This is a genomic window from Mesorhizobium sp. USDA 4775 (assembly GCF_054062655.1).
Map to the genome: position 1 here is coordinate 402,740 of NZ_JBSSFM010000002.1, position 56,918 is coordinate 459,657.

Sequence of the window (56,918 nt, forward strand, 5' to 3'; positions counted from 1 at the left end):
TCAAAATCGCCTACTGGTCACACCGGCGAAAATGGGAAGACATCGACGATATGGGAGGCTGCAGCCTGCCCCTCGATCAGGCGCTCAGCCACATCGCAACCAACAGCCTCTTCTGGACATGGACCTGACCAAAAACGTACAAAGTCGAGCTAAGTGTCTGAATCGGAATGACCGCCGTGATTTCAGGTCCTTGCGAGCCGTCTGGTGAGCATGCGGATGTTTGCGATGAAGACCCAGGCCTGTGCGGATTCGATGGATCGCTCGAAGTCCTTGGCCAGCCTTCGGCATCTGCCCAGCCATGCGAAGGTCCGCTCGACGACCCATCGGCGCGGCAGGACTTCGAAGCCTTTGGCGCTGTCCGACCGGCACTGTAAAGTTATCAGTGGATTGATGCAGCGATAGCTGACCGGGACGGCTGTCAGGCTGCGGCGAGACACGCGATTTTGTTCCAGATTTGCATGGCGGCGTTACGCAGGTCTCGATGTTGAGCCGATGACAGCGTATTGCGGGGAAAGTGGAACAGGTTGGCAATCGGATCATGGATGGAAACGAACCGCTGAAGCTGGCGTGCCGACTTGAAGCGTTTCATGGTCCTTTCGCGTCGTCGGGTCGGCTGGTGCGAATTTTCCGCTCGATTATTGAGGCCTTTGTGCGACCGGTGTTCGACACCGGGCATGAGGTCGCGCCTGGCGGCATCATAGGACCGGAGCTTGTCGGTGATCATGACCCGTGGTGTCCGCCCTTGAGCCTTCAGCAACTTGCGCATCAGACGCTTTGCCGCCTTGGCATTTCGGCGGCTTTGCACCAGCACTTCGAGGACGAAGCCGTCCTGATCGACGGCACGCCAGAGCCACTGCTTCTTGCCATTGATGGCCACCACACATTCGTCGAGATGCCATTTGTCGCCCAGGCAGCCGGCTGACCGTCGCTTGATCTCCCGGGCGAAATGCCGCCCGAATTTCTCCGCCCAGCTTCGAATGGTCTGATGCGTGACGATGATGCCGCGGGCCGCCAACATGTCCTCAACCATGCGCAGGCTGAGCGGAAAGCGAAAGTAGAGCCATACCGCGTGCGCAATGATCTCGGCGGGAAAGCGGTGGCGACGATAAAGCGGATCACGAGCAACTTCTGACATGGCCCATGTTCGCACATCTTCATCAGCCGTCGGTTAACTTTACGGTGCCGTTTGTGCGGCATGCTGGATCAATCAACCTATTTTCGATCCGGCCGCATAGATGAAAAATGTTGAAATTTGATCCCTGCACCAATTCCCCCGGGAGCATGATGGCATATGGATTTGGCATGGGTAGGAACGCTCGGCCGGCTGTAGGATCGGACATCCTCGATCTGGCTACAGGAGAGACGGCAATGAATCCCGGACAGGACGGTACTTCCGACGATCCCGCCCCGAACCCGACGCAGTGGTTAGAAGACTTGACCGGTGCACAGGGCACGGAAGCGTGGATGCAGCACTACTACTTGCTGCAGCAACAGCAGCAAGCGGGGCAACCAGCCGTGCCACAGCAAGCAGCAGCCGAAAGACCGCTGACCCGCGGGCGCCCTTTACGTTATATTGTCTCTGATGAAGACGAGGCCCTCATCAAGGCGGCAGCTGGGGCGGCAGTGGCTAGCGGGATGAGACCGCGCCTCTCCCAAACCTATTGCAGCAGTCTCCGTGCCTTGTCTGAGGCGCTGCGGCCTTTAGGGCTGAGTCTTGCTGGACTTGATGGCGATTCGCTGCGCCAATATGCTAAAGAGGTTCTCCCGCACGCCTCGCAGGCGGTGGGTATGCTTGAGAGGTACAGGCAGGAGAGTTCAGGCGCTGGGGAAGGCAGCTCTCGGCCGCAAGTGGATCGGCGCCGCACTCATATTGTCTCTGATGAAGACGAGGGCCTCATCAAGGCGGCGGCTGGGGCAGCAGTGGCTCGCGGGGCGGGACCGCGCCGCGTCCATACCAATTGTAGCAGTCTCCGTGCGTTGTCTGAGGCGCTGCGGCCTTCAGGGCTGAGTCTTGCTGGACTTGATAGCATCTCGCTGCGCCAATATGCTAGAGAGCTTCTCCCGCAAGGCGGCACGCAGGCGGTGGGTATGCTTGAGAGGTACTGGCAGGAGAGTTCGGGCGCTGGGGAAGGCAGCTCTCGGCCGCAAGTGGATCAAGCCGCACCCTCACCGTTGAGCACTGTCGATCAAGACGAGGTTTGGGCCGCGATGGATGCGGCGGATCAACCCGCTCCGTCGCCGCAAAGCTTCAACTCGGCGGAGTTTTGGGCAGGAGTGGATCAAGCCGGCCAGTTGCCCGCCGACAGTTTCAATACCGCGAACTTTTGGCAGGGGATGCCTTCATCCGCCTATTCGCCGGCACAAAGTGTAAATCAGCCAAGCCCGCCAACGTGGGATCAAGACCTCGGGGCATCGATCTTCGGCCACCAGCCAGCTCCCTTCGATTTCGGAGAGTACGTCCCCCCGAATTGGGAAGACGGCTTTCAGGCGCCGATAGACATGTTGCGCCAAATGCACTACCGCGGCCTACTCCCGAGCCAATCCCAGCAAATGATAACTATCTACATCAGAGGGCAGAGCTGCACAGCCGTGTTGGGCCCAAGAGGACAAAGCAACATTCTTCTCTACCGGCAGTAAGGCCCCAGGCATTATTGGGACATCACTGATATACGGCAAGCACTTCGGCGGCGTTGTCACGTTGTTTGCAATGTGTCCGCGTGAGGCCGACACCGCGCTTTTCAGGCAGGCAGTGCACTCACGGCTTCCCCGGCGGGCCATGGCTTGGCGTCGATGGGCTCGAATTTGTGCTGCGGAGCGGTTGGTCTGGGATGGGACGAAGAGATTTCGGACGGCGGAGAAGATCGACACGAAATGCTGCAATGAGCCGATCGACCGGAAACCCTGTCGCGTTCGTTCCCGTTTTCGGAACGGCAGGTGAGAATCTCCGCCCGGTTGCTCAAGCTGGCCGGCACTGTAAAGTTATCAGCGGATTGATGCAGCGATAGCTGGCCGGGACGGCTGTCACGCTGCGGCGAGACACGCGATTTTGTTCCAGATTTGCATGGCGGCGTTACGCAGGTCTCGATTGCATGGCGGCGTTACGCAGGTCTCGATGTTGAGCCGATGACAGCGTATTGCGGGGAAAGTGGAACAGGTTGGCAATCGGATCATGGATGGAAACGAACCGCTGAAGCTGGCGTGCCGACTTGAAGCGTTTCATGGTCCTTTCGCGTCGTCGGGTCGGCTGGTGCGAATTTTCCGCTCGATTATTGAGGCCTTTGTGCGACCGGTGTTCGACACCGGGCATGAGGTCGCGCCTGGCGGCATCATAGGACCGGAGCTTGTCGGTGATCATGACCCGTTGTGTCCGCCCTTGAGCCTTCAGCAACTTGCGCATCAGACGCTTTGCCGCCTTGGCATTTCGGCGGCTTTGCACCAGCACTTCGAGGACGAAGCCGTCCTGATCGACGGCACGGCAGAGCCACTGCTTCTTGCCATTGATGGCCACCAAACATTCGTCGAGATGCCATTTGTCGCCCAGGCAGCCGGCTGACCGCTCGCTTGATCTCCCGGGCGAAATGCCGCCCGAATTTCTCCGCCCAGCTTCGAATGGTCTGATGCGTGACGATGATGCCGCGGGCCGCCAACATGTCCTCAACCATGCGCAGGCTGAGCGGAAAGCGAAAGTAGAGACATACCGCGTGCGCAATGATCTCGGCGGGGGCGTTGTCACGTTGTTTGAAATGTGGCCGCGTGAGGCCGACACCGCGCTTTTCAGGCAGGCAGTGCACTCACGGCTTCCCACGCGGCCATTGCCTGGCGTCGATGGGTTCGAATTTGTGCTGCCGAGCGGTTGGTCTGGGAGGGGACGAAGAGATTTCGGACGGCGGAGAAGATCGACACGAAATGCTGCAATGAGCCGACCGACCGGAAACCCTGTCGCGTTCGTTCCCGTTTTCGGAACGGCAGATGAGAATTCTCCGCCCGGTTGTTCAAGCCTTTATGCGAGCGGTGTTCCACGTTCGGCATGACCTGGCGTTTGGCCGCCCCGTAGGAGCGCAGTTTGTCGGTGATCATACGCTTTGGCGGCAGACCCTGCTTCTTCAGAAGTCGCGTCAGCAGGCGCCTGGCGGCCTTGGTGTTGCGACGCGTCTGGACAATCTCGTCGAGCACATATCCGTCCTGATCAACCGCTCTCCACAACCAGCACTTCTGACGGCATCGTCAACTTAACGGCCTGTGGAGTGCGGATTGAACCAGCGTTGGTGCATGGATCATTTGTCAACGGTTTGGCGATAGGCAGGCTTAGAGCTGGCTCGGTAAAATTGGACAGGGTGATAAGTGGAATTTCTGCCTGAGATCGGCATGAGTGCCGGAACAGGAGAATGACGTGTATGGACCGCCCCTGGTTTGCAAGGGAATTAAAACAGTGATGACGGATCCGGGGCGTTGTCACGTTGTTTGAAATGTGGCCGCGTGAGGCCGACACCGCGCTTTTCAGGCAGGCAGTGCACTCACGGCTTCCCACGCGGCCATTGCCTGGCGTCGATGGGTTCGAATTTGTGCTGCCGAGCGGTTGGTCTGGGAGGGGACGAAGAGATTTCGGACGGCGGAGAAGATCGACACGAAATGCTGCAATGAGCCGACCGACCGGAAACCCTGTCGCGTTCGTTCCCGTTTTCGGAACGGCAGATGAGAATTCTCCGCCCGGTTGTTCAAGCCTTTATGCGAGCGGTGTTCCACGTTCGGCATGACCTGGCGTTTGGCCGCCCCGTAGGAGCGCAGTTTGTCGGTGATCATACGCTTTGGCGGCAGACCCTGCTTCTTCAGAAGTCGCGTCAGCAGGCGCCTGGCGGCCTTGGTGTTGCGACGCGTCTGGACAATCTCGTCGAGCACATATCCGTCCTGATCAACCGCTCTCCACAACCAGCACTTCTGACCGTTGATGCGCACCACGACTTCATCCAGATGCCAGACATCGTCTTTCGTTGGTGCCTTGCGGCGTATGCGGCGCGCATAATCAGGGCCGTGCTTTCGGCACCATCGGCGGATGGTCTCGTAGGAAACGACGATCCCGCGATCGAGCAGCATTTCCTCGACATCGCGCAGGCTCAGATTGAAGCGGAAGTAGAGCCAGACAGCACGGGCCACGATTTCGATCGGATAGCGGTGGTTCTTGTAGGTCGGTGCACTCACGGTCATGGGCGCGCTGCTACCTCAATTTCCTTACCCCTCAATCAATGTGACAGCACCTCGGGAAGCGCTCGGCAGTTTGTTCGACCATATCGACCCCCTCCAACAGCGGATCGCCGCAGTCGACGGAAAGATTCTCGCTTGGCACAAAACCAGCGAAGAAAGCCAGCGCCTGACTTCCGCTCCGGGAGTGGGACCCATAACTGCGACGGCAATCATTGCGGCGGTGGGGGATGGCCGGCAGTTTCAGTCGGCACGGCACTTCGCGGCCTGGCTCGGGCTCACGCCCCGGATTCAGGCGAGTGGCGGAAAGGAGCGGATCGGTCGGATCAGCAAAGGTGGTGATCGATACCTGCGAACGTTGCTTATTCACGGCGCCCGAGCGGTCGTGGGCACGTTGTTCCGCAAGGACGTCTCACCTCGCCCCTGGTTGGTTGCACTCGTTGGCCGCAGGCCGGTGAACGTGGCGGCCACCGCTGTCGCGCACAAGACGGCTCGCGCGTTGTGGGCGATGCTCACGCGTGCTGAGACTTACCGCCGACCCGCAGTGTAGCAGTGACGGCGTAGTCGGACCGGATCGGCGCCGCCGGAGGACGGCGCTGGCTTGCGAGGGTAAGCGAATGTGATGGCAAGCCGGTCGGACCGGGTTCGGCAAAGGTCCCTTGAATGATGCGAGCCGGGAAGAGCTCGTCCATTTGTCTGGCCGCCGATCCGCGAATACCATCAGGGCCTGCGGCCGTGCGGCTGCATATCCAGTCCGGATACACGACTGCAAGCACCGGATCCGGTGCTGTCACATTGATTGAGGGGTAAGGAAATTGAGGTAGCAGCGCGCCCATGACCGTGAGTGCACCGACCTACAAGAACCACCGCTATCCGATCGAAATCGTGGCCCGTGCTGTCTGGCTCTACTTCCGCTTCAATCTGAGCCTGCGCGATGTCGAGGAAATGCTGCTCGATCGCGGGATCGTCGTTTCCTACGAGACCATCCGCCGATGGTGCCGAAAGCACGGCCCTGATTATGCGCGCCGCATACGCCGCAAGGCACCAACGAAAGACGATGTCTGACATCTGGATGAAGTCGTGGTGCGCATCAACGGTCAGAAGGGTGCTGTCACATTGATTGAGGGGTAAGGAAATTGAGGTAGCAGCGCGCCCATGACCGTGAGTGCACCGACCTACAAGAACCACCGCTATCCGATCGAAATCGTGGCCCGTGCTGTCTGGCTCTACTTCCGCTTCAATCTGAGCCTGCGCGATGTCGAGGAAATGCTGCTCGATCGCGGGATCGTCGTTTCCTACGAGACCATCCGCCGATGGTGCCGAAAGCACGGCCCTGATTATGCGCGCCGCATACGCCGCAAGGCACCAACGAAAGACGATGTCTGGCATCTGGATGAAGTCGTGGTGCGCATCAACGGTCAGAAGTGCTGGTTGTGGAGAGCGGTTGATCAGGACGGATATGTGCTCGACGAGATTGTCCAGACGCGTCGCAACACCAAGGCCGCCAGGCGCCTGCTGACGCGACTTCTGAAGAAGCAGGGTCTGCCGCCAAAGCGTATGATCACCGACAAACTGCGCTCCTACGGGGCGGCCAAACGCCAGGTCATGCCGAACGTGGAACACCGCTCGCATAAAGGCTTGAACAACCGGGCGGAGAATTCTCATCTGCCGTTCCGAAAACGGGAACGAACGCGACAGGGTTTCCGGTCGGTCGGCTCATTGCAGCATTTCGTGTCGATCTTCTCCGCCGTCCGAAATCTCTTCGTCCCCTCCCAGACCAACCGCTCGGCAGCACAAATTCGAACCCATCGACGCCAGGCAATGGCCGCGTGGGAAGCCGTGAGTGCACTGCCTGCCTGAAAAGCGCGGTGTCGGCCTCACGCGGCCACATTTCAAACAACGTGACAACGCCCCGGATCCGTCATCACTGTTTTAATTCCCTTGCAAACCAGGGGCGGTCCATACACGTCATTCTCCTGTTCCGGCACTCATGCCGATCTCAGGCAGAAATTCCACTTATCACCCTGTCCAATTTTACCGAGCCAGCTCTAAGCCTGCCTATCGCCAAACCGTTGACAAATGATCCATGCACCAACGCTGGTTCAATCCGCACTCCACAGGCCGTTAAGTTGACGATGCCCCATGTCCCGATCGAATGATTGAATATGAATTGCGCATGACGGCGGCGCGACCGATAGGCGTTAGAGTACTTTACTGGATCCGCGACCGGAGAGACCGCCATGGACAATACACTGGCTGGGGCAGGCCCAGCGATGCTCCCGAACAAAATGATCCCAACGCCGAATACCCTTGGATCGCGAGGTTGACCGCGATAGGGGGGACAACGGACGATAACATGCAGCAGTACCAGGCTCCGCTGGCGCAGCAGGCGGGCATGGAGCGGCAAGAGAGCGAGTTGAACCTAGGCGGCGGGTCCGCTGCTGACCCAGACAGTGGTGCGATTCGGCGTGCGTCCTCGGAGGGCGACACGATCATCCCCGAGGAGGACCAGGCGATCATTGATGACTTCACCACGGCCGCCCGCGGCGCCAGGAATATCCGGCAACACGCAAAGGATCTGAGCTCGTTCAGCGCATGGCTTCAGACGCAGCCCGTGGTCCGGACATTGGCCGGCCTGCTTGACGCTGCTGACAGCCCTGACAACCCTAATGGGTTGACCGCCCGCACGAACGCGTTTGCGCTTCGCGGCGCCCGAATCAACGCTGCATTGGCGGGGCGTTGGTGCATGGATCCTTTGTCAACGGTTTGGCGATAGGCAGGCAGGATCGAAATCAGCTTGATGCGAGTGCCATGCCGTACAAACACAACGCCGATCGTCGTCATCACGTCGGAAAGATGAAATTCAGGGTGACGAATTGGCGTGACTACGAAGCAGGTCTGCGCCGGCGTGGTAGCCTGACCTTATGGGTAACGCCGGAGGCACTGGCGGGATGGCGCGCTCCGCGACGCAAGACCCGCGGCGGCCAAGCCCGGTATTCCGATCTCGCCATTGAGACAGCGCTGACGCTGGGTTGCGTCTTCGCAATGCGGCTGCGCCAAACCGAGGGATTGCTCCACTCGCTGCTGGATCTCATGGGGCTGAAAGTTCCAGTTCCAGATCATACGACGCTGAGCCGTCGGGCACAGAAGTGGGTGCCATCAGCCCGACGAAACCCGCCGCTGCCGGACGGCCCGCTGCATGTGCTTGTCGATAGCACGGGATTGAAAGTCTACGGCGCCGGGCAATGGCTGGAGCAGAAACATGGCGCCAGATCACGTCGCAACTGGCGCAAGCTGCATCTGGCAGTGGATGCCAAAAGTGGCGCGATCATTGCCCAAAGGCTGACAGATCAGGACACGGATGATCCTTCCCAGGTGGCACCGCTGCTCGATCAGATCGACGGCGAGATCGACCAGTTCACAGCCGACGGAGCCTATGACGGCAAGCCAACCTATCGGTCTATCCTGCAGCACAGCGCAACCGCGAACATCGTCATTCCACCGCGTGCCACGGCGGTGGAAAGCGGTGATAGCGGACCGCCTGGTCAAAGGGACAAGCACATTGCCGCAATCGCAAGCGACGGTCGGCTGAAATGGCAGGCAGCCTCCGGCTACGGCAAGCGGGCGCTGAGCGAAACAGCCATCGGACGATACAAGGGGCTGATCGGACGGCGCCTGCGAGCACGCTCTCTTCCGGCTCAACAGACCGAGGTTGCCATCGGTTGCATCGTTCTCAACCGCATGCTGGCATGGGCACGCCCGGAGCCTATCCGGCGTCAAGTCACGCAGGCATAACCAACTACATTAATGATCGAAATGCATTCGATTTCATATCCGCGCACCAACGCCCCGTAATACTAAAGACAGGAGTACAGACATGACCCTCGCAATCATCGGCACCGGCAATATGGCCAAAGGCCTCGCCACAGTATTTTCGGCCGGCGGCAACGCCATTATCCTCGGTTCGCGTGATTCCTCGGTAGCCGCCTCGGTCGCCGGGAGCTTCGGCGACACCGTCTCAGCCGCCTCGATCTCGGACGCTGTCGCCAAGGCCGACATCGTCTTCCTCGCCGTGCCTTATGATGCCGTAGCCGCTGTGGTGAAGGCAGCCGGAAGCCTCGCGGGCAAGATCGTGGTCGACCTGACCAATCCCATGAAGGCCGATTTTTCAGGGCTCGCCATCGGCTTTTCGACCAGTGCGGCTGAAGAAATCGCCAGGCTCGCCCCGCGGGCCAAGGTGGTAAAAGGCTTCAACACGCTGTTTGCGTCGGTGCTGCAAAATGGCGGTGAGGTTGCCGGCACCCCGGCAACGGTGCTGCTCGCCGGCGACGACGCCGACGCTGTCGCCGAGGTTGAGGCGCTGGTGAATTCAGCCGGTCTCAAGGCCATCGTTGCCGGTCCTCTCGCCGCGTCGCGCCATATCGAGGCCGTGGCCGCCCTCAATATCGGGCTCGGCTATGGCCAGGGCAAAGGCACCAATATCGCTCCGACCTGGGTCGGTATCTAAGCATTCATCGCTCCACGGCCTCGTGGGCGGAAGGCGACATCAAGGAACAAATAGAAAGCCGCGACGCGCCACTTGATATCGGTCAAGTGGCGCGTCGGTTACCTCGTGGACAACGCGATTGCGGAGAAGGACGAAGGGCACCGTAAACTTAACGCTGTGAAAACAGGATCTGGGAGTGAGGCTCTGGTTCATTCGGCGTGAAGGCGCGCGATTTGGCGCCATGGCGTTGTCACGTTGTTTGAAATGTGGCCGCGTGAGGCCGACACCGCGCTTTTCAGGCAGGCAGTGCACTCACGGCTTCCCACGCGGCCATTGCCTGGCGTCGATGGGTTCGAATTTGTGCTGCCGAGCGGTTGGTCTGGGAGGGGACGAAGAGATTTCGGACGGCGGAGAAGATCGACACGAAATGCTGCAATGAGCCGACCGACCGGAAACCCTGTCGCGTTCGTTCCCGTTTTCGGAACGGCAGATGAGAATTCTCCGCCCGGTTGTTCAAGCCTTTATGCGAGCGGTGTTCCACGTTCGGCATGACCTGGCGTTTGGCCGCCCCGTAGGAGCGCAGTTTGTCGGTGATCATACGCTTTGGCGGCAGACCCTGCTTCTTCAGAAGTCGCGTCAGCAGGCGCCTGGCGGCCTTGGTGTTGCGACGCGTCTGGACAATCTCGTCGAGCACATATCCGTCCTGATCAACCGCTCTCCACAACCAGCACTTCTGACCGTTGATGCGCACCACGACTTCATCCAGATGTCAGACATCGTCTTTCGTTGGTGCCTTGCGGCGTATGCGGCGCGCATAATCAGGGCCGTGCTTTCGGCACCATCGGCGGATGGTCTCGTAGGAAACGACGATCCCGCGATCGAGCAGCATTTCCTCGACATCGCGCAGGCTCAGATTGAAGCGGAAGTAGAGCCAGACAGCACGGGCCACGATTTCGATCGGATAGCGGTGGTTCTTGTAGGTCGGTGCACTCACGGTCATGGGCGCGCTGCTACCTCAATTTCCTTACCCCTCAATCAATGTGACAGCACCCCAAAGGGTTAAGCTGCCACGGCGGCGAAGGCCCGCCTCATACTCCGCCCAGTTCGTCACTTTGAACTTCATTTTACCGATGTGATGGCGGCGGGCGGCGTTATGTTTGTGCGGCATGCTGGATCAATCAACCTATTTTCGATCCGGCCGCATAGATGAAAAATGTTGAAATTTGATCCCTGCACCAATTCCGATCTCAGGCAGAAATTCCACTTATCACCCTGTCCAATTTTGCCGAGCCACCTCTGAGCGACGGCCGAGCCCAGAACGCGAACCGCGGAGGCGCCGAAAACATACCCGTTGGGGATGGTGCTGAAGGCCTGCCCCGAAATTGCGGATTATGCCGTCAACGGCATCGGCAATTGGCGCGATCTCATGATTACCGCTGCCCAGGTGAGGGGATATCTGGGCGTTTCGCCGTCAGCGTATGAGGCCGGCGATCGTGATTGCCTGCATTCTGCAAAGGGCGCAGCACATCAACTCGGCCGGCGGCTATTTGCGGGCATTGACCGACAAGGCGACGGCAGGGCAGTTCTCAGTCGGGCCGATGCTGATGGCAGCGCTCAAGGCGAACGGCGCGACGGCGAGAATGGCAGGATGACGATCGCCAATCCCACAGCCGGTTCAACCTAATATGACTTTCGCAGGATCGAGAAGCTCGCGGCGCCTTTGTTGGTTGGACGGTGTGCAGGCGATCAATTTCACGGAACGAGAGGAATTCATTGGCGCCGAACGAACGTCCCACCACGCGGCTACAAACAGCGCAATTGCCTTCGTCCCGCCGACAGCGAGCGAAGCAGGCCTTGCAATTATTCGATTTGCTGCGTCTAATTCCAAGGTCTTGGATTTCAAAAACGGAATGGCCTAACCGCCTGCCTAATTGCAATGGTACAAAGGAAACGCATATGGCGACTGGGACCGTGAAGTGGTTCAACAGCACCAAGGGATTTGGATTTATCCAGCCCGACAATGGCGGTCAGGATGGCTCGCTCCACAAATTCGAAGCGAGAATTTCTCCGGCGAGCGTCAACAGACGGTTAACTAAGAAAATTTGCGACAGGCCCCGTTCGACAGCGGAGATGTGGACGAAAACATCGGCGATCAAGACGTCAGTCGACGATGGGCACCTGCATCCGGATCCGGTTCATTATGTCACCAAACATCTCCAACAAGGCATTGAGAGTGACCATTTCCGCGTGAAGAAGAACATGCCGAAGATCGGCGGATTCCAATCCTTCAAAACCGCGCGTCGAACTATCGCAGGGTTCGAAGCGATGCTGTGGCTGCGAAAAGGGTTTGGCTTCTCCGGAGAGTGGACCGTCAATGATCAGAACGATCTGCTCGCGCGTCTCTTCGGACTTCAAAAGGATAATAAGGCGTGAAGAGCAGAACGTATTTCAGCCCAAACCATTCGGCCGACCGCTTTGCGACACGCCCAAATGACGATGAGACCGCTACTTGGGTCGCGAGATTGTCAGGCGGTCAAATGCAGGCGAACGACGCGCATCAGCAGCTGAGTGAACCAAGTCTAGGCGGATTCGATACTGATTTAGACAGTGATACGATTGGGCGAGCGTCCATGGGCGAGTCGATGCACATGCCGGCGCAGCCATCCCTCGGAGACGGCGAACCCAGCAGCGCGTGTCTGACGCCCGAGGCGGGGGTGAGTCAACCACCGCGCCTAAATGTTATATCGCGTCATAGTTCGGCAGGCCAGCCCGGCGTCATTTCTCCACGCAGCAGCGCCCCATCGTTCGGGGGATGTTTCGGTTCGAAGGCAGCGAGTTCTTCTCACAACGAAGCTAAGGCAGCGAGTTCTTCTCACAACGAAGCTTCGGAGGCAACCGAACTGCCACAATTCCGCGTATACCACGTGCCCTACATCTCCCAAGGGAGTGAGCGCATGGGTTGCTGGTATGCATGTGCCAGAATGCTTGCCTCTAGTGTCGAAGCCGGTCCCAGGCTAGGTCTTCCTGAGCTTTACAGCCCACAATCTGGTCATGACGGCCTACAGGATCCGACTCATGTCGAGCAATTTATCGTGAACGAGGGACTGTCGAAGGTAGACCTACCGGATTCACAAGAATTTTCACACGAACAGTTAGGTGATCTTCTCTACCGGCATGGCCCCATTATTTTCGGGTGGCGAACGCCAGAGGGCAATTCGCACATGTCAGTTCTCACTGGTGTTGACAAACATACAGGCCGTGTTGTTTTCCATGACCCACAGAAAGGTCCAGACCTGACCATGCCGCTAGATTACTTCAATCAACGCCTTGCATGGCAGGTGCCGTACGCGATGCTGTATCGAGGCGTTGGTGCGGCACCGTAAAGTTAACCGACGGCTGATGAAGATGTGCGAACATGGGCCATGTCAGAAGTTGCTCGTGATCCGCTTTATCGTCGCCACCGCTTTCCCGCCGAGATCATTGCGCACGCGGTATGTCTCTACTTTCGCTTTCCGCTCAGCCTGCGCATGGTTGAGGACATGTTGGCGGCCCGCGGCATCATCGTCACGCATCAGACCATTCGAAGCTGGGCGGAGAAATTCGGGCGGCATTTCGCCCGGGAGATCAAGCGACGGTCAGCCGGCTGCCTGGGCGACAAATGGCATCTCGACGAATGTGTGGTGGCCATCAATGGCAAGAAGCAGTGGCTCTGGCGTGCCGTCGATCAGGACGGCTTCGTCCTCGAAGTGCTGGTGCAAAGCCGCCGAAATGCCAAGGCGGCAAAGCGTCTGATGCGCAAGTTGCTGAAGGCTCAAGGGCGGACACAACGGGTCATGATCACCGACAAGCTCCGGTCCTATGATGCCGCCAGGCGCGACCTCATGCCCGGTGTCGAACACCGGTCGCACAAAGGCCTCAATAATTGAGCGGAAAATTCGCACCAGCCGACCCGACGACGCGAAAGGACCATGAAACGCTTCAAGTCGGCACGCCAGCTTCAGCGGTTCGTTTCCATCCATGATCCGATTGCCAACCTGTTCCACTTTCCCCGCAATACGCTGTCATCGGCTCAACATCGAGACCTGCGTAACGCCGCCATGCAAATCTGGAACAAAATCGCGTGTCTCGCCGCAGCGTGACAGCCGTCCCGGCCAGCTATCGCTGCATCAATCCGCTGATAACTTTACAGTGCCGGGCGGCGTTATGTTTGTGCGGCATGCTGGATCAATCAACCTATTTTCGATCCGGCCGCATAGATGAAAAATGTTGAAATTTGATCCCTGCACCAATTCCCACCAATAAAAGATCCGTGCACCAACGCCGGCCCAAACCAATCTTTGCGACAAGCCCTGACGGTTGCGGCCATAGACCGCCTCGTTAACGCACCAAGCTTCGGCCGCCGGATCCGCTTATCGACGCTGATAGCCCGGTGGCGTCGAATACGGCACGACAGGAGGCCGGGGCAGCGAGTCCAGTTGGTTGGCTGCCACCAGAACTGAATCCACTGCGTATTGGTGCGTGTACGAGGAAGGATCCATTCCGTAGGCTTCCTGGATCATCCGTGATGCGATTTCCTTTTGTTGGTTTTCAGGTACACGGGACAATGCTTCGCGTACACTGTCGGCGAACTCGGGTGAGATCACTTGTGGTTCAGCATATTTTTCCCACGCTACGGGTCTGGTTTGCCTCTCGCGCAAATTCGCGGCAGTCTGTTCATCTGTGTCCGGATGCACTAACGGAATCAACCCCTCAAGACGGCTTTTCAGGTGTTCGGCCCTGCTTTTGTCCATCGACCAAGGACCGTCCTCGGCCGGCTCTCCGCTCCATGCGCTGTCTTTCAACCGAACAGCGGGACCGTTGGCCCAGGCATCCATGACCACGGTCGACTTCGGGTCGCGGCTTCCGCGCCGCAGTTCGTTCCAGGTGTGACCCGCCATGACTGGGATCTCATCACCTTCGTCGGTTATCTCTTTCATTGACACGGAAGCATGAGAGCTCGTACTCCGCTCGTCGGCCGCCATGTGTGGGGCGTGGACGATGGCGGAAAGGGGAGCGGTCTGATCGCAGGCCGCTGCTCCCATGACGACGGCCACTGCAACCTTGGCGGTCCCGCCTGGTGCCAGCTTTGCAACCGACGATCCGATGCCGTTGTGGCCGTGCGAGGGAATGTCGTCCGCCTTAACGTTTCCCCGGCCATGCTTGAGCAGCAGGCGGACGTCGTGAACGGTTTGCCCGGCTGTCGCGAGTCTTATCGGGCTCGAGACCCCGTCACCGACGACATGCGCTCCCATATGGTAGGCGGCCTGCTGGATCTGATGTTGCTCCAGAGGAGCATCTCCGCCCCTTCGCAACCTGTCGGGACGCGTACCCAGGGAGACCCTCAGCGATGATATGCGGCTCTCAGAGTCCGACGCCGTGGATTCTCGCGGCAACTCTTCCGTGTCATATGTGGCATGTCGAGTGTCATATGTGGCATGTCGAGTCGATACGGAGGATTTGGAGCAGCAAGTTCCCATGGCCTTCTTCACCTTCGTCACCGTCTTCAGCAACGATTTCAATCCCCCGCTTTTTTTCCGCTGGGGGGGGGCGATTGCCGGCTCCTCTGAGAAGGAGGAATAAGCCTCCGACGAATAAGAGGTGTCTATGCTGTGGCCCGCGCTGCTGATCTGGTTGTCCCGCAGGGAAGGCGACCCCCCAATGGACGTGCGCCGAATCGCACCATTGTCTGCATCAGCACTCAACTCGCTCAGCTGCCGCTCCAGGCTCAGTTGTTGCTCACGGTACTGCTGCATGTAATCGTCCGTTGCCCCCCCTATCCCTGTCAAACTCGCGACCCAAGGTTGTATGTCGGCGTTGGGACCATTTTGTTTGGAAGCATCGTAGGGCCAGCCCAAGCCGGTGTTGTCCATAGCGGTCTCTCCTGTCGCGGATCCAGTCAGGGTCGCGGATCCAGAAAGTACTCTAGCGCCTATCGGTCGCGCCGCCGTCATGCGCAATTCATATTCAATCATTCGATCGGGACATGGGGCATCGTCAACTTAACGGCCTGTGGAGTGCGGATTGAACTAGGCCGTAGTGACAATTTAACGGCTTGGGATTCCCATCGCGAGGCAAATCAGATTGAACTAAACCGCTGCCGCGGTAGCTGATGCGCGGGTCTGGCCTGAGGAGGCCCCTGTCTGAGAAGATTTGGTGTCGAGCCAACCTTCCAGACAGGAGAACCCCAGATGGTTCTGTCGCAAAGATCGAAACGGGACAAAGGATGGCAGGAATCCGGGTCGGCGTTCTATGCCGTGAGGATGGCGAACTGCTCGGCGATTGAGGGGCTGGGATTGTAGGCATACCTCGCCTGCCGTTTGCGCATCATGTGGATCATCTCGATGCCAGACAGGATAATTTCGGCGGTCGCCTTCGCCTTGAAGCCGAGCATGGAGCTGATGCGGCACTTGATCCGTCGATGATCCTGCTCAATGCGATTGTTGAGGTACTGGCTTTGGCGGGTGCGGATCGGCTTCAGCGATCGCCGCGATCGATCCCGCAAACGGCTTTCAGCATCGCAGGAAAGGATCGCCTCGTGATTTGTCTGGCTGCCGTCGATGACGATGCGATCCGGCCGGCCATGGCGCTCAAAGGCCTTGCGGAAGAAGCGTTTGGCTGCCGGCAGGTCACGGTTTTCGCTGAAGAAGAACTCGACCGTGTCGCCGACGCTGTCGATGGCGCGGTAGAGATACATCCACTTGCCGTGCACCTTGATGTAGGTCTCGTCCATGTGCCACTTCCCGGTGACGGTGCGCTTGCGCCGGTTGAAGCGCTCCAGCAGCTGCGGCGAGAAGTGCACGACCCAGCGATGCACGGTGGAATGATCGACGTTCAAGCCGCGCTCGGCCATCATCTCTTCCAGATCGCGAAGGCTGAGCTTGTAGGCCAAGTACCACCGTACGCACAGCAGGATCACCGACTGGTCGAAATGGCGGCCCTTGAACATCACGTACTCCTCCAAAGCTGAGGGGCGTTCCATGTCATAGTCCGCTTACCGAAAGGTTTGCGACAGAGCCGGTTCTCCAGCCGGCACATCGTCGATTGCGAGGCCAGATCCCGACCCGACGGCAGTGCATCCTGGGCCATCTTGAAGACCGGATCGGAGCGCAGCCGGTTGGCGTCATTGCCATCCTCGTAGCCGGCGGCGATCATCTTGACGCGGAAGCCGATCATATCTGCAAAGCTGTGGATGACCTGGTCCGGGGAGCGCGGATCGTCGATGCACCGCGCCAGACGCTCGGCGACACGCAACCGCTTTTCCACCTCGGCCAGAGCCAGAACGCCACTGTTCGAGGATAGCATGCCGCCGTCGAAACGGGCGACGACGGACTTGCCGCCGACAGATGACAAGCCGCTCAGCGGCAGCGTAAGATCATTCATGGCGGGTGTGGTCTCCGGAAATGATTCGGATCGGCCTTAGCAACCAAATCCTAGGTCATTTCAACGGCTTGAACCACATCCGCCGGCTCTGTCGCAAACCTTTCGGTAAGCGGACTATGACATGGAACGCCCCTCAGCTTTGGAGGAGTACGTGATGTTCAAGGGCCGCCATTTCGACCAGTCGGTGATCCTGCTGTGCGTACGGTGGTACTTGGCCTACAAGCTCAGCCTTCGCGATCTGGAAGAGATGATGGCCGAGCGCGGCTTGAACGTCGATCATTCCACCGTGCATCGCTGGGTCGTGCACTTCTCGCCGCTGCTGCTGGAGCGCTTCAACCGGCGCAAGCGCACCGTCACCGGGAAGTGGCACATGGACGAGACCTACATCAAGGTGCACGGCAAGTGGATGTATCTCTACCGCGCCATCGACAGCGTCGGCGACACGGTCGAGTTCTTCTTCAGCGAAAACCGTGACCTGCCGGCAGCCAAACGCTTCTTCCGCAAGGCCTTTGAGCGCCATGGCCGGCCGGATCGCATCGTCATCGACGGCAGCCAGACAAATCACGAGGCGATCCTTTCCTGCGATGCTGAAAGCCGTTTGCGGGATCGATCGCGGCGATCGCTGAAGCCGATCCGCACCCGCCAAAGCCAGTACCTCAACAATCGCATTGAGCAGGATCATCGACGGATCAAGTGCCGCATCAGCTCCATGCTCGGCTTCAAGGGAAGGCGACCGCCGAAATTATCCTGTCTGGCATCGAGATGATCCACATGATGCGCAAACGGCAGGCGAGGTATGCCTACAATCCCAGCCCCTCAATCGCCGAGCAGTTCGCCATCCTCACGGCATAGAACGCCGACCCGGATTCCTGCCATCCTTTGTCCCGTTTCGATCTTTGCGACAGAACCGCGGACCATCCACTCATTGCAGGTTATCGATCACGCGGCGTCGGATATGTCTGACCCTGCCTCAAGAATTCCCACAGGCATGGACAGCGATCTCGCTATCCGATCCCGATAGCCCTTGTTGTACCTCAGACCCGACTCGATGTTTTGGATTTCCTCGGCGGAAAGCCCGCACGCCACAGCGAGGTCCTCGATTGAATATCCAAGATGCTCTCGATAAGCGCGGATGATGTGGGTTCCGCCTGACATAGCCGCCAAGACTGGCTCGGGAATGCGCGAATCCTTCATAGACACCTCCAAGAAGAGAAGGAGCGCCTGACAAATCGGGAGATTTCCCCCCCGCTGGCGCATCCAGCAAATCAAAAAAATGGACGTCGATTCGGCCGGACTGGCCTCATCCATGGAATGGGCCACTCGAAATTGCCAGCCGGGGCGGGATATGGCGGCTCACCTGCTACTGATCAAGTTCCAACAAGCGGCCAGCCCTGAGATTGCCTGATCGACTGTACCGCATTCGTCCTGCGATCCCACGCGATTCATTCTCGCCGATGGCTTTCTTGAGCAGCAACTCGAACTCACCTGGCCCCAGGCTCGCGGACGCCGATAGCTTCGACCAACTCCCTCCGCCGCCCGCGCCTTTTGCGAGTCGGTCGGCTTGCTGCCCGTCCAGGAGTCCCCACACTTTTGGGCTCCAGAACCCCACGTCTTTATGACCCAACCGCTTGCATACCACGCTTAGAGCGGGTCTCCGGCTACCGGAGCCGACCCCAGTAACGCAACGATTTGTTGCACACGTTTTTGCGAAGCCACAGCATCAGCAGAGGCGATTTGCAGCTCCTGCAGGAGGGCGGCACGATCGTTCGCAACCAGCTCCAGTGGGCCGGCGCCTATTCCCGACACTAGCCATGAGGGACTCACGGCCAAGATGCCCGCCATCATCGCAAGGCGATTGGATTGCGGCGCGGCGCGGTCGCATTCCCATGCTTTCCAGCATGCCGTCTGGACACCAAGCCGGCGTGCGGCCTGCGCCATTGCAAGTTTGGTGACCTCGCGAGCGAACGAAATACGTCCCCCCAGAGTATCGGATGGCGCGAAATCACTAGGGTAGGTTTGAGTAAGCATTGGCTCGGTCCTCCTATGGTTCAATCCGCTTTCGGGCGATGACCTGCTGCGAACTCCGAAATGCCGGCCATCGTTCCGATTCGACGTCGGCAGTCTAAACAGGATTCGGCCCCATCATTAAAAGGCACGTTAAGGTGTTGGCGCTTTCGAAAAGGAGCAGCATCGCCACCTGCAAAAGCGTTACAATCATTCGACAGTGACCGATTTTGCCAGATTGCGCGGCTGGTCGACATCTGTGCCCATGAAGAGCGCCGTATGGTAGGCAAGAAGCTGTATCGGCAGCGAGAAGATCATTGGCGCGATAATCTCGTCGACGACCGGGAGCACGATCGTGTGCATGGTGTCGAGTTTCGATGCGGTTGCTCCTCTTTCATCCGTGATCAGGATAATCCGCCCTCCACGGGCAGCCACTTCCTGCATGTTGGAGGCGGTCTTGTCGAAAAAGCGATCATGCGGCGCGATGACGATCACTGGCATGTTCTCGTCTATCAGTGCGATTGGACCGTGCTTCAATTCACCTGCCGCATAGCCCTCGGCGTGGATGTAGGAAATCTCCTTGAGCTTCAGCGCACCTTCCATCGCCAGCGGGAAACTGGTGCCACGGCCGAGATACAGGACGTGACGAAGCTTTGACAATTCGCGCGACAGGAGCTCGATTTCCGGCTGGATGCTGTCGAGTACCTGGCCCATGACGCGTGGGACTTCGGCGAGGCTGCTAACAAGCGCCTGCGCCTCGTCTTCGGTTACGGTTCGGCGGGCCCTGGCGGCGCCGATGGCAAGTGCCGCAAGAACGGCAAGCTGGCAGGTGAAAGCCTTGGTGGAAGCGACGCCGATCTCCGGTCCGGCAAGGATCGGGAAGACCGCGTCGGCCTCCCGAGCGATGGTCGATTCGCAGGTATTGACGATGGCGCCAACTTTCAGCCCAAGGTCCTTGCAGTACCTCAGCGATGCGAGCGTATCGGCGGTTTCACCAGACTGCGAAATGAAAAGAGCCGCCGACTGCGGCGACAACGGGATCTCGCGGTAACGGAATTCGGACGCAACGTCGATTTCGACCGTCAGGCGCGCATAGCGCTCGAACCAGTATTTTCCGACCAGTCCGGCGAGATAGGCGGTGCCGCAGGCAGAGATCGCCAAGCTCGGGATCCTGGCGAAATCGATGCCAGAAACCATGTCGGCGCGATTCTCTATGATGTTGATATGGTGGCCGAGCGCATGGAAGATGACCTCGGGCTGCTCGTAAATTTCCTTCTCCATGAAGTGGCGATGGTTGCCCTTGTCGGCCAGAGCGGCCGCGGCCGTGGAGGTCTGGCGCGGACGCTCGACAGGCTGACCGTCGAAATCGAAGATATGGGCGCCCGTCTTGCCGATAACGGCCCAGTCACCGTCGATGAGATAGGTAATTTCATTGGTGAAGGGAGCAAGCGCGATCGCGTCGGAGCCCAGGAACATCTCGCCGTCGCCATGACCGATCGCCAGCGGTGGTCCGTTGCGCGCTGCCATGATGGTCGACGGATCATCCTCAAAGATGATAGCAAGCGCGTAGGCACCCCTGAGGCGTTTCAGCATGGCAGCCATTGCTTCTCGCCGCCTCATGCCTTCCCGGCGGTGTCGTGCCAAGAGATGCGCGACGACCTCGGTGTCGGTGTCGGTCTGGAACTCGGCTCCCGCCGCCGTCAATTCGTCCTTCAGCTCGGTGAAATTCTCGATGATGCCGTTATGGACGACGGCGACACCGTCGGTAAAGTGCGGGTGTGCATTGCGTTCGGTTGATGCTCCATGGGTTGCCCAACGCGTGTGGCCGATTCCGATGTTGCCGCCCAGCGGCTCGTCCTTCAGTCTCGTTTCCAGATTGACGAGCTTGCCCTCGGCGCGCCGGCGGTGCAAGGCGCCCTCGACGATCGTCGCAACGCCGGCCGAATCATAGCCGCGATATTCCAGACGCTTCAACGCGTCGACCAACCGGTCCGACACCGGCTGTTGCCCAACGATGCCAACAATCCCGCACATGTTTGTCTCCGTATTCTTCCGGCAGTTTCACCCCAACGCAGTAATCCCGAAGACGGATACCCACCCGGCCCGCTTTCATTCAGGATCTTTAGTAGGAACCTGTAATATTGGTAAAATCGATTGTAGGCATACCTGCCATCCACTCTTTGGATAAACGAAGCCGCGTTTGACAGCTCCTGATCGGGTTGGAGGCTGAGAGCCCTGTTGCATGGATCAGACTTTGGACGAGGCAACCCTATCCACTGCATTTTTCATGCAACGCGCTCGAACTTGGGCCGGCCAATTTCTGTCATCCGGTTAAGAACACGGACGCCAATCTTCGCTTCAGTCTTCTGATTGTCAAAATGTCGCGCTTTGAGTTTGGGCCCGATCACAGCCTTCCATCGACCCATCTGGGTCTCAGCGCGACTGCGCTTGTTGTAGCCGGTGGATTTCTGCCATGCCATCCGCCCTTTGGTCTGGATTTCTGCAATATGGCGATCGCGGACAGATGGAACCAGCACCGATTGAGGGCTGGCAACGGCAGTCTTGGGAGGTGGGATAATGACCTCCACGATCTCACCAAAGCGTGTCGCCAGAAGATCTCGGGTTGGCGTTCCATCATAGGCGCCGTCGGCAATGAACTTCTCGACGGGGCCACCGATCTGGTCCAGAAGTCCTGGTAACGCTGTCGGATCGCCGACATCATCCACGGTCAGATCGGAACAAACAATCTCACCACTGACAAGATTGAGACCAAGGTGCAGTTTGCGCCATCTTTTGCGTTTGCCCTTGGTTTTGTGCTTGTTTTCCAGCCACTCGCCCTCGCCGAAGACCTTCAAGCCGGTGCTGTCGACAACCCAGATGGACCAGACCTGATGTTGTGGCTCGGGACTTTGTCGACGGCAACGCCAGCCCTTTGCTCCGGCGAGACAGGGTGGAGAAGTCAGGCACGGCAATATCGAATCCCATCAGCGCCGCGACACTGCGCATCAAGCCTTGGGTCTGGCGTAGCGCCAGCCCGTAGACGACGCGCAGGGTCAAGCACAACGTAATCGCCAGATCCGAGTATTTCGGCTGACCACCCCGCGATGTCCGCCTCCGCGCCGTCCATAAAGACAGGGCCTCATCCCTCACCCAGATGGTCAAATCACTACGTTGACGCAGGCTTTCATTATATGCCGGCCAATTCGTCACTTGATATTTCTGCTTGGCAATCTTGTCCCGCCGATCGGCATTGAACTTGTGCGGCATCGTCGAAATCCGGATCAGGAGACTGAAAACCACCGCTCAATATCAGTCGCCGGGTGATCCACGCAACAACGCCGTTGCGGATCACGTAGATGATGCCGCTCACCACCCGCCGGTCATCTACCCGGGGAACTCCGTGCGACAGCGGGAAGAACGGCGATATCCGCGCCATCTGGCGCTCGCTCAACAGAAACAAATCACCCATCACGGCCTCCAATTGGCGACCGTGAATCACATCTCAAACGGAATTAATAGGTCCTGAGCCTAGTTTCCGGCGTCGATGAGGCATGCTTCTTATCCAACAGCTGCCGGAATTCCCCTGGCTCGAACGCCATCATTGGGGCGCGAGTTTATAATCCAGCGGCTGCCGCAGCTGCTACTCGTGTGGCAAGCGTCTCCTTAGGCGGTCTTGCAGCGCCGGCCGGTCGGCGACGAGGTCGTCCAGGGGTAGGGGCCCGTGGTCCGGCCGCTGCCCGTCCAACAATTGTCGAACCAGCTCCCACGTGCCGTCCAAGACAAAGACGCCGCAATCATGATTGTTCAGCTGTTGGGCCATGGGAGCTGGCTCCGAGGTGGCGTTCAGCACTCTCGCGAGCCGTTTTGCAGGCGCGTTGTTGTGGCCCGCTCGCTGGAGGGAGTCGTAATGATAGGCGACCGGCATTTCTGGATTGCGGCGATCAACCAGCAGCAGTGACCAATGACTGCCTTCGCGGGTAAGAGTGCCGTTGTTCACTGGCACGAACACGAAGTCGGCTGGGCCGGCATTTCGATTATAGATGGACTGCAATATGTCTCGCGCGTATTGCAGCTCGCGATGACGCAGTAGATGGGATACCGACGGATCCACCAGCAGCGTCCGCGCGGCGAGCATCGGATCGAGCGCCTGCAGCTGCTCGTGAAGCAAATTGCGTATTCCGACGAAGCCGGCCATCGATTCCGATTTGAAGCCGGCCAGTCATTCCGATTTCATTCCGGCCGGTGTTCCGATTTGAAGCCGGCCATTTTTCGGACTGATCCTGGGTCTCGTTGATGTTTGGATTGGGTTTCGTTTCAGGTCAAGCGTGCGCTGTTTCGGACGCTCTCGGCGAGCGCTGTTTTCGCATGCTTTCACCGGTGAGATCGATGCGATAGGCGTTGTGAACGAGGCGGTCCAGGATGGCATCGGCCAGGGTTGGGTTTGCAATGATCTCGTACCAGCGATCCAGGGGCAGCTGACTGGTGACGATTGTCGATCGGCGTTCGTAGCGGTCTTCAATGATCTCAAGCACATCACGCCGCTGGTCATCATTGAGTTTTTCCGGTCCCCAGTCATCGAGAATGAGAAGGTCGGTTTTGGCGAGTTGCTTGAGGATCCGGCCATAACGTCCGTCGCCTCTCGCGAGGGCAAGCGTTGCAAACAGCCGGGGAACGCGGTGATAGGCGACGGAGAAATCCTCTCGGCAAGCTTTGTGGCCAAGCGCACAGGCCAGCCAGCTCTTGCCGACGCCGGCCGGCCCGGTGATGAGAAGACTGTGATGCTTTCTGATCCAGTCGCAGCCGGCGAGCGCCATGAACAGATTGCGATCAAGACCGCGTGCGGCACGAAAGTCGGCATTCTCGATCTGTGCGTCATGGCGAAGTTTTGCAGCTCTGGCGCGGGCTTCGAAACGCTTCTGGCGGCGCATGGTAGCCTCGCGCTCGAGCAGCATGGCAAGCCATTCGCCATGCTCGAGGCCGCGTGCTTCGGATTGTGCGTCGAGTTCCTGGAAGGCAGTGGCCATGCCATGAAGGCCGAGTTCGCGCAGCATGTTGATGGTCGGATGGATGAGCATTGGTATGTCTCCTCAATGGAAGTAATCAGGGCCACGCAGATTGGCGTGATCGACGATGGCGGTCGGTTCGGTGGAATGCCTTGCGGCCTTGTGATTGGCGATGAGCGAGGCGATGCTCTTGCAGTTCAGCCCACCGATCTCGACAGCGCGGGCTGAGACGGCTTCGGCGCGATCGCGTGTGACATCGCGAAACAGGCGAAGGACACCCAGGCATGTTCGAAAGCCTTGTTCAGGATGTGGGCGGCTGGCGAGGATTGCGACAACCAAGCCTTCCGTCTCGGGCCCGACGGATGCGGCCCAGCGACGGAAACGATCCGGCGTCCACTCGGCATATCGCCGGTGGGAGCTGGGCATATGATCCGGATCCGTCCCATGACGAGGGCCGCCATAGCGGCGCTGATGGACGGCAATGCGCTTGCCGCGGTGGAAGATCTCGATGGTGCGTGCCGTTGCCCTCAGATCGACTTGCTGACGAATGAGGTTGTGCGGTACGGAATAGAAGAAGGTCTTGAACTCGACGTGGTAATCCGTCGAGACGCGGGCCAAACGCCACTCGGCGAATTCGTAGTCTTCGCTCGGAAGGCTTGCCAGCGCAGCACGCTCGACGCTCTCAAACAGTTGCCGGCGACTGACGCCCAGCCGACGCATGACGTGATCATTGATGCGATTGAGTGCCTGGCGAATTGCGGCATTGGCCTCGGCCAGCGAGAAGAAGGTCTGGTTGCGCAGCCGCCCCAGAATGCATGACTGGGCGAAACGCACGCCGTTCTCGACTTTCGATTTGTCCTTCGGCCGTCGCGGCCGTGCCGGAAGAACGCCGACGCCATAATGGGATGCCATCATGCCGTAGCTGCGATTGATCTCGGGATCGTAGAAGCTGGCGCGGCTGACGCCCGACTTCAGATTGTCGGGGACGATCAGGCGGGGAACGCCATCAAAGAAACGAAACATCCTGACGTGTGAACCAATCCAATCCGGCAGTGTCTGGGTCCAGGTCGCTTCGGCATAGGTCAAGCTGGACGCACCCAGCACTGCCACGAAGATCTCCGCCTCACGGATCTCGCCGGTGTCTCGATCAACGATCGGGATCTTCTTGCCGGAATAGTCGACGAAGACCTTGTCGCCGGCGGCGTGTTCCTGGCGCATCGTCGGCGAAAGCCGCTGTTCGAAGCTGCGAAAGAGCTCGCAGAACCGGCTGTAGCCATATCCGTCGGGATGACTTCCTCGATACTCCTCCCACAAGATGAGGAGCGTGACGCCCGGCTTCTTGAGCTCGACGGCAAGATGGGCCCAGTTCGGCTCTGTGCGCCGCCGCGTGCCCTGCTTGACGCCATTGCGAGCGAAGAGTTTGTTCTCAAGCGCGTCATCGGTCAGCTCGCCTGGCAGGGGCCAGCTCAACCCGATTGCCGCTGCGCGCCGCAGATTATCCTGCACCGTACTGCGTGCTATTCCCAGCACGACCGCAATCTCGCGGGAGCTGGTCCCGCTTCCGGCAAGCCGAAGCATTTGTCTCAACTGTCTCATGGTCAGCCTTCTCTTTGCCGGCATCAAAATGTCCTCGTTCATCGCGAGGTAATTGATGCCAAAGTTGCTGACCCAGGAGGTAATCTTCAGTGCCGAAAACCGGCCGGTCTTTGGTTGGAATGGTGGCCGGCTTCATACCGGAATGGTGGCCGGTGTTTGATCGGAATGGCGGCCGGCTTCACGTCGGAATCCGCAGCAAATTGTAATCCCTCAGTATGTGCTCGTCGGCGAGCCACTGGTCGGGCCCGAGCACCAATCCCTTCGCGACATTGGATGAGGCTCTCGGACCCGACGCCCCGAGCTGAGTATCGGAGGAGGTGGTCGTGGACGTAGTCAAATCAACCACTGGAAGGCCGCGGTAGGTGTCTCCCGGCCTGGTGGTTACTGGCGATGCGGGTTGGCGAATCTTGGCCCGCGTCGCTGGCGCAGCTTCACCCATCGGCGAAAGTCGACCGCGATGCATGAGCGGACCGTCACCGGGGCCTCCCGGCCCGAAGACGGCGGCGGCCTCTGTTCCTTGCATCATCGTTTGCCGCTCCGTGTCGCCGAGCGTCTGCTTGCGCGGACGCACCGGTGCGGAATGAGCATCGTCGCGCAAGTCGGACGGCGTGGGCGCATTCAGATCAACAAAAGACTGAAGACCACCGAAGGTGCCTGAACGAGCCCTCGTACCGGGCGGCGGCCCTGGCGCAAAGTGAGCATCGTCGCGCAAGTCGGACGGTGTGGGCGCATTCAGATCAACAAAAGACTGAAGACCACCGAAGGTGCCTGAACGAGCCCTCGTACCGGGCGGCGGCCCTGGCGCAAAGTGAGCATCGTCGCGCAAGTCGGACGGTGTGGGCGCATTCAGATCAACAAAAGACTGAAGACCACCGAAGGTGCCTGAACGAGCCCTCGCACCGGGCGGCGGCCCTGGCGCAAAGTGAGCATCGTCGCGCAAGTCGGACGGTGTGGGCGCATTCAGATCAACAAAAGACTGAAGACCACCGAAGGTGCCTGAACGAGCCCTCGTACCGGGCGGCGGCCCTGGCGCAAAGTGAGCATCGTCACCCAAGTCGGACGGGTTGGGTGCCCTGAGATCAACAAAAGACTGAACACCGCCGAAGTTGACTGAATTAGCCCTCGCAGAGGGCGCTGGTTTGGTAGCTTCTAAGACCGGCGTTGCCATCTCCTCTTCCGGATGAGAGCCAGGGGCATTATGGCTCCCAGATTGTCTGGCGCCCGAATTCCGCAGATGTTCCAGCGCCGCGTGGATCGTTGAGCAATCACCGGGATAGAGCTTGACATCATCATCCAGGGTCTTGTGGTTAAGCCGGGCGGCAATGCTCATCTTGCCGTTTTTCTGTAGGTAATCACTAAAACGCGCAAGGGCATGTTTGTACCTCATTGCTTTACCCGCATCGGTGCTTTTCACTAACGGGGTTGCACTGTACAGGTGGATAAGCTCCCGGTCCTGGAAATAGGGGTTGCGGACAGAGCGACCTCCGATTGGCACGCCGCCGGCCTCCGCAGTCTTGAGATAACGCATCGGCGCTTCGAGCGACGGACCACCCGATCCCTCGTACTGCTTGAAATCGCGCGTCAGCGACGTTTCGCCCATGCGGCTAGCAAAGCCCTGCTTTCCGTTGGCAACGAGCCAACGAGCGAAGTTCAAAAGAGGATTTACATTGAGCTTGACGGTGGTCTCCGTGACATTGCCCTTGCGGAGGGCTGACTCCAATACCTCGATAAGCGACGCATCTTTGGAATAAAGAGCACGCTTGTCGCGACCTACGATAGCCAACGTTGCAGACGGAGTTGCTTTGTGCAGTTTGATGAGCGGTTCGTTCGGGAAATAGGGATTGCGAACAGAGCGACCTAAGATTGGCACACCGCCGGCCTCCGCAGTCTTGAGATGACGCAGCGGCGCTTCGAGCGACGGACCACCCGATGCCTCGTACTGCTTGAAATCGTGTTTCAGCGACGCCTCGTCCAGGCGGGTAGCAAAGCCCGGCTTTCCGTTGGCAACGAGCCAACGAGCGAAGTTCAAAAGAGGATTTACATTGAGCTTGATGGTGGTCTCCATGACATTGCCCTTGCGGAGGGCTGAGTCCAGCACCCCGATAAGCGACGCATCGTTCGAATAAAGACCACGCTTGTCGCCGCCGACAGTAACCAGTGTTGATTTTTGGGTCTGATCGGCAGGACGCTTGAAGTCGCCAAGATCTTTCTTCGGCGCATCAGGGTTGTTGATTCGGCCCCGTCCCATCTGCGCTTCGTCGAACGCGGGTGGGAGCGAGGTGGCGGCCTGCATCAGCCCGCGAGCGCCTGAATTGCCAATTTCGCTCAGCAGGTTCTGAACGGCGACCTCTCGCGGATTGTCTAGTATCCTCTGCCTCTTCCTAGGTCCGTTATGCTCAACGTCCCAATCTGCAGCTCTACCCAAAGGCCGGTCCTCACCGAAAGTTCCTTCGCGCAAGGGGGCCGCTCCCTCTAAGGGCGAGCGCGAATTGCCTTTCATTAAGCGCGACGTCCTCGTCCCAATGCGCTCGTGTTGAGAGACATCAACGGCCTGGCCTGGGTGGACGTTTGCGACATCGACCTGTGGCAGGTCGCGCCAGTGCTTCTCAAATGCTGCCGTCTCTTGCTTCGTCTGCTTTTGCGCCGTGGTGTTGTTCGAGACAGGATGCCGTCTGGATGGGTCGACATTGCTAAATCTGTCCATGTTCGCCTCCGGGGCAGCCCGTTCGCAAATCTGCGAAGGCGGCATCGTGCGAACCTACTAGGGGTACCTTTCGAGAAGCTGACGCGCCTTTAAAGAAGTCTGCATGTTGCGTTCTTGATTTTGCGATAGGCGCGTTGAGGCTATCTGTAGGGTTCGGCGCAGAAGACCAGCCACGAATACGTTGCCGTTCATAGCGCCGTCGTAGACGAAGGGCGCTGTCATGCCCGTCAGCCGCAGCGCTCCGGTGAAGGTCGTGGTCTTCCAGTGGCCATGCGGCACGCCGGCCCGGCAGCGCTCGCCGCGCGGCGCTCTTCCACGCAGGCGAGCCATCTTTGTGGAGAGGCCGGTCTCGTCGATGAACACGAGCTTCGCCGGATCGAGATCGAGCTGGCCGTCGAACCATTCCCGGCGCCGCTTCAGGACGTCGGGGCGATCCTGCTCCAGTGCGTGCGCGGACTTTTTTGAATGTCCCGCCGTGGCCGCGAAGCGGCCCAACCAGGTCTGGGCGACGGACCTGACCTATATCCCGATGGCCCGCGGCTTCTGCTACCTGGTTGCTGTCGTCGACTGGTTCACGCGCAAGGTACTGAGCTGGCGGCTGTCGATCACCATGGATGCGGCCTTTTGCATTGAAGCCCTCGAGGAGGCGCTGGCGACATACGGCAAGCCCGAGATCTTCAACTCCGATCAGGGCAGCCAGTTCACCAGCCATGACTTCACCAAGGTCCTCCTCGACCGGGAGATCAGGATCAGCATGGATGGCAAGGGCGCCTGGCGCGACAACGTCTTCGTCGAGCGTCTCTGGCGGTCGGTGAAATATGAGGAGGTCTATCTCAAGGCCTATGACAGCGTTCGCGAAGGGCGAGCGTCGATCGGAAAATATCTCGATTTCTACAATCGGGGACGCCCGCATTCCAGCCTTGACGGCAGAGCGCCAGATGAGGCCTACTTCACCCCGATACCGCTTCCCGAGGCGGCCTAATCAGAGGCAGTGTTCCACTTATAAATCGGGAATTCCTGTCCAAACAAACCGAGCCAGGGCGCGGCTCTTTGAGAGGGTGACGTTGCCTCCAGTTTTTATCCAGTTTTGAGTTCGTTTCCGGCGTGGGTTGAAGTGCTCCCCGATTTTGGGCCAGCGGGAGCTGGATTTTCCGGGGTAAAGCTCAGCTCGGCGGGGGTGCCGATGAGCCGTTCATCAGCGAAATCGGCACCTTGTTGCCGATCGCTCTGTGTGGCCGGAACTCGTTATACAACTCGACGACTTAACACCCACGGGACTGGGATTGAACGCGAGCTTTGCTACCCGTGGCATCCGTGGGCCGGGCTGCAGGTCCATACCCATGAAGTGATCAAGAAGGGTGATGTGACGGTTTTCCGCTGCAGCCTTTCCGGCCAAGCGCCGGACCGGTGGCTGGAGGTTCCGGCGTGGATGTTCGACCGATCGGCTAGCATGAGCTGGCGCATCACGGCTGCCGCGCAGGTCGATCTTGCCGTGCTTGTCGCCTTGGCTGAGTTTCTGCGTGACACAGGCGTGCCGTCGCAATCTCAGAGGATCGGCGCAGCATCGGACTCTCACGACTCGAATCGGGGAGAGGTCCATGCCGCGCAAGCCCACGACTTACCAGTTCGATCTGTTCTCCAGGTTGAACGACACCGACACGATGATGGAGGCGCCGCGATGGCAGGCGCTGCCTGTCGAGACGCGTCGGTCAGTGACGAAGCTGATGGTGCGTCTGATCCTCGACCACGTCGGCGGCGATCGCGCCGGGCGACAGGAGGGCGCGGATCATGATGCATGAGAAGATCAGGCCGCACCATCTTGAGCGCAAGGCGATACTGTACGTGCGGCAGTCGTCGGCCCATCAGGTCCTGCACAACCGCGAGAGCAGCACGCTTCAATATGCGATGCGCGATCGCCTGACGGCGCTTGGGTGGTCTCGCGTCGAGACGGTCGATGACGATCTCGGCCGGTCCGCCGCCGGCGGCGTCGCACGCGTCGGTTTCGACCGAATGGTCGCGGAAGTCTGTCTCGGCAAAGTCGGTGCGGTCGCGGCGCGGGAAGTGTCGCGGTTTGCCCGCAACAGCCGCGACTGGCAGCAGCTCATCGAGATGTGCCGCGTCGTCGACACCGTGCTGGTCGACCAGGAGACGGTCTATGCGCCGCGCCAAGGCAACGACCGGCTGCTGCTGGGGTTAAAGGGAAGCCTCAACGAGTACGAACTCGATCTCTTGCGCCAGCGGTCGCTCTCGGCCCGCTACGAGAAGGCACGCCGTGGCGAACTCGTGGTCGCGGCACCTGTCGGCTTCGTAAAGGTCGGGGATCGGCTCGAGAAGGATCCCGACCGCCGCGTGCAAGAGGCGATCATCCTTGTGTTCGACAAGGTCGCCGCGCTCGGCAGCGCCCGTCAGGCCTTGATGTGGTTCCTCGAGCATGGCCTGGATTTGCCCACCAGGCGCAACAACGGCGATGTCATCTGGCGCAGACCCAGCTATGCCACGATCCACCGGATGATCGAGAACCCGATCTACGGCGGCGCCTATGCCTATGGTAGGACTCGTGCCGCGCCGGGATTTGGATCGACAGCCCCTCGGCCGGGCGTTCGTCGCCAAGCCCGGGAGGAATGGCTGGCTCTGATCCCGGGCAGCCATGAAGGTTACGTCAGTTGGGAACGAGCGGAGGCAATCCGCACAATGGTGAGCGACAACGTGCCAACGGGCCGGCATCACGGAGCACCGAAGCATGGCGATGCATTGCTCGCCGGGCTTGTCCGGTGCCGCCGCTGCGGCCGCAAGCTCACGGTGCGATACACGGGTATCAAGCACAACATCCCGCGCTATTCCTGCTGGCGGGGCCTGCTGGACAATGGCGAACCGCGCTGCATCGCCTTCGGCGGACTTCGCGTCGATGACGCTATTGAAGAGGCCCTTCTGCGGGTCGTCGAGCCCGGCGCGGTCGCGGCTGCCGCCGAGGCCGAAGCGCAGGCAGCCAATCGCCGCGACCAGGTTCGGGACGCTCTCAGTCGCGATCTGGAGGCTGCACGCTACGCCGCCGACCGGGCTTTCCGGCAATATGACGCGGCCGACCCCGAGAACCGGCTGGTCGCTGCCGAACTGGAGATGCGGTGGAACCGTGCCCTCGCACATGTCGGCGAGATCGAGGGCAAGATCGCCACACATGATACCGCAAGGGCGAAGCCGTCGCCTGTGTTGACGATGGACCTTGGCGCGCTGGCCGCGAACCTCCACAGCGTCTGGGCGGCACCGACGACAGATGCGCGGCTCAAGAAGCGCATCGCGCGTACCGTCATTCAGGAGGTGATCGCCGATATTGATGATGAAGCCTCCGAGATCGTGCTGCTGATCCACTGGATCGGCGGGGTTCACACTGAACTGCGCTTGCCGAAGCGGCGCCGCGGACAACGCACCAGCACCTCCGCCGACATCATCGCCGCCATGCGGCAACTGGTACTGATCGCCAGCGACGATCAGATTGCCGGCATTCTCAACCGCAACAGCCTGGTGACCGGGCATGGCAATCGCTGGACGCGCGAACGGGTCACGGCGCGCGCACCGGTCGCATCACAAGATTCCGGTCTTCCGGCCGGCGCCGGAGGGCAACGAACCGTGGCTCAACCTGAACAAGGCCGCACGCCTTCTCGGCGTTGCCCCGAAGACCCTCAGGCTCGCCGCCGAGACAGGCGAGATCGAAGGCGTTCATCCCCTGCCGGATGGTCCGTGGATCTTCAGCCGGTCAGAACTCGCAACGCCGCATGCCCTGCAGATCGTTCATCGCGCGCGACAGAACCCCAAATACCCCGCAGGATCGCATCCAGATCAGCAAAGCCTATTCCATTCAACAACATAGACAGATGGGTGTTATGAAACAGGATTGTAGTCGGCGCGCCACAGGGCGATGGCTACGCGCGCCTGAGCCAGCGAGGTAAACAGCGTCTCGTTGAGCAGTTCATCGCGCAGTCGGCCGTTGAAGCTCTCGATGAAGCCATTCTGCATCGGCTTGCCGGGCGCAATGTAATGCCATTCGACGCGGTTCTGATCCGCCCAGGCGAGGATGGCGTTCGAGGTGAACTCGCTGCCATTGTCGCTGACGATCATCCTCGGCCGGCCGCGCTCGGTGATGAGCCGGTCCAATTCGCGGGCAACCCGCATGCCCGAGAGAGACGTATCAACGATGAGTGCCAAGGCACTCTCTCGTGCAGTCGTCGACGACGGCCAGGATGCGGAAGCGGCGCCCGTCGGTGAGCTGGTCCGATACGAAGTCAAGCGACCAGCGCTCGTCGGGCCTCAGCGGCACCAGCATTGGCGCCCTGGTCCCGATCGCCCGCTTGCGGCCGCCACGGCGGCGAACGGCGAGCTTCTCCTCCCGATAGAGCCGAAACAGCTTCTTGTGGTTCACGACCAGGCCCTCCCGCCTCAGCATCACGAGAAGACGCCGGTAGCCGAACCGGCGACGCTTCTGCGCGATCGCCTTCATCCGCTCGCGAACCTCGCGGTCGTCCGGCCTGCTGGTCTCGTAGCGAAGCGTCATGCGGCAACAGCCGATGGCTTTACACGCCCGCCGTTCGCTCATCCCGAAGCCTTCCTTCAGGCGAGCGACAGCTTTCCGCTTGGCCGCGGGCGTCACCACTTCTTTCCCACGAGATCCTTCAGCGCGGCATTGTCGAGCATGGCGTCGGCCAGAAGCCGCTTCAGCCGCGTGTTCTCGTCCTCCGGCGCCTTCAATCGCCGAGCCTCGGAGACATCCATCCCGCCGAAGCGGGCCTTCCAGTTGTAGATCGAAGCATCGCTGACCCCGTGCTTGCGGCACAGATCGGCAACCGATACCCCGGCCTCATGTTCCTTCAAAATTCCGATGATCTGCTTCTATATTCGGTGTCCTCCAGTCAAGGCGTCACGTTCGATGCAGGTTCTTTGCTTCTGTTCGCGGTCGGCGTGCGGCGCGACAATGAAGGTGCGAGCGTTGCGTCAATCAAGATGAGAATGCTGGCGGGTTGGATCGCAGGGAGGGCGTAGCCCGACTGGAGTTTCAACCCGCCAGCGCCGCTGCCTTTTTGGGGGCGTTTGTCTGGTGATCGCGGTCGACCGGGTATGCCGGTGGTTTTTCCGATTTGGAGGAATCACTTTGTGCCCGGCCGCCACGTAACCGATCACCAGATGAGGCTCTACATGAAGTTCCGTCAGACCAATTCGACAGCCGTCGCGGCGGCAAAGGCGTCGATCAGCACGGCCACGGCCTATCGCATCGAGAAGGATTCGAGGCTGCCCTCGCAGAAGAAGGCGCCGCGGGAACGACGCCGTGCCGACCCGCTTGCCGATATTTTTCAGACCGAGGTCGTGCCGATGCTGCAAGCCGCGCCCGGCATTCGCGCGATAGCTATCTTCGAGGAGATGCTGCGCCGCCACCCCGATCTGGGCAACGGCGTTCGCCGCACGCTGGAGCGGCGCGTCCGCTCCTGGCGCGCCGTCCACGGCGTGGAGCAGGAGGTCATCTTCCGACAGGTGCATGAGGCCGGCCGCCTCGGCCTGTCGGATTTCACCGACATGGGTAAAGCCGGCATCACGATCGCCGGCCAGCCGCTCGACCACCGGCTCTATCATTTCCGGCTCGCCTATTCCGGCTTCGAGCACGCTCATGTCGTGCTCGGCGGCGAGAGCTTCGTCGCCCTGGCGGAAGGCCTGCAGAACGCGCTGTGGTCGCTCGGCGGGGCTCCCCGCGAGCATCGCAGCGACAGCCTCTCGCCGGCATTCCGCAACCTGGACAAGGACGCCCGGGCGGACCTGACGCGCCGCTACGACGAACTGTGCGGCCACTACGGCATGACCCCTTCCCGCAACAATCGCGGCATCGCGCATGAGAACGGCTCCATCGAAGGCCCGCACGGCCATCTCAAGCGGGCGATCGACGACGCGGCTCTGATGAGAGGATCGAGCGATTTCGGCGATCTGGTCTGCTACCGCCGCTTCGTCGACGAGATCGTCAGCCGCATGAACGCCCGCAATTCCAAGCGCATCGACATCGAGCGCGCCGAGCTCCAGGAACTGCCCGTCCGGCGCACATCCGACTACGAGGAGGTCACCGTGCGCGTCACCTCATCGGGCGGCTTCACGCTGCGCAAGGTGTTCTACACCGTGCCCTCGCGCCTGATCGGCCACCGGCTCAGGGTGCGCCTTTTCGACGATCGACTGGACATCTTCATCGGCGGCACCCTTCTCGTGACGCTGCCGCGCGGACGTGCCTCTCCATCGGGCAAACACGATCAGGTCGTCAATTACCGGCATGTCATCCATTCGCTGCGTCGCAAGCCGATGGCGCTGTTGAACCTGGTCTATCGCGACCAGCTCTTTCCGCGCGAGGCGTATCGGCACACCTTCGACATGCTCATGGAGCGGCTGCCGGAGCGGCAGGCCTGCCGCATCATGGTGGATCTTCTCGCCATGGCTCACGAGCGCGCCTGCGAGAGCGAACTGGCCGACCAACTGGATGCCGCGCTGCAGGCGCGCCGATTGCCCGACATGGCCGCCTTGCGGGAACGCTTCGCCCCCGATCCCTCCCGGCTGCCGAATGTCGTCGTGCGCCTTGCGCCGCTCAATGCCTATGAAGCCCTGCTCGGCGCCAGCCTGACGGGAGACGCGGGCACTGTAAAGTTATCAGCGGATTGATGCAGCGATAGCTGGCCGGGACGGCTGTCACGCTGCGGCGAGACACGCGATTTTGTTCCAGATTTGCATGGCGGCGTTACGCAGGTCTCGATGTTGAGCCGATGACAGCGTATTGCGGGGAAAGTGGAACAGGTTGGCAATCGGATCATGGATGGAAACGAACCGCTGAAGCTGGCGTGCCGACTTGAAGCGTTTCATGGTCCTTTCGCGTCGTCGGGTCGGCTGGTGCGAATTTTCCGCTCGATTATTGAGGCCTTTGTGCGACCGGTGTTCGACACCGGGCATGAGGTCGCGCCTGGCGGCATCATAGGACCGGAGCTTGTCGGTGATCATGACCCGTGGTGTCCGCCCTTGAGCCTTCAGCAACTTGCGCATCAGACGCTTTGCCGCCTTGGCATTTCGGCGGCTTTGCACCAGCACTTCGAGGACGAAGCCGTCCTGATCGACGGCACGCCAGAGCCACTGCTCCTTGCCATTGATGGCCACCACACATTCGTCGAGATGCCATTTGTCGCCCAGGCAGCCGGCTGACCGTCGCTTGATCTCCCGGGCGAAATGCCGCCCGAATTTCTCCGCCCAGCTTCGAATGGTCTGATGCGTGACGATGATGCCGCGGGCCGCCAACATGTCCTCAACCATGCGCAGGCTGAGCGGAAAGCGAAAGTAGAGCCATACCGCGTGCGCAATGATCTCGGCGGGAAAGCGGTGGCGACGATAAAGCGGATCACGAGCAACTTCTGACATGGCCCATGTTCGCACATCTTCATCAGCCGTCGGGTTAACTTTACGGTGCCGTCCGCATCTCGTCGCCACCGTCGGTAGCCTCACCCTTGGGCCGAACGCCATCAATGTCGTGCCGGGAGAAGCTGACCTGACTGTTGACATGCGCAGTCCCGACCTCGAACGGCTGGTCGACGCGGAAAACAGGCTGGCGGCTTTCCTGGATGATATGCGCGACGAAGGCAGCTTTTCGATAACCGAAACCAAGCTTGCCGGCACCAACCCTGTGCGCTTCGATGATGGAATGGTGCGGCTGATTGAAAGGATGGCGAACGCACGAGGATGCACGGTGCGGCGCATGACGTCGGTGCCGGGCATGACGCGCAGATGCTGGCCGCGATCGCTCCCACGCGTATGATCTTCGTGCCGAGCGCCGGTGGCATCAGCCACAATCCCCGAGAACACACTTTGGAAAATCAGCTGATCGCAGGGGCCAATGTGTTGCTTGATACCGCCAAGGAGCTGGTTGCCTCGCCCCCCTGTCTAGCTGCAACGCCGGCTATCATCATGCAACCATCGACCGACGGCCCACATCCCAAGTTCTTCCGTTGGTCAGGCCTGTGGCCCTCGTGTTCATACCACCCAATGGGGCCGGCGGTACTGACGGGGTCACAGCTATCCTGGCATACGGCTTGCCGTCAGTTTCGGCAACAACGCCCGGTCTGGTCTGGCCGAATCAAGAGTCGAACCCTTGCTGCATGCCAGAGCAGTAGAGCGTGGTCTGCGCCTGCGTGAGCAAGCCGCCTTTGGCTCGGCTATCTGGTGTCTCGGCGCCAGCCGTGAAGCAGCTACAGAAATACGCTGCGACCTGGCGGCTCGGGGGCTTTAACTCTGTTCGGACTTGCGGGCTGCGGCCCCCAGCATCGCCGGACCGACACCCATGTCGCCCTGCGCGACAAGCACTTCGCCGACATTGCGAATGTCGCGCGGCTCCTTCGTCTGGCTCAACTTCGCTTTGCCGACCAGACGCGTAATCTCGATCTCCAGCCCGACGATTTCCTTGACCAAGGTATCAATAAAGTCTCTTGGCGCATCCCCCATCTTCCATGGGACGGGCTGGGTTGATTCATGCCGGTGGGTCAGTTTCGCCACGTTCCGACGCACAAAGCGCTCATCGTCGTGAACGGTGATGCGTCCATGTGCATGTGCGACGAGGTAGTTCCAAGTCGGCACCTGCTTGTGGAACTCGTGCTTGCTCGGATACCACTGCGGAGAAATGTAAGCATCGGCGGCCCGGAACACGACGAGAACCTCATCGCCGGTCGCCACGTCCTGCCAGACCGGGTTGCTGCGCGCGACGTGACATCGAAGCACGCCGAATTGTCCTGCCGAACTGTCGAGTTCGAAGGGGATGTGATTGGCGTCCAGCCCACCCGATCCATGGGTGATCAACACGCCAAGTGCGGTGTTTTGGATCAGATCAAAAAGAACCTCACGGTTGGGCTCTTCGTTAGGCGGCGGGACATACATGGTTGTTCCTTTCGATGATTTCAAAGTTCACGACTTGCGGCACGCTCGCTGATCGCAGACGTACCAGTGCGTCGGCCATCTGGTGCTTCACCGCGGTAGAAAGCAGCATGACTGGACGCGAGGGCTTGGCGCGGCAGATGTCGAGCAATTCAGCGAGTGCATAGACCACGCCAAAGCTCCGATATGCCTTGAGGAGTTCCATCAGCGGGGCCAGCGCCGCGTCGATCCGGCGCGCTTTCGCGTGGTCGCCCTGATGGGCGGTCCTGAATTTTCATAAGGTCCCATCGTTAAGGTCCCATCGTCTTGTTCGTGGCGCTCGGCATCAATCCGCGGCCAGCGCCTGCTGCAGATCCGCAATCAGGTCGGCTGCGTCTTCGAGCCCGACCGACAGGCGCATGAGGTCCTCGCCGACACCATCGGCCAAATGCGCATCCGTGCGAATTGATTTGCGCGCACGGGTGAGGCTTGCAGGGTGATAAACAAGGCTGTCAGCGTCACCGAGGCTGACCGCTCGGGTGATCAGCTTGAGCCGGTCCATCATCGCGCGCGCGCCCTCGAACCCGGTGTGGAGGCCAAAAGCTAACATGCCCGAGCCCTGCGACATCTGTCTGCGCGCGAGCACCAGATCGGGATGAGAGTCGAGAAACGGATAACTCACCCAGGCCACGGCCGGGTGTGACTCGAGCGACTTCGCTACCGCAAGGGCGGAGGTGCTGTGACGTTCCATCCGCAGGGGAAGCGTTTTCAGGCCGCGCAAAATCAGGAACGCCGACAGCGGCGAAAGCGCTGCGCCGGTGATATAGCGCAAGCCCGTTTCGTGCAGGGTGTGAAGCGTTTTCGCATCGCCCAGGATTGCCCCGCCCAAAGCATCTCCGTGGCCATTGATATACTTGGTCAGCGAGTGGATCACTATATCGGCCCCGTGTTCCAGGGGACGCTGTAGCGCGGGCGAGGCAAAGGTGCTGTCGACCGCGACCTTCACGCCGCGCGCATGGGCCTGTTCGGCTATGGCCGCGATGTCGAGGATGCGGCTCAGCGGGTTGACCGGCGTCTCGAAGAAGACAAGCCTGGTCCTGTCAGTTATGGCGCCCTTGAGATTGCTGGGTACGGATAGATCCACCGCGACGACCTTGATGCCAAACCGGGGCACCGCCTGTTCGACCATGGCGAGTGTGTTGGCATAAAGCGTCTGGTGGACGATGAGTTCGTCGCCTTGCGACAGCAGCGACAGGATCAGCGTGCCGAAAGCAGCCATTCCCGAGGCGACGACCAGCCCCGCTTCGGCTCCTTCGAGATTGGCGAGCCGTTTTTCGAGGATTTCGGTCGTCGGATTGTATTCGCGTGCGTAGAGTCTTCCGCCCAGTGCTGCGGCTGCCTCGTTTGCAGCCACACTTTCGAACCCGTAGGTGGAGGTAAGAAACACGGGCGGCTGGACGGCGTTGGAAAAGCCGGCTGGATCATAGCCATGATGGATGGCCCGGGTCGCGAATGCGAAATCGGCGTCGTGAGGGGACGGCGTCGGCGTAGCGGTTTCGGATTGATCTGTGGTGCGCGGCATCGATGTTTTGAAATCCTTTTGGTTTTAAGAACATTGCCGCCAAACTGGCTTGGATGTAACGTCCAGTTGACGATGAAACAAATGGTCCAGCCTACTCGTGCCGTGTCGGCAGGTCGCACGCAGGGTGTGGGCGGGCGCCAGATCTACGAAGCTCTTCGCGAGCAGATCCTGACCGGTGTCTATGAGACCGGCAGTCAGCTGCCGTCGTCTCGCGGCCTCGCAAATGACCTCGGCGTTTCGCGAACGACGGTCACCGTCGCCTACGAGCAGCTGCTTGCGGAAGGCTTCATCGAGGTTACCCAAGGCGCACGGCCTCGCGTCGCCGCTTCGGTCCGTCGCGAAGCCAGCAGCACGGTTCCAAAACGGTCTGGCCCGATCCATCTTTCCAGCTATGGCGAGCGACTGCATGGCAGCCCGCCATGGTCCGATTACCTGCCCACCCACTTGAAGGTCGATTTCCGTTATGGCGACCTCGCACCATCTGATTTCCCGGCGCTGATCTGGAAGCGGGCGATGAACGCCGCGATGTCGCAACGCCCAGGAAGGCTGGCCTATGAAGATCCACGCGGGTCGCCTCGCTTGCGCCAGGCTCTGCAGGGATATTTGTGGCGCGCTCGAACACTAAGTTGCGAGATCGAGCAGATCCTGGTCGTAAGCGGCTCGCAGCAGGGCCTCGACATGTGCGCGCGCTTGCTGCTTGATCCTTCAGACAGCTTCGTCATCGAGGACCCCTGCTATAGAATGGCGCGCCAGGTGTTTGCCAGTACAGGGGCGACGCCTGTCTCTGTCTCCGTCGATAGCGACGGCATGAAGACGGAACTGCTTGAGGGGATCACGGCGCGGCTTGCCTATGTGACGCCGTCGCATCAGTTCCCGCTCGGCGGCGTCCTTCCGATCTCGCGGCGGCATCAGCTCCTCGAATGGTCCCGGCGCAACGACGCCTATGTGATCGAAGACGATTACGATGGCGAATACCGCTATGACATTCGTCCGGTTCCTCCGCTGCACAAGCTGGAAGACCGCAGTTCCGTCATCTATCTCGGCACGATCTCCAAGACGCTGTCGCCGATGCTGCGCATCGGCTACCTCGTGGTTCCGTCGGAATTGCAAGACGTCTTTGCCACGGCTAAGCAGCTTCTGGACAGGCATTCGCCGGTTGCCGAGCAGGAGGCCTTGGCCTCGCTCATCGAGAGCGGCGGATATGAAAGCCATGTTCGCCGCGTCCGCCGTCTCAACAGCGAGCGACGAGGAACCTTGCTCGCCGCCCTTCGGCGCGCCTTCGCAGATCGCATCGTCATCGAGGGCGCCGACGCCGGGCTGCATGTCGTCGTCTGGTTCAAGGATCTCGCTCGGCCGCTGGAAGACGTTTTGATTGAGGAGGCGCGGCGGGCCGGCGTGGGCGTCCATCCGATATCGCCGCTCTATGCGCGTGAAATGGATGATCGTTGCGACCGGATCGGATTGGTGATGGGTTATTCGGCCTTGGCCATGAGGCAGATCGAGAACGGCGTCCGCCTCCTGGCCGGGGTTGTCCGACGTTTGAGCAAGGGCTTGCCCCGTCAGTTGAGCAACAAGCTCGGCAGGGACAGCGATATTGCCTGACCGGCGCCGCCGAGTCCAACACGGTATCGTCCACTGGATTAGCAAAACTCGGCAAAACTGGGCGTTGTTGCGTGGATCACCCGGCGACTGATATTGAGCGGTGGTTTTCAGTCTCCTGATCCGGATTTCGACGATGCCGCACAAGTTCAATGCCGATCGGCGGGACAAGATTGCCAAGCAGAAATATCGAGTGACGAATTGGCCGGCATATAATGAAAGCCTGCGTCAACGTGGTGATTTGACCATCTGGGTGAAGGATGAGGCCCTGTCTTTATGGACGGCGCGGAGGCGGACATCGCGGGGTGGTCAGCCGAAATACTCGGATCTGGCGATTACGTTGTGCTTGACCCTGCGCGTCGTCTACGGGCTGGCGCTACGCCAGACCCAAGGCTTGATGCGCAGTGTCGCGGCGCTGATGGGGTTCGATATTGCCGTGCCTGACTTCTCCACCCTGTCTCGCCGGAGCAAAGGGCTGGCGTTGCCGTCGACAAAGTCCCGAGCCACAACATCAGGTCCGGTCCATCTGGTTGTCGACAGCACCGGCTTGAAGGTCTTCGGCGAGGGTGAGTGGCTGGAAAACAAGCACAAAACCAAGGGCAAACGCAAAAGATGGCGCAAACTGCACCTTGGTCTCAATCTTGTCAGTGGTGAGATTGTTTGTTCCGATCTGACCGTGGATGATGTCGGCGATCCGACAGCGTTACCAGGACTTCTGGACCAGATCGGTGGCCCCGTCGAGAAGTTCATTGCCGACGGCGCCTATGATGGAACGCCAACCCGAGATCTTCTGGCGACACGCTTTGGTGAGATCGTGGAGGTCATTATCCCACCTCCCAAGACTGCCGTTGCCAGCCCTCAATCGGTGCTGGTTCCATCTGTCCGCGATCGCCATATTGCAGAAATCCAGACCAAAGGGCGGATGGCATGGCAGAAATCCACCGGCTACAACAAGCGCAGTCGCGCTGAGACCCAGATGGGTCGATGGAAGGCTGTGATCGGGCCCAAACTCAAAGCGCGACATTTTGACAATCAGAAGACTGAAGCGAAGATTGGCGTCCGTGTTCTTAACCGGATGACAGAACTTGGCCGGCCCAAGTTCGAGCGCGTTGCATGAAAAATGCAGTGGATAGGGTTGCCTCGTCCAAAGTCTGATCCATGCAACAGGGCTTCATCCTTCACCCAGATGGTCAAATCACCACGTTGACGCAGGCTTTCATTATATGCCGGCCAATTCGTCACTCGATATTTCTGCTTGGCAATCTTGTCCCGCCGATCGGCATTGAACTTGTGCGGCATCGTCGAAATCCGGATCAGGAGACTGAAAACCACCGCTCAATATCAGTCGCCGGGTGATCCACGCAACAACGCCGTCCATGCCGACTTCGCCGGTCCGTCTCGAACCAGCGATGCGCAAAGCAGCTCCGAGCACGGACGTCTGATTGTCCCGCGGCGGGAACGACGCAAGCCAGTCGCTATGCCCGCAGCCTTAGGCAGCCAAAAATCGACTCTGACTTAAAGGCTCAACTTCTGGTAGCGGCTCGAAGCTGACGCTTTGTGTCGGGCATTGTCGGGTCCGCTACACGACGTGTTCCGACAATCATTTATCTGGCACGAGCACTTGTTAGAGCCCAAGCTAACTAGCTGAAAAGAAAAAGGAAGGTCCCGTTGGCTATGCATCGGAAAAGTTGGCACGAATCTTGAGACCCTTCGTTGCGAGGCGGCGAGAGCTGCCCTCGGCATTTATGTCGCGGGCAGCCGCGACCGATGGAAAAAGGAAGGAAATCTATAATGTCAGGTCTGCGTCAGATCGCCTTTTACGGCAAGGGCGGCATCGGCAAGTCCACCACCTCCCAAAATACGCTCGCCGCCCTTGTCGACCTCGGGCAGAGGATCCTCATCGTCGGCTGCGATCCGAAAGCCGACTCCACCCGCCTGATCCTGAACTCGAAAGCGCAGGATACGGTCCTGCATCTCGCCGCACAGGAAGGTTCGGTCGAAGACCTCGAACTCCAGGACGTGCTCAAGGTTGGCTATAAAGGCATCAAATGCGTGGAATCGGGCGGCCCCGAGCCGGGTGTCGGCTGCGCCGGCCGCGGCGTCATCACCTCGATCAACTTCCTCGAGGAGAACGGCGCCTATGACGATGTCGACTATGTCTCCTACGACGTGCTCGGGGACGTGGTGTGCGGCGGCTTCGCGATGCCGATCCGCGAGGGCAAGGCGCAGGAAATCTACATTGTCATGTCCGGCGAGATGATGGCGCTCTATGCCGCCAACAACATCGCCAAGGGCATCCTCAAATATGCCCATTCGGGCGGCGTGCGGCTCGGCGGCCTGATCTGCAACGAGCGCCAAACCGACCGCGAGCTTGACCTCGCAGAAGCGCTGGCTTCCAGGCTCAATTCCAAGCTCATCCACTTCGTGCCGCGCGACAACATCGTCCAGCACGCCGAACTGAGGAAGATGTCTGTGATCCAGTATGCGCCGGATTCGAAGCAGGCGGGGGAATACCGGGCGCTGGCCGAGAAGATCCATGCCAATTCTGGCCAGGGCACCATCCCGACCCCGATCACCATGGAGGAGCTCGAGGACATGCTGCTCGACTTCGGCATCATGAAGACCGACGAGCAGATGCTTGCAGAGCTTCACGCCAAGGAAGCCGTAAAGGCGGTCGCTCAGTAACCGCCGCTGCCGCCACGAAGCGAGGCCTTGAGCCGACGCGCCTTTCAAAGAACGGCGCCTCGTCGGTGAGGCGTCACTCGAACCTTTAAAGGGGTCCCATGAGCCTGGAATACAAGAATGACGGCGCTCTCCATGCGAAGCTTGTCGAGGAGGTGCTGTCGCAATATCCCGACAAGGCGGCGAAGCACCGCAAAAAGCACCTTAGCGTCGCAAAGAGCGGGGACGAGGCTGGCGAGGTCGTTTCTGAATGCGACGTCAAATCGAACATCAAGTCCATTCCGGGCGTGATGACGATCCGCGGCTGCGCCTATGCCGGCTCAAAGGGCGTGGTGTGGGGTCCGGTAAAGGATATGGTCCATATCTCGCACGGCCCGGTCGGGTGCGGCCAATATTCCTGGTCGCAGCGCCGCAACTACTACGTCGGCACGACGGGCATCGACACGTTCGGGACAATGCAGTTCACCTCCGATTTCCAGGAGAAGGACATTGTTTTCGGCGGTGACAAGAAGCTGGAACAGATAATTGACGAGATTGAGGGACTGTTTCCCCTCAACAACGGCATCACCGTGCAATCCGAATGCCCGATCGGCCTGATTGGCGACGACACCGAAGCCGTGTCCCGCAACAAGGCCAGGGAACACGGAAAGACGATCGTGCCGGTGCGCTGCGAGGGCTTCCGCGGCGTCTCGCAATCGCTCGGCCACCACATCGCCAACGACTCGATCCGCGACTGGGTCTTCGACAAGAAGGACATCGGGTTCGAGGCCGGCCCTTACGACGTCAACGTGATCGGTGACTACAATATCGGCGGCGACGCCTGGGCCTCGCGCATCCTGCTCGAGGAGATAGGGCTGTGCGTGGTCGGCAACTGGTCGGGCGACGCGACCCTCGCCGAGATAGAGCGCGCGCCAAAGGCCAGGCTCAATCTGATCCACTGCTACAGGTCGATGAACTACATCTGCCGGCACATGGAGGAAAAGTATGGCATCGCCTGGATGGAGTACAATTTCTTCGGCCCCTCCCAGATCGAAGCCTCTCTGCGCAAGATCGCCAAGCATTTTGGGCCCGAAATCGAGGAGAAAGCCGAGAAGGTCATCGCCAAGTACAGACCGCTCGTTGATGCGGTCATTGCCAAGTACCGGCCGCGCCTCGAAGGCAATACCGTGATGCTTTATGTCGGCGGCCTGCGCCCCCGTCACGTCATCACCGCCTACGAGGATCTCGGCATGGTGATCGTCGGCACCGGCTATGAGTTCGCCCACAACGACGACTATCAGCGCACCGGCCATTACGTGAAGAATGGCACGCTGATCTACGATGACGTGACCGGTTACGAGTTGGAAAAGTTCATCGAGGGGGTTCGCCCCAACCTCGTCGGCTCGGGCATCAAGGAAAAATACCCGGTGCAGAAGATGGGCATACCGTTCCGTCAGATGCACTCCTGGGATTATTCGGGACCGTATCACGGCTATGACGGCTTTGCCATTTTCGCGCGGGACGTGGATCTTGCGATCAACAATCCGGTCTGGGGCCTGTACCAGGCGCCTTGGAAAGAAAGCCCGAGCCATGGCCGGGCGATGGCTGCCGAATAACACCCGGCCTTCGCCTGGTCTCCCCAAGGGAGACGATGAACGCCCGCGGCCCCGTGGCCCGCGGGAGACCTGAAAACGTCTCGACGTCCCCGAGCTGCCTTAAGGGCCGGCCAGACGAAAAAGAGGTAATCACCAATGCCGCAGTCGGCTGAAAAGATTCTCGACCACGCTCCCCTGTTCCGGGAGTCGGAATACAGGCAGATGCTCGCCAAGAAGAAGCTGAATTTCGAATGTCCGCACCCGGACCAGATCGTTGCCGATCAACGAGAGTTCACCAAGACGTGGGAATACCGCGAATTGAACCTCGCCCGCGAAGCGCTTGTGGTGAACCCCGCCAAGGCCTGCCAGCCGCTCGGCGCGGTGTTCGCGGCCGCGGGCTTCGAGCGAACCATGTCCTTCGTCCACGGCAGCCAGGGCTGCGTGGCCTATTACCGCTCGCACCTGTCACGCCATTTCAAGGAGCCTGCTTCGGCAGTTTCTTCCTCGATGACGGAAGACGCGGCAGTCTTTGGCGGCCTGAAGAACATGGTCGATGGGCTCGCCAACACCTACCAGCTCTACGACCCGAAGATGATCGCTGTCTCGACCACATGTATGGCGGAGGTCATTGGCGACGACCTGCACAGCTTCATCGAGAACGCCAAGGACGAAAACTCGGTCCCGCGCGACTTCGACGTGCCCTTTGCCCACACGCCGGCCTTCGTCGGCAGCCATGTCGACGGCTATGACGGCATGGTCAAAGGCATTTTGGAGCACTTCTGGACAGGCCAGGAGCGCACGGAAGCCGCGGGAACCATCAACATCATTCCGGGCTTCGACGGCTTCTGCGTTGGCAACAACCGGGAACTCAAACGCCTGCTTGACCTGATGGGCGTGTCCTACACCTTCATCCAGGACGCCTCTGACCAGTTCGACACCCCGTCGGACGGCGAATACCGCATGTATGACGGCGGCACGAACATCGAAGACGTGAAGGAGGCGCTCAACGCCGAGGCGACACTTTCGCTGCAGTATTACAACACCCGAAAAACGCTGGAATATTGCGAGCAAGTCGGGCAGGCGACCGCCTCGTTCCATTACCCGCTCGGTGTCCAGGCGACCGACGAATTCCTGATGGAGCTCTCGGCGATCTCCGGCAAGGAGATCCCCGAGACAATCCGCCTGGAGCGCGGCCGACTGGTTGACGCCATGGCTGACAGCCAGTCCTGGCTGCATGGCAAGAAATACGCGATCTACGGCGATCCGGATTTCGTCCACGCCATGGCCCGCTTCGTCATGGAGACCGGTGGCGAGCCGACACATTGCCTCGCCACCAACGGCACCTCGGCGTGGGAAGCCGAGATGAAGGAACTGCTTGCATCCTCGCCCTTCGGCAAGGACGCTCAGGTCTGGGCGGGCAAGGACCTGTGGGCGATGCGCTCGCTGCTCTTCACCGAGCCGGTGGACCTGCTGATCGGCAATTCCTATGGCAAGTATCTGGAGCGCGACACCGGCACGCCGCTGATCCGGCTGATGTTTCCGATCTTCGACCGGCACCATCACCATCGCTTTGCGCTCATGGGCTACCAGGGCGGGCTGCGCGTGCTGACGACGATCCTCGACAAGATCTTCGACAAGCTCGATCGCGAGACGAGCCAGACGGGCGTGACGGACTATTCCTATGACCTCACCCGCTAAGAGCGGCGGCCGGCTTTCCGCCCAGGCTGTTCATTGCCCAATGGACTTTGGAGACCGACGCAATGTCATCGCTCAGCGCCAAAATCCAGGATGTCTTCAACGAGCCCGCCTGCGATAAAAACTGCGGGAAGGATGCCAAAGCGCGCAAAGAGGGCTGCTCGAAGCCGCTGACGCCGGGAGCGGCAGCCGGCGGCTGCGCTTTTGACGGCGCCAAGATCGTGCTGCAGCCGATCACCGACGTCGCGCATCTGGTCCATGCGCCGCTCGCCTGCGAGGGCAACTCCTGGGACAACCGCGGTGCGGCTTCGTCCGGGGCAACGCTGTGGCGCACGAGCTTCACGACCGATCTCACCGAACTCGACGTCGTGATGGGGCAGGGCGAGCGCAAGCTGTTCAAGGTGATCCGCGAGATCAAGGAAGCCTATGCGCCGCCGGCGATCTTCGTCTATTCGACCTGTGTGACGGCGCTGATCGGCGACGACATCGAGGCCGTCTGCAAGCGCGCGGGGGAAAAATTCGGCTTGGCCGTGGTGCCGGTCAATGCGCCGGGCTTGGCCGGCTCCAAGAACCTCGGCAACAAGCTCGCCGCCGAGGCGTTGCTCGAGCACGTCATCGGCACGGTGGAACCCGACGACGCTGGGCCGTACGACATCAATATCCTTGGCGAATTCAACCTCTCCGGCGAATTCTGGCTGGTGAAGCCGCTCCTCGATCGGCTCGGGATCCGGGTGCGCGCCTGCATTCCGGGCGATGCGCGCTACCTCGACGTTGCCTCTGCGCACCGCGCCCGGGCGGCTATGATGGTGTGCTCGACCGCGCTCATCAATCTGGCTCGCAAGATGGAGGAGCGCTGGGACATCCCGTTCTTCGAAGGCTCCTTCTACGGCATCACCGACACCTCGGAAGCACTGCGCAACATTGCTGAGCTGCTCGTGAAGAAGGGCGCTGATCCAGAGATCCTCGCCCGCACAGAGACGCTGATCGCTCAGGAGGAGGCGATTGCGTGGAAGAAGCTCGAGGCTTACCGGCGGCGGCTCCAGGGCAAGCGCCTGGTACTCAACACAGGCGGTGTGAAGTCTTGGTCGATTGTCCATGCACTGATGGAGATCGGCATCGAGATCGTCGGCACCTCGGTCAAGAAATCCACGCTCGAAGACAAGGAGCGCATCAAACAGGACGACAACCACATGTTCGAGCAGATGGCAGCGCGCGACCTTTACGCCATGCTCTCAGAAGGCAAGGCCGACATCATGCTGTCGGGCGGGCGCACGCAATTCATCGCGCTCAAGGCCAAGACGCCCTGGCTCGACATCAACCAGGAGCGCCAGCACCCCTATGCCGGCTATGACGGCATGGTGGAACTCGTGCGCCAGATCGACCTCGCCATTCATAACCCGATCTGGCGCCAGGTGCGCGAGCCGGCCCCGTGGGATTGCCAGCCTGCCATGAAGGACGAACCGCCGAGCACAACGAGCGGGACGGCGAGCCTGCATGCCTTAAAGAAGTTCACCGGCACCACGCCGACGATTTCGGCGAGCGTTGAGGAAACACGATGACCCGCATCCTTTCCCAGACCAAATCAGCTTCGGTCAATCCGCTGAAGTCGTCACAGCCGCTGGGTGCTGCCTTGGCCTTTCTCGGGATCGACGGCGCAGTGCCGCTATTCCACGGCATCCAAGGCTGCACCAGCTTCGCGCTCGTGCTCTTCGTGCGGCATTTCAAGGAAGCGATTCCCCTACAGACCACCGCGATGGATGAAGTGACAACCATCCTCGGCGGGTCAGACAATCTGGAACAGGCGATCCTCAACCTGAAGACCCGCACGAACCCAAAGCTGATTGGGGTCTGCACGACGGCCCTGGTGGAAACCCGTGGCGAAGATTGCGCAGGCGACATTGCCGACATCAGGCTGAAACGGGCGGAAGAACTCGCGGGTACGGAGATCGTGCTGGCCAACACGCCGGATTTCAGCGGCGCGATCGAACAGGGTTGGGCCAAGGCTGTCAGCGCGATGATCGAAGGCATGACGCGACCGGGCGAGCGGGCGCGCCAGTCAAAGAAGATCGCCATCCTGCCCGGCTGGAACCTCACCGTGGCTGACATCGAGCATTTGCGCGAGATGGTGGAAGGCTTTGGGCTCAACCCGGTGATACTGCCGGATGTCTCCGGCTCGCTCGACGGCACCGTGCCCGACTGGTGGGTTACGACCACCTATGGCGGCACCAGCGTCGAGGATATCCGCGAGCTCGGCGCGGCCGCGCACTGCATCGCCATCGGAGAGCATATGCGTCACCCGGCCGAGGTGCTGCAGAAGATGACCGGCGTGCCTTACGTGCTGTTCGAGTCGCTGACCGGATTGAAGGATGCCGACCGGTTCGTCTCGCTGCTGTCCGTGATTTCTGGCGAGTCTGTGCCGGCCAGCGTGCGCCGTCGACGGGCGCAATTGCAGGATGCGTTGCTCGACGGACATTTCTATTTCGGAGGCAAGAAAATTGCGATTGCTGCTGAACCGGACCAACTCTATCAACTCGCGACCTTCTTCACCGGCATGGGCTCCGAAATTGCGGCGGCAGTCACCACGACCGATATGTCGAAAGTTCTGGAAAGGGTTCCGGCGGCCTCGATTCAGATCGGCGATCTCAGCGATTTGGAAGCGCTTGCCGGCGGGGCTGATCTTCTGGTCACCCATTCACATGGACGCCAGGCATCGCAACGTCTTGGCATTCCGCTCATGCGCGTCGGCTTCCCCGTCTTCGACCGGCTCGGCAGCCAGCACAAGCTCTCAATCCTCTATCAGGGCACCCGTGATCTGGTTTTCGAGGTCGCCAACATGTTCGAGGCCAACCGGCATGCGCCGACGCCCGAGAAACTTGATCCATTCCGCAAGCGAGAAACGCCAGATGGGCCCCGTTAGTCGCCTCTCACTCGTCACTGACGAGGTACACGCACCGATCCCTGAAAGACGAGCAGGCGCATTGCGCGTAGCCATCGCCACGCAGGACATGAAGGACCTCAATGCCCATTTCGGCTCGGCCAGACGCTTTGCTGTCTACGACGTGACGCGCGAGGAGTGCCATCTCGTGGAAGCCTTGGCCTTCGATGACGTTTCCGATGAGAACGGGACGCATCGAACCGAGGGTGATGACCGCATCACGCGGAAGGTGGAGGCGCTGAAGGGCTGCCATCTGCTGTTTTGTCTGGCGATCGGCGGACCTTGGGCAGCCAAGGTTGTTTCGGCGAAAATCCATCCGATCAAGGTGCCGCAGCCCCAAACCATCCAAGAGGTGCTGTTGCGCACGCAGATGATGCTCAGGACGTGTCCTCCCCCTTGGCTGCACAAGGTGCTGGCGGAGGCAGGCGTCGCCGAGAAGAAACCATCCTTCGAGGACGAGGACTGAAAATGAGGAGAAGGCGAAATGTTTGACGCAGCTGTTAGCCCTGCCGTCACCGAGGACGAGGCGGCCCTTGCCACCGCGTTCCTCAAATGCGTCGTGCGGCTGATCCGTGCCCAGGATTCCCACGGGTCATGGGAAGGCAAACCGGATGCCGAGCTGCTGGGAGACTTCATCATCGCCAAGGAACAGCGCTGTGCGATCCCGATCCGGACGTTGGAGGCTTGATAAGTTCTACGCCGCTGTCGGGCTTGCGATCGAGGAGCGCTGCGGCCCGGCATGCCTGGCGGCATGGGCGGCATAGACTTTTAATCCAGCCGATCTGGCTTATGCATACGGAAAGGGCGGCAGCGATGCCGCCCTTTTCCTTGAAGTGGATCCGGCCGGAAACCTTCGGCGCGTACGCCGGCCGTATGGCCGTAGTAGCGACGGTCGTGAAAGCAGGACAAGGAGAGCGAGCGCGCGAGCTGGCAAAACGGTTCCACCGCAGCCCAGCGTCGATCACCAGAACTTGGCGCGGGCGCGGCGGAACTGCCGGACGGCGCCATTCCGGAATAGCTGCCGCCGATGACTATAATGGACAGCTCAATTCGGATGATTGTCAGCGACAGGCTTCGGACCCCATTCGATTGTCCGACCCGGCTCATGCCTGGACGGGCAGTATTCTTAGGGTGTTTGCACACCATGTTCATGGTTGCCACATGGAGGTCGCGTCAGAAGCGGCCCCCAATCGGAAACATTAGCACCTCCGCGTCTTGGCTCGGCTGCTTGAACTCCTCGCCGGCAACTGCCTCAATGAGCAAATCCAAGGCTTCGCGCCCCCTCCGGCTCATCGGGTCATCGCCTCGCAGGTAATGATACGCTCGATCTAGATGCACTCGCGCGGCGGAAAAATCGCTTGTCATATGACCCTCTCAGTTGCCGCCCGCGTTAACCATCTACGAGGTGAGGGTCACGCAATCGTCAATATCCACAGACGGATTTGATTTAAATCGCAGATGATCTGGGAGAAACCAAACACCGGCTTGTCCTATGCGAGTGCCCCGTGATTATGTCGGCCAAGGCGTTCGTGGATAATCCGTATGATGGCCACACGCTCGCAGCAACGGTCGATCAGGCGGTGGAGATCGGCGGGGACTGTCAGGAATTCCGTGTGCGGGCGGGCTGTTGAACATTATGCAGCCATTGCCCGGATGAAGCGCTCGCCGAAGATGACGGCGAATTGGGCCTTGGCCATGGTCCACTCACGTGGCGGCATTTTCCACTCTTTCTCGGATCGGTTCAAGATCAGATAGAGCAGCTTGGTCGCCGCGTCGTCGCTGGGGAAATGGCCCCTGGCCCTGACAGCCCGTCGAAGTTTCGGGTTCAACGCCGCTATCGAGTTCGTAACCGGTATGAAGATCTCGGTGCCGATGTCCGGCTGCGGTTTCCAGGATCGCGGTGTATGGTGCGACCATCCGGGACGGAGGCCCGGGAGCACGAAGGTGCGGGCAGGCCGATCCACACGATGAGCCGAGAGCTCGTGTTAGTAGCTGGCCGCCTCTGCGACTCGCCCGGTTGCGCCGTGAGCGCGAATCCGTAGTTGTCGTGTCGCCCGCCGCTCCCGTCGTTTCGCTCTGACAGGAGGCGCATATGCGACGCGTGATTGGAATGGACATCCACCGAACCTTCGGGGAGGTGGTTTTCTGGGAAGATGGTAAGCTTCGACATGGAGGGCGTGTCGACATGACCCGAACGGCGCTGGAGGGCTTTGGTAAGATCCTTCTGGCGACAGACGAGGTGGTAATCGAGGCGACTGGCAACTGCATGGCGGTGTCACGGGTGTTATCGCCCTTCGTGAAGCGGGTAGTCATCGCCAACCCACTTCAGGTGAAGGCGATCGCCCATGCCCCATGTGAAGACCGACAAGGTCGACGCGGGAACGCTGGCCGACGGACCTGACCTATATCCCGATGGCCCGCGGCTTCTGCTACCTGGTTGCTGTCGTCGACTGGTTCGGGACTGTCAGGAATTCCGTGTGCGGGCGGGCTGTTGAACATTATGCAGCCATTGCCCTGATGAAGCGCTCGCCGAAGATGACAGCGAATTGGGCCTTGGCCATGGTCCACTCACGTGGCGGCATTTTCCACTCTTTCTCGGATCGGTTCAAGATCAGATAGAGCAGCTTGGTCGCCGCGTCGTCGCTGGGGAAATGGCCCCTGGCCCTGACAGCCCGTCGAAGTTTCGAGTTCAACGCCTCTATTGAGTTCGTCGTGTAAATGATCCGGCGGACGTCGTCAGGGAACGCGAAGAATGGAATGACCTCGGCCCAGGCGCGCCGCCAGCTCTGGCCGATGGCGGGATAGCGCAGGCCCCAGGGGCCGGCCTCGAACGCCGCCAGCGCCTTTTCGGCGGCATCGGCATCGACGGCGCGGTAGATTTCCTTGAGTGCGCCGGCGAGGCTCTTGCGATCTTTCCAGGACACGAAGTCCATCGAGTTGCGCAGCAGATGGACTATGCACGTCTGGACGATCGCCTCCGGGAACACAGCGGTGATCGCGTCCGGGAAGCCTTTCAGGCCATCGACGACGGCCAGAAGGATATCCTCCGTGCCGCGGTTCTTGAGCTCGTTCATCACCCGCAGCCAGAACTTGGCGCCTTCATTCTGCTCGAGCCACAGGCCCAGCACCTCCTTTGCACCATCGGCGCGCACGCCCAGTGCGATGTGGATGGCCTTGTTGCGGACCATCCCTTCATCGCGGATCTTGACCCGGATCGCATCGAAGAAGACCAGCGGGTAAATCGGATCGAGCGGCCTTTGCTGCCAGGTGGCGACTTCGTCGAGCACGGCGTCCGTCACCGTTGAGATCAGGTCCGCAGACACATCGATGCCGTACAGATCGCGCAGGTGCCCGGTGATCTCCCGGGTGCTCATGCCACGCGCGTACATCGACACGATCTTGTCATCAAAGCCGGGAAAACGGCGCTGGTACTTGGCGATCAGTTGCGGATCGAAACTCGACTGGCGGTCACGCGGAACATCGATCTCCAGCTTGCCGGTCTCGGTCGTCACCGTCTTGCGGCCATAACCGTTGCGCGTGTTGCCAGCGTCTTCGCCGCTCGCCAGATGATGGTCCATCTCCGCGTTCAGCGCGCGCTCGGTCAGAGCCTTCTTGAGCGTATCCAGCAGGCCGCCCTGTTCGAAGGCAGCACTGGCTGCCCCGCCTGCCAGAAGCTGGTCGAGAAGATCATTCGGTATCGCAGGTTCTTTGCGTCGGGTCATAGTGGGAATCCTTTTTACCCATTATGCCCGCCCGCACACGGAATTCCTGACAGTCCCGACTGGTTCACGCGCAAGGTACTGAGCTGGCGGCTGTCGATCACCATGGATGCGGCCTTTTGCACTCGTCCTGCACCCGTCGTAGCACGCATCGACGTGCACCATGCCGTTCGTACCGTGAAGTTGCAGCTTCAGGATGGCACGGATACGACGACGAGGGGCCGCTGGATCATCGAAGGTGATCTGGCAATGCGAGAGTGGGCTCACGTCGGTCGACCGGCGGCGTCAGTCCTCGTCGGAAATCTTCCTTGCCTCGACGGTGATCGGCAGACGAGTATCTCGCGGAAGATCGGGTAGGAGGAACCGCCACCCGTTCTTGAGCGTTACCGTCCCGCCCCACAAATCTTCGTTCTCGAGCGTGATGATTGGCTCTTCGAGATCCTTCTTGGGGACATACGCCGACAATCCAGCATCGGTCCTGCGGATCATTACTTTCATCTAGCCGTTCCTTCATTGGCACTGCTTTCGGCACCGCAAGGAGCTTCGGCTTTGTCGAGGCTCATCAGTTCACGGGCTCGCATGCCGACGACTGTGCCATGGTCGATCCATTCGACGGCATAGATGAAGAACTGCTGGAGAAAGGTGCCAATGTCGCGCACATAACCCTCATCGCCTTTCCGCACGAGATTTTCGCCGATCTCCCTGCCAGGATAGGTTCCGTCATTCTTTATGTGGCGGGTGGCACGGACCCGCTCTCCCGGCGTAAATTGGGGAGGCCTGCGTGTTTCGACCTCCTGTTCGCGTCCGAGCCACATGGCCGTTCCTTCCCTTTGCGTTTGATGAGGAGCTATGGCGGAAAATGGGTGATGACGGTTTGAGAAGGGCGGCGTATCGAGGCGGGTGATTGAAGCCTGCCAGAACCTCTCAAGGAGAGCGATACGCCATGAACGAGACTATCAACATTGTTCGCCTTCGTCAGCCCGACGAGATCGATGATCCCCTGACGGATGTGCTCCGCACCGGCGCGCGCAAATTGCTGGCGCAGGCGATCGAGATGGAGGCCGAAGCGTTTCTTGCCGAGATGCGGGATCTGAAGCTGCCGGACGGACGTGAGCGGCTGGTCCGGCACGGTCGCGGCCCGGAGCGGAGCATCCAGACGGGGATCGGGCCGGTGCCCGTCAGCCGGGTGAAGGTCCGGGACCGCGGCGCGACCGGCGAAGCGGACCGGGTCCGGTTTTCCTCATCGATCCTACCCAAATGGGCGCGTCGGACGCGAAGTCTGGACGCGCTGCTTCCCGTTCTTTACCTGCGCGGCGTTTCGACGGGCGACTTTCAGGAAGCTCTGGCAGCCCTGCTCGGCAAGGAGGCAGCGAACCTCTCACCCTCGGTGATCACGCGGCTGACGGCAGAGTGGACCACCGAATACGAGCGTTGGCAAAAGCGCGATCTTTCGGCGCGCCATTATGTCTATGTGTGGGCGGACGGGGTCTATCTCCAGGCGCGCATGGAAGACCATGCCGAATGCATGCTGGTGCTGATCGGCGCCACGCCTGAGGGCAAAAAAGAACTCGTCGGCTTCCAGACAGGGATTCGTGAGAGTGCGCAGAGCTGGCGCGAGCTGCTGGTCGACGTGAAGCGTCGTGGCCTGCAAATCGCGCCCGATCTTGCCGTCGGCGACGGCGCGCTTGGCTTCTGGAGCGCGCTCGATGAGGTCCTTCCCGGCACCAAGCACCAGCGGTGCTGGGTGCACAAGACAGCCAACGTGCTCAACAAGGTGCCGAACTCAATGCAGGCCGGCATGAAGACAGATCTGCGCGAAATCTTTTCCGCCCCGAACCGAGCCTCAGCCGAGACGGCGATTGCCGTCTTTGTCGAGAAATATGATGCGAAATACGGCAAGGCGGTCGACTGCCTGACCAAAGATCAGAATGCCTTGCTGGCGTTCTACGATTTCCCCGCCGAACATTGGGATCATCTGCGGACATCGAATCCCATCGAGAGCGTTTTTGCCACCGTTCGCCATCGCACGGTGCGCACGAAAGGCTCCCTATCATCGAAGACCGCAAGGCTGATGGTCTTCAAACGGCTCTGTCGCAAACCTTTCGGTAAGCGGACTATGACATGGAACGCCCCTCAGCTTTGGAGGAGTACGTGATGTTCAAGGGCCGCCATTTCGACCAGTCGGTGATCCTGCTGTGCGTACGGTGGTACTTGGCCTACAAGCTCAGCCTCCGCGATCTGGAAGAGATGATGGCCGAGCGCGGCTTGAACGTCGATCATTCCACCGTGCATCGCTGGGTCGTGCACTTCTCGCCGCAGCTGCTGGAGCGCTTCAACCGGCGCAAGCGCACCGTCACCGGGAAGTGGCACATGGACGAGACCTACATCAAGGTGCACGGCAAGTGGATGTATCTCTACCGCGCCATCGACAGCGTCGGCGACACGGTCGAGTTCTTCTTCAGCGAAAACCGTGACCTGCCGGCAGCCAAACGCTTCTTCCGCAAGGCCTTTGAGCGCCATGGCCGGCCGGATCGCATCGTCATCGACGGCAGCCAGACAAATCACGAGGCGATCCTTTCCTGCGATGCTGAAAGCCGTTTGCGGGATCGATCGCGGCGATCGCTGAAGCCGATCCGCACCCGCCAAAGCCAGTACCTCAACAATCGCATTGAGCAGGATCATCGACGGATCAAGTGCCGCATCAGCTCCATGCTCGGCTTCAAGGCGAAGGCGACCGCCGAAATTATCCTGTCTGGCATCGAGATGATCCACATGATGCGCAAACGGCAGGCGAGGTATGCCTACAATCCCAGCCCCTCAATCGCCGAGCAGTTCGCCATCCTCACGGCATAGAACGCCGACCCGGATTCCTGCCATCCTTTGTCCCGTTTCGATCTTTGCGACAGAACCTGCCACAGCTTGGTGCACTGCTCATGCGGCGTCGTCCTGATAATGTGAAAAATGCCGGTTCGTTGGTCGCACGGGCCCATCCTCTGTTGCGCAACCTTGCTGCACCGCAACATGAGTGTCAAGGTAGGAAACAGGAGGTTCGATCGGCGAGCCCGATTTGGCACAGGCGCCGACGAGACCGGTAATTTCTTCTGTGGTTGCCGCCTGTGATGCAAGAAGTTTTTGATCCTTAGCTCGACTTTGTACGTTTTTGGTCAGGTCCATGTCCAGAAGAGGCTGTTGGTTGCGATGTGGCTGAGCGCCTGATCGAGGGGCAGGCTGCAGCCTCCCATATCGTCGATGTCTTCCCATTTTCGCCGGTGTGACCAGTAGGCGATTTTGACCTCATCGCCTCTGCCGATCGGCTTGAGACGGGCGATCGGCACCTCGGTTGCCAGCAGGTACAGGTGGTAGGCACCTTTGTCCTTGTACCAGCCAACGCCGCCGCCATTGGCCTGGTCGAACGCTTCGATGCGCAGGGCTATGTCGTCCTTTTCCATTGTGCAGTCATAGCTGCCGCAGCCCTAGTCAGGTCTGATTCACTTCGCCGCACGGTCATTGCCTTGCAACATGTGCTGGCCGGGATTCGAAGCATGGGATGCTGCACCATCCCAACGCCGCCGTCAGCGATGCCGTTCCTCAGATCCTGCGCCAGTGGCTCCAAGAGTTGCGCACCTGTTTCACAGCGCCCAGTTGGGAACATGTCCTTGTTCTGGTCATGGGAGCTTTGCTGGCGCCGGGCAAGCGGACCGTCAGCTCCTGCTTGCGCATGACCGGCAGGGCCGAGGCCGCCAACTTTGCAAGCTACCACCAAATCTTCAACCGAGCCTGCTGGAGCCCCCGTGCCGTTGCCAGGCGATTGCTGGGCCTC

General features: G+C 60.1%; 45 protein-coding genes and 19 pseudogenes (2 of these 64 running past the window's edge). 32 read left to right on the forward strand and 32 right to left on the reverse strand.

All coding sequences use genetic code 11. The features are described from left to right. On the forward strand, positions 1-128 hold the final stretch of the coding sequence (locus ACVILI_RS33895) for a hypothetical protein (RefSeq protein WP_038645292.1). It extends 157 nt beyond the left edge of the window; only the last 128 of its 285 coding nucleotides appear in the window; its start codon lies off the left edge, out of view; its stop codon occupies positions 126-128. Between the two features lie 54 nt (positions 129-182). On the opposite strand, the pseudogene ACVILI_RS33900 reads toward ACVILI_RS33895, so the two are convergent. The 5 genes and pseudogenes from ACVILI_RS33900 to ACVILI_RS33920 form a co-directional block, all read right to left on the reverse strand. Further along, a pseudogene (locus tag ACVILI_RS33900) lies at positions 183-365 on the reverse strand (transposase); the annotation flags it as partial. Positions 366-418: 53 nt separating this feature from the next. Beyond that, positions 419-1,135 (reverse strand): IS6 family transposase, encoded by a 717-nt coding sequence (locus tag ACVILI_RS33905; RefSeq protein ID WP_183465491.1) that lies wholly within the window; start codon positions 1,133-1,135, stop codon positions 419-421. Between the two features lie 1,935 nt (positions 1,136-3,070). Further along, a pseudogene (locus ACVILI_RS33910) lies at positions 3,071-3,782 on the reverse strand (IS6 family transposase). Further along, positions 3,775-4,215 (reverse strand): annotated as a pseudogene (locus ACVILI_RS33915) (IS6 family transposase); the annotation flags it as partial. The pseudogenes ACVILI_RS33910 and ACVILI_RS33915, both read right to left, overlap by 8 nt. A 282-nt stretch (positions 4,216-4,497) precedes the next feature. Continuing rightward, on the reverse strand, positions 4,498-5,202 hold the full coding sequence (locus tag ACVILI_RS33920; protein WP_038655013.1) for an IS6 family transposase: 705 nt from the start codon (positions 5,200-5,202) through the stop codon (positions 4,498-4,500). Between ACVILI_RS33920 and ACVILI_RS33925 the strand changes: the two genes are divergently transcribed. The 6 genes and pseudogenes from ACVILI_RS33925 (at position 5,201) to ACVILI_RS33950 (ending at position 9,703) form a co-directional block, all read left to right on the forward strand. Next, positions 5,201-5,746: an IS110 family RNA-guided transposase gene (locus tag ACVILI_RS33925; RefSeq protein WP_240565553.1), complete on the forward strand. Its 546-nt coding sequence runs from the start codon at positions 5,201-5,203 to the stop codon at positions 5,744-5,746. The genes ACVILI_RS33920 and ACVILI_RS33925 overlap by 2 nt on opposite strands. Before the next feature lie 284 nt (positions 5,747-6,030). After that, a pseudogene (locus ACVILI_RS33930) lies at positions 6,031-6,258 on the forward strand (IS6 family transposase); the annotation flags it as partial. Positions 6,259-6,351: 93 nt separating this feature from the next. Beyond that, positions 6,352-7,056 (forward strand): IS6 family transposase, encoded by a 705-nt coding sequence (locus ACVILI_RS33935; RefSeq protein ID WP_038655013.1) that lies wholly within the window; start codon positions 6,352-6,354, stop codon positions 7,054-7,056. A 496-nt stretch (positions 7,057-7,552) separates the two neighbouring features. After that, complete coding sequence (locus ACVILI_RS33940) at positions 7,553-7,972, forward strand: hypothetical protein (RefSeq protein WP_148307455.1); 420 nt, start codon at positions 7,553-7,555, stop codon at positions 7,970-7,972. Between the two features lie 35 nt (positions 7,973-8,007). Then, positions 8,008-8,991 carry an IS5 family transposase gene (locus ACVILI_RS33945; RefSeq protein ID WP_457102803.1) on the forward strand — a complete coding sequence of 328 codons (984 nt, stop codon included), beginning with the start codon at positions 8,008-8,010 and terminating at the stop codon, positions 8,989-8,991. An 82-nt stretch (positions 8,992-9,073) separates the two neighbouring features. After that, positions 9,074-9,703, forward strand: coding sequence for an NADPH-dependent F420 reductase (locus ACVILI_RS33950; protein WP_038654519.1), 630 nt, complete (start codon positions 9,074-9,076; stop codon positions 9,701-9,703). Positions 9,704-9,977: 274 nt separating this feature from the next. Here ACVILI_RS33950 and ACVILI_RS33955 read toward each other — a convergent pair. Together ACVILI_RS33955 and ACVILI_RS33960 are read right to left on the reverse strand one after the other, a co-directional pair. Further along, a pseudogene (locus tag ACVILI_RS33955) lies at positions 9,978-10,682 on the reverse strand (IS6 family transposase). 51 nt (positions 10,683-10,733) lie between these two features. Continuing rightward, positions 10,734-10,850: pseudogene (locus tag ACVILI_RS33960) on the reverse strand (IS5/IS1182 family transposase); the annotation flags it as partial. A gap of 156 nt (positions 10,851-11,006) precedes the next feature. On the opposite strand from ACVILI_RS33960, the pseudogene repC reads away from it, so the two are divergent. From repC to ACVILI_RS33985, 5 genes and pseudogenes are all read left to right on the forward strand, one after another. Continuing rightward, positions 11,007-11,334: pseudogene (gene repC / locus ACVILI_RS33965) on the forward strand (replication initiation protein RepC); the annotation flags it as partial. 304 nt (positions 11,335-11,638) lie between these two features. After that, positions 11,639-11,728 (forward strand): annotated as a pseudogene (locus tag ACVILI_RS33970) (cold-shock protein); the annotation flags it as partial. A gap of 24 nt (positions 11,729-11,752) precedes the next feature. Then, positions 11,753-12,115: pseudogene (locus ACVILI_RS33975) on the forward strand (DDE-type integrase/transposase/recombinase); the annotation flags it as partial. A gap of 215 nt (positions 12,116-12,330) precedes the next feature. Continuing rightward, positions 12,331-13,065: a papain-like cysteine protease family protein gene (locus ACVILI_RS33980; RefSeq protein ID WP_276315594.1), complete on the forward strand. Its 735-nt coding sequence runs from the start codon at positions 12,331-12,333 to the stop codon at positions 13,063-13,065. 39 nt (positions 13,066-13,104) lie between these two features. Beyond that, a pseudogene (locus ACVILI_RS33985) lies at positions 13,105-13,803 on the forward strand (IS6 family transposase); the annotation flags it as partial. A gap of 288 nt (positions 13,804-14,091) precedes the next feature. Here ACVILI_RS33985 and ACVILI_RS33990 read toward each other — a convergent pair. The 3 genes from ACVILI_RS33990 to ACVILI_RS34000 form a co-directional block, all read right to left on the reverse strand. Then, positions 14,092-15,591, reverse strand: coding sequence for a type III secretion protein (locus ACVILI_RS33990; RefSeq protein WP_240565518.1), 1,500 nt, complete (start codon positions 15,589-15,591; stop codon positions 14,092-14,094). Between the two features lie 377 nt (positions 15,592-15,968). After that, a complete protein-coding gene (locus ACVILI_RS33995; protein ID WP_457102804.1) occupies positions 15,969-16,667 on the reverse strand; it encodes an IS6 family transposase in 699 nt (232 codons plus the stop codon). Next, positions 16,667-17,101, reverse strand: a complete 435-nt coding sequence (locus ACVILI_RS34000) for a transposase (RefSeq protein ID WP_276315602.1) — start codon at positions 17,099-17,101, stop codon at positions 16,667-16,669. Before ACVILI_RS34000 ends, ACVILI_RS33995 begins: the two co-directional genes overlap by 1 nt. 154 nt (positions 17,102-17,255) lie before the next feature. Here ACVILI_RS34000 and ACVILI_RS34005 point away from each other — a divergent pair. After that, positions 17,256-17,953, forward strand: a protein-coding gene (locus ACVILI_RS34005) for an IS6 family transposase (protein ID WP_457102818.1) whose coding sequence is annotated in 2 segments (ribosomal slippage) — positions 17,256-17,829 and positions 17,829-17,953 — 699 coding nt in all. Because the reading frame shifts where the segments join, the coding sequence is not laid out codon by codon here. 87 nt (positions 17,954-18,040) lie between these two features. Here ACVILI_RS34005 and ACVILI_RS34010 read toward each other — a convergent pair. The 10 genes and pseudogenes from ACVILI_RS34010 to ACVILI_RS34055 form a co-directional block, all read right to left on the reverse strand. Then, entirely contained in the window at positions 18,041-18,409 is a 369-nt protein-coding gene (locus ACVILI_RS34010) for a helix-turn-helix domain-containing protein (RefSeq protein WP_457102805.1), read from the reverse strand. Between the two features lie 333 nt (positions 18,410-18,742). Further along, positions 18,743-19,129: a hypothetical protein gene (locus tag ACVILI_RS34015; protein ID WP_084791823.1), complete on the reverse strand. Its 387-nt coding sequence runs from the start codon at positions 19,127-19,129 to the stop codon at positions 18,743-18,745. A 186-nt stretch (positions 19,130-19,315) separates the two neighbouring features. After that, positions 19,316-21,139 carry a glutamine--fructose-6-phosphate transaminase (isomerizing) gene (gene glmS / locus ACVILI_RS34020; protein ID WP_091586648.1) on the reverse strand — a complete coding sequence of 608 codons (1,824 nt, stop codon included), beginning with the start codon at positions 21,137-21,139 and terminating at the stop codon, positions 19,316-19,318. A 251-nt stretch (positions 21,140-21,390) separates the two neighbouring features. Further along, positions 21,391-22,372 (reverse strand): annotated as a pseudogene (locus tag ACVILI_RS34025) (IS5 family transposase). A 67-nt stretch (positions 22,373-22,439) separates the two neighbouring features. Further along, positions 22,440-22,574 (reverse strand): annotated as a pseudogene (locus tag ACVILI_RS34030) (transposase); the annotation flags it as partial. A gap of 171 nt (positions 22,575-22,745) precedes the next feature. After that, on the reverse strand, positions 22,746-23,300 hold the full coding sequence (locus ACVILI_RS34035) for a Ulp1 family isopeptidase (RefSeq protein WP_457102806.1): 555 nt from the start codon (positions 23,298-23,300) through the stop codon (positions 22,746-22,748). A 124-nt stretch (positions 23,301-23,424) separates the two neighbouring features. Further along, positions 23,425-24,180, reverse strand: a complete 756-nt coding sequence (gene istB / locus ACVILI_RS34040) for an IS21-like element helper ATPase IstB (RefSeq protein WP_038646815.1) — start codon at positions 24,178-24,180, stop codon at positions 23,425-23,427. A gap of 12 nt (positions 24,181-24,192) precedes the next feature. After that, positions 24,193-25,704 (reverse strand): IS21 family transposase, encoded by a 1,512-nt coding sequence (gene istA, locus ACVILI_RS34045; protein ID WP_148307437.1) that lies wholly within the window; start codon positions 25,702-25,704, stop codon positions 24,193-24,195. Positions 25,705-25,882: 178 nt separating this feature from the next. Then, complete coding sequence (locus tag ACVILI_RS34050; RefSeq protein ID WP_457102807.1) at positions 25,883-28,408, reverse strand: hypothetical protein; 2,526 nt, start codon at positions 28,406-28,408, stop codon at positions 25,883-25,885. A 117-nt stretch (positions 28,409-28,525) separates the two neighbouring features. Further along, a pseudogene (locus ACVILI_RS34055) lies at positions 28,526-28,870 on the reverse strand (transposase); the annotation flags it as partial. 25 nt (positions 28,871-28,895) lie between these two features. Between ACVILI_RS34055 and ACVILI_RS34060 the strand changes: the two are divergent. The 3 genes and pseudogenes from ACVILI_RS34060 to ACVILI_RS34070 form a co-directional block, all read left to right on the forward strand. Beyond that, positions 28,896-29,390: pseudogene (locus ACVILI_RS34060) on the forward strand (IS3 family transposase); the annotation flags it as partial. A 616-nt stretch (positions 29,391-30,006) separates the two neighbouring features. Beyond that, complete coding sequence (locus ACVILI_RS34065; RefSeq protein ID WP_038654504.1) at positions 30,007-30,207, forward strand: hypothetical protein; 201 nt, start codon at positions 30,007-30,009, stop codon at positions 30,205-30,207. After that, positions 30,197-32,290: a recombinase family protein gene (locus tag ACVILI_RS34070; RefSeq protein ID WP_240565466.1), complete on the forward strand. Its 2,094-nt coding sequence runs from the start codon at positions 30,197-30,199 to the stop codon at positions 32,288-32,290. Before ACVILI_RS34065 ends, ACVILI_RS34070 begins: the two co-directional genes overlap by 11 nt. A gap of 6 nt (positions 32,291-32,296) precedes the next feature. Here ACVILI_RS34070 and ACVILI_RS34075 read toward each other — a convergent pair. After that, positions 32,297-33,283, reverse strand: a pseudogene (locus ACVILI_RS34075) (IS3 family transposase); the annotation flags it as partial. A 267-nt stretch (positions 33,284-33,550) separates the two neighbouring features. Between ACVILI_RS34075 and istA (ACVILI_RS34080) the strand changes: the two are divergent. Then, positions 33,551-35,086, forward strand: coding sequence for an IS21 family transposase (istA, locus tag ACVILI_RS34080; protein ID WP_457102808.1), 1,536 nt, complete (start codon positions 33,551-33,553; stop codon positions 35,084-35,086). A gap of 27 nt (positions 35,087-35,113) precedes the next feature. Here istA (ACVILI_RS34080) and ACVILI_RS34085 read toward each other — a convergent pair whose 3' ends face one another. After that, positions 35,114-35,830: an IS6 family transposase gene (locus tag ACVILI_RS34085; RefSeq protein ID WP_457102790.1), complete on the reverse strand. Its 717-nt coding sequence runs from the start codon at positions 35,828-35,830 to the stop codon at positions 35,114-35,116. On the opposite strand from ACVILI_RS34085, the gene ACVILI_RS34090 reads away from it, so the two are divergent. Together ACVILI_RS34090 and ACVILI_RS34095 are read left to right on the forward strand one after the other, a co-directional pair. Further along, positions 35,829-36,224: a zinc-binding metallopeptidase family protein gene (locus ACVILI_RS34090; RefSeq protein ID WP_457102809.1), complete on the forward strand. Its 396-nt coding sequence runs from the start codon at positions 35,829-35,831 to the stop codon at positions 36,222-36,224. The genes ACVILI_RS34085 and ACVILI_RS34090 overlap by 2 nt on opposite strands. Then, positions 36,221-36,601: a hypothetical protein gene (locus tag ACVILI_RS34095; protein WP_457102819.1), complete on the forward strand. Its 381-nt coding sequence runs from the start codon at positions 36,221-36,223 to the stop codon at positions 36,599-36,601. The genes ACVILI_RS34090 and ACVILI_RS34095 overlap by 4 nt, the downstream gene beginning before the upstream one ends. Positions 36,602-36,691: 90 nt before the next feature. On the opposite strand, the gene ACVILI_RS34100 is transcribed toward ACVILI_RS34095, so the two are convergent. The 3 genes from ACVILI_RS34100 to ACVILI_RS34110 all read right to left on the reverse strand — a co-directional run bounded on the left by ACVILI_RS34100 (position 36,692) and on the right by ACVILI_RS34110 (position 38,894). Continuing rightward, complete coding sequence (locus ACVILI_RS34100; RefSeq protein WP_091586694.1) at positions 36,692-37,336, reverse strand: FMN-binding negative transcriptional regulator; 645 nt, start codon at positions 37,334-37,336, stop codon at positions 36,692-36,694. Next, a complete protein-coding gene (locus ACVILI_RS34105) occupies positions 37,317-37,538 on the reverse strand; it encodes a hypothetical protein (protein WP_091586692.1) in 222 nt (73 codons plus the stop codon). Before ACVILI_RS34105 ends, ACVILI_RS34100 begins: the two co-directional genes overlap by 20 nt. Positions 37,539-37,658: 120 nt before the next feature. Next, entirely contained in the window at positions 37,659-38,894 is a 1,236-nt protein-coding gene (locus ACVILI_RS34110) for a trans-sulfuration enzyme family protein (protein ID WP_240565208.1), read from the reverse strand. A gap of 72 nt (positions 38,895-38,966) precedes the next feature. Here ACVILI_RS34110 and pdxR point away from each other — a divergent pair, with 72 nt between their 5' ends. The 9 genes and pseudogenes from pdxR to ACVILI_RS34155 form a co-directional block, all read left to right on the forward strand. Next, positions 38,967-40,496: a MocR-like pyridoxine biosynthesis transcription factor PdxR gene (gene pdxR / locus ACVILI_RS34115; protein ID WP_240565214.1), complete on the forward strand. Its 1,530-nt coding sequence runs from the start codon at positions 38,967-38,969 to the stop codon at positions 40,494-40,496. Between the two features lie 133 nt (positions 40,497-40,629). Then, positions 40,630-41,610, forward strand: a complete 981-nt coding sequence (locus tag ACVILI_RS34120) for an IS5 family transposase (protein ID WP_457102752.1) — start codon at positions 40,630-40,632, stop codon at positions 41,608-41,610. A gap of 674 nt (positions 41,611-42,284) precedes the next feature. Continuing rightward, positions 42,285-43,178, forward strand: coding sequence for a nitrogenase iron protein (gene nifH, locus ACVILI_RS34125; protein WP_038654982.1), 894 nt, complete (start codon positions 42,285-42,287; stop codon positions 43,176-43,178). Between the two features lie 98 nt (positions 43,179-43,276). Continuing rightward, the gene (gene nifD / locus ACVILI_RS34130; protein ID WP_038654979.1) at positions 43,277-44,770 is read left to right on the forward strand and encodes a nitrogenase molybdenum-iron protein alpha chain; all 1,494 of its coding nucleotides are present in this window, start codon (positions 43,277-43,279) and stop codon (positions 44,768-44,770) included. Between the two features lie 135 nt (positions 44,771-44,905). After that, positions 44,906-46,447 carry a nitrogenase molybdenum-iron protein subunit beta gene (nifK, locus tag ACVILI_RS34135; protein ID WP_457102810.1) on the forward strand — a complete coding sequence of 514 codons (1,542 nt, stop codon included), beginning with the start codon at positions 44,906-44,908 and terminating at the stop codon, positions 46,445-46,447. 62 nt (positions 46,448-46,509) lie between these two features. Further along, complete coding sequence (gene nifE / locus ACVILI_RS34140; RefSeq protein WP_457102811.1) at positions 46,510-48,003, forward strand: nitrogenase iron-molybdenum cofactor biosynthesis protein NifE; 1,494 nt, start codon at positions 46,510-46,512, stop codon at positions 48,001-48,003. Continuing rightward, positions 48,000-49,361: a nitrogenase iron-molybdenum cofactor biosynthesis protein NifN gene (gene nifN, locus ACVILI_RS34145; RefSeq protein WP_038654973.1), complete on the forward strand. Its 1,362-nt coding sequence runs from the start codon at positions 48,000-48,002 to the stop codon at positions 49,359-49,361. The genes nifE and nifN overlap by 4 nt, the downstream gene beginning before the upstream one ends. Further along, positions 49,348-49,845, forward strand: coding sequence for a nitrogen fixation protein NifX (nifX, locus tag ACVILI_RS34150; RefSeq protein ID WP_038654970.1), 498 nt, complete (start codon positions 49,348-49,350; stop codon positions 49,843-49,845). Before nifN ends, nifX begins: the two co-directional genes overlap by 14 nt. An 18-nt stretch (positions 49,846-49,863) precedes the next feature. Continuing rightward, positions 49,864-50,113 (forward strand): annotated as a pseudogene (locus ACVILI_RS34155) (DUF269 domain-containing protein); the annotation flags it as partial. 439 nt (positions 50,114-50,552) lie between these two features. On the opposite strand, the gene ACVILI_RS34160 reads toward ACVILI_RS34155, so the two are convergent. After that, a complete protein-coding gene (locus tag ACVILI_RS34160) occupies positions 50,553-50,744 on the reverse strand; it encodes a hypothetical protein (RefSeq protein WP_038654966.1) in 192 nt (63 codons plus the stop codon). A 269-nt stretch (positions 50,745-51,013) separates the two neighbouring features. Then, a pseudogene (locus ACVILI_RS34165) lies at positions 51,014-51,226 on the reverse strand (transposase); the annotation flags it as partial. Between the two features lie 245 nt (positions 51,227-51,471). On the opposite strand from ACVILI_RS34165, the pseudogene ACVILI_RS34170 reads away from it, so the two are divergent. Beyond that, positions 51,472-51,769 (forward strand): annotated as a pseudogene (locus tag ACVILI_RS34170) (IS110 family transposase); the annotation flags it as partial. A gap of 108 nt (positions 51,770-51,877) precedes the next feature. Here ACVILI_RS34170 and ACVILI_RS34175 read toward each other — a convergent pair. The 3 genes from ACVILI_RS34175 to ACVILI_RS34185 all read right to left on the reverse strand — a co-directional run bounded on the left by ACVILI_RS34175 (position 51,878) and on the right by ACVILI_RS34185 (position 53,913). Next, positions 51,878-53,101 (reverse strand): IS256 family transposase, encoded by a 1,224-nt coding sequence (locus ACVILI_RS34175; protein WP_038649879.1) that lies wholly within the window; start codon positions 53,099-53,101, stop codon positions 51,878-51,880. Between the two features lie 282 nt (positions 53,102-53,383). Further along, a complete protein-coding gene (gene nifT / locus ACVILI_RS34180) occupies positions 53,384-53,596 on the reverse strand; it encodes a putative nitrogen fixation protein NifT (RefSeq protein WP_038654963.1) in 213 nt (70 codons plus the stop codon). Continuing rightward, on the reverse strand, positions 53,593-53,913 hold the full coding sequence (locus ACVILI_RS34185; protein ID WP_240565549.1) for a nitrogen fixation protein NifZ: 321 nt from the start codon (positions 53,911-53,913) through the stop codon (positions 53,593-53,595). Before ACVILI_RS34185 ends, nifT begins: the two co-directional genes overlap by 4 nt. A 128-nt stretch (positions 53,914-54,041) precedes the next feature. On the opposite strand from ACVILI_RS34185, the pseudogene ACVILI_RS34190 reads away from it, so the two are divergent. Both ACVILI_RS34190 and ACVILI_RS34195 read left to right on the forward strand, forming a co-directional pair. Next, a pseudogene (locus ACVILI_RS34190) lies at positions 54,042-55,181 on the forward strand (IS256 family transposase); the annotation flags it as partial. A 71-nt stretch (positions 55,182-55,252) separates the two neighbouring features. Beyond that, positions 55,253-55,951, forward strand: coding sequence for an IS6 family transposase (locus ACVILI_RS34195; RefSeq protein ID WP_457102804.1), 699 nt, complete (start codon positions 55,253-55,255; stop codon positions 55,949-55,951). Positions 55,952-56,029: 78 nt separating this feature from the next. On the opposite strand, the gene ACVILI_RS34200 is transcribed toward ACVILI_RS34195, so the two are convergent. Further along, entirely contained in the window at positions 56,030-56,272 is a 243-nt protein-coding gene (locus ACVILI_RS34200; protein WP_457102812.1) for a hypothetical protein, read from the reverse strand. Next, the gene (locus tag ACVILI_RS34205; RefSeq protein ID WP_038645292.1) at positions 56,263-56,547 is read right to left on the reverse strand and encodes a hypothetical protein; all 285 of its coding nucleotides are present in this window, start codon (positions 56,545-56,547) and stop codon (positions 56,263-56,265) included. Before ACVILI_RS34205 ends, ACVILI_RS34200 begins: the two co-directional genes overlap by 10 nt. Positions 56,548-56,645: 98 nt before the next feature. Between ACVILI_RS34205 and ACVILI_RS34210 the strand changes: the two genes are divergently transcribed. Beyond that, positions 56,646-56,918, forward strand: the beginning of a protein-coding gene (locus ACVILI_RS34210) for an IS701 family transposase (RefSeq protein ID WP_091586684.1). 1,104 nt of this gene lie beyond the right edge of the window; 273 of the gene's 1,377 nt are visible here — the first part of the coding sequence; its start codon is at positions 56,646-56,648; its stop codon lies off the right edge, out of view.

Bases quoted from the DNA above. Each gene is read 5' to 3' on its own strand.
- ACVILI_RS33950 (WP_038654519.1), top strand. From the start codon at position 9,074: ATGACCCTCGCAATCATCGGCACCGGCAATATGGCCAAAGGCCTCGCC.
- ACVILI_RS34085 (WP_457102790.1), bottom strand. From the start codon at position 35,830: ATGTCAGAAGTTGCTCGTGATCCGCTTTATCGTCGCCACCGCTTTCCC.
- nifE (WP_457102811.1), top strand. From the start codon at position 46,510: ATGTCATCGCTCAGCGCCAAAATCCAGGATGTCTTCAACGAGCCCGCC.
- ACVILI_RS34000 (WP_276315602.1), bottom strand. From the start codon at position 17,101: ATGAATGATCTTACGCTGCCGCTGAGCGGCTTGTCATCTGTCGGCGGC.
- ACVILI_RS33935 (WP_038655013.1), top strand. From the start codon at position 6,352: ATGACCGTGAGTGCACCGACCTACAAGAACCACCGCTATCCGATCGAA.
- ACVILI_RS34205 (WP_038645292.1), bottom strand. From the start codon at position 56,547: ATGGAAAAGGACGACATAGCCCTGCGCATCGAAGCGTTCGACCAGGCC.
- ACVILI_RS33905 (WP_183465491.1), bottom strand. From the start codon at position 1,135: ATGTCAGAAGTTGCTCGTGATCCGCTTTATCGTCGCCACCGCTTTCCC.
- nifK (WP_457102810.1), top strand. From the start codon at position 44,906: ATGCCGCAGTCGGCTGAAAAGATTCTCGACCACGCTCCCCTGTTCCGG.
- ACVILI_RS33980 (WP_276315594.1), top strand. From the start codon at position 12,331: ATGCCGGCGCAGCCATCCCTCGGAGACGGCGAACCCAGCAGCGCGTGT.
- ACVILI_RS34100 (WP_091586694.1), bottom strand. From the start codon at position 37,336: ATGTATGTCCCGCCGCCTAACGAAGAGCCCAACCGTGAGGTTCTTTTT.
- ACVILI_RS34195 (WP_457102804.1), top strand. From the start codon at position 55,253: ATGTTCAAGGGCCGCCATTTCGACCAGTCGGTGATCCTGCTGTGCGTA.
- ACVILI_RS34175 (WP_038649879.1), bottom strand. From the start codon at position 53,101: ATGACCCGACGCAAAGAACCTGCGATACCGAATGATCTTCTCGACCAG.
- ACVILI_RS34110 (WP_240565208.1), bottom strand. From the start codon at position 38,894: ATGCCGCGCACCACAGATCAATCCGAAACCGCTACGCCGACGCCGTCC.
- nifD (WP_038654979.1), top strand. From the start codon at position 43,277: ATGAGCCTGGAATACAAGAATGACGGCGCTCTCCATGCGAAGCTTGTC.
- ACVILI_RS34010 (WP_457102805.1), bottom strand. From the start codon at position 18,409: ATGGATGAGGCCAGTCCGGCCGAATCGACGTCCATTTTTTTGATTTGC.
- ACVILI_RS34105 (WP_091586692.1), bottom strand. From the start codon at position 37,538: ATGGAACTCCTCAAGGCATATCGGAGCTTTGGCGTGGTCTATGCACTC.
- ACVILI_RS34120 (WP_457102752.1), top strand. From the start codon at position 40,630: ATGCCGCACAAGTTCAATGCCGATCGGCGGGACAAGATTGCCAAGCAG.
- nifX (WP_038654970.1), top strand. From the start codon at position 49,348: ATGGGCCCCGTTAGTCGCCTCTCACTCGTCACTGACGAGGTACACGCA.
- ACVILI_RS34160 (WP_038654966.1), bottom strand. From the start codon at position 50,744: ATGACAAGCGATTTTTCCGCCGCGCGAGTGCATCTAGATCGAGCGTAT.
- nifN (WP_038654973.1), top strand. From the start codon at position 48,000: ATGACCCGCATCCTTTCCCAGACCAAATCAGCTTCGGTCAATCCGCTG.
- ACVILI_RS34095 (WP_457102819.1), top strand. From the start codon at position 36,221: ATGATCTTCGTGCCGAGCGCCGGTGGCATCAGCCACAATCCCCGAGAA.
- ACVILI_RS33990 (WP_240565518.1), bottom strand. From the start codon at position 15,591: ATGGACAACACCGGCTTGGGCTGGCCCTACGATGCTTCCAAACAAAAT.
- ACVILI_RS33940 (WP_148307455.1), top strand. From the start codon at position 7,553: ATGCAGCAGTACCAGGCTCCGCTGGCGCAGCAGGCGGGCATGGAGCGG.
- ACVILI_RS34200 (WP_457102812.1), bottom strand. From the start codon at position 56,272: ATGGACCTGACCAAAAACGTACAAAGTCGAGCTAAGGATCAAAAACTT.
- glmS (WP_091586648.1), bottom strand. From the start codon at position 21,139: ATGTGCGGGATTGTTGGCATCGTTGGGCAACAGCCGGTGTCGGACCGG.
- ACVILI_RS34035 (WP_457102806.1), bottom strand. From the start codon at position 23,300: ATGGCCGGCTTCGTCGGAATACGCAATTTGCTTCACGAGCAGCTGCAG.
- istB (WP_038646815.1), bottom strand. From the start codon at position 24,180: ATGCTCATCCATCCGACCATCAACATGCTGCGCGAACTCGGCCTTCAT.
- ACVILI_RS34185 (WP_240565549.1), bottom strand. From the start codon at position 53,913: ATGTGGCTCGGACGCGAACAGGAGGTCGAAACACGCAGGCCTCCCCAA.
- nifH (WP_038654982.1), top strand. From the start codon at position 42,285: ATGTCAGGTCTGCGTCAGATCGCCTTTTACGGCAAGGGCGGCATCGGC.
- nifT (WP_038654963.1), bottom strand. From the start codon at position 53,596: ATGAAAGTAATGATCCGCAGGACCGATGCTGGATTGTCGGCGTATGTC.
- ACVILI_RS33925 (WP_240565553.1), top strand. From the start codon at position 5,201: ATGGGCGCGCTGCTACCTCAATTTCCTTACCCCTCAATCAATGTGACA.
- ACVILI_RS34050 (WP_457102807.1), bottom strand. From the start codon at position 28,408: ATGGACAGATTTAGCAATGTCGACCCATCCAGACGGCATCCTGTCTCG.
- ACVILI_RS33920 (WP_038655013.1), bottom strand. From the start codon at position 5,202: ATGACCGTGAGTGCACCGACCTACAAGAACCACCGCTATCCGATCGAA.
- ACVILI_RS33945 (WP_457102803.1), top strand. From the start codon at position 8,008: ATGCCGTACAAACACAACGCCGATCGTCGTCATCACGTCGGAAAGATG.
- ACVILI_RS33995 (WP_457102804.1), bottom strand. From the start codon at position 16,667: ATGTTCAAGGGCCGCCATTTCGACCAGTCGGTGATCCTGCTGTGCGTA.
- pdxR (WP_240565214.1), top strand. From the start codon at position 38,967: ATGAAACAAATGGTCCAGCCTACTCGTGCCGTGTCGGCAGGTCGCACG.
- ACVILI_RS34070 (WP_240565466.1), top strand. From the start codon at position 30,197: ATGATGCATGAGAAGATCAGGCCGCACCATCTTGAGCGCAAGGCGATA.
- ACVILI_RS34065 (WP_038654504.1), top strand. From the start codon at position 30,007: ATGCCGCGCAAGCCCACGACTTACCAGTTCGATCTGTTCTCCAGGTTG.
- ACVILI_RS34015 (WP_084791823.1), bottom strand. From the start codon at position 19,129: ATGCTTACTCAAACCTACCCTAGTGATTTCGCGCCATCCGATACTCTG.
- ACVILI_RS34090 (WP_457102809.1), top strand. From the start codon at position 35,829: ATGGCCCATGTTCGCACATCTTCATCAGCCGTCGGGTTAACTTTACGG.
- istA (WP_148307437.1), bottom strand. From the start codon at position 25,704: ATGAGACAGTTGAGACAAATGCTTCGGCTTGCCGGAAGCGGGACCAGC.